Annotated in this window: 48 protein-coding genes and 2 tRNA genes (2 of these 50 running past the window's edge); 24 read left to right on the top strand and 26 right to left on the bottom strand. The window is 71.0% G+C overall.

The genetic code is table 11. The features are described from left to right. The 11 genes from ssuD to LXT12_RS07275 form a co-directional block, all read right to left on the bottom strand. Nucleotides 1-1,055, bottom strand: partial view of an FMNH2-dependent alkanesulfonate monooxygenase gene (gene ssuD / locus LXT12_RS07325; protein WP_233390782.1) — the 5' portion only. Its footprint begins 112 nt before the window's first position; the window shows 1,055 of its 1,167 coding nt (coding positions 1-1,055); its start codon is at nt 1,053-1,055; its stop codon lies beyond the left edge, outside the window. 7 nt (nt 1,056-1,062) lie between these two features. Then, nucleotides 1,063-2,010 (bottom strand): aliphatic sulfonate ABC transporter substrate-binding protein, encoded by a 948-nt coding sequence (locus LXT12_RS07320; RefSeq protein ID WP_233390781.1) that lies wholly within the window; start codon nt 2,008-2,010, stop codon nt 1,063-1,065. Beyond that, nucleotides 2,007-2,966, bottom strand: a complete 960-nt coding sequence (locus tag LXT12_RS07315) for a sulfonate ABC transporter substrate-binding protein (protein ID WP_233390779.1) — start codon at nt 2,964-2,966, stop codon at nt 2,007-2,009. The genes LXT12_RS07320 and LXT12_RS07315 overlap by 4 nt, the downstream gene beginning before the upstream one ends. 134 nt (nt 2,967-3,100) lie before the next feature. Continuing rightward, nucleotides 3,101-3,661 carry an NADPH-dependent FMN reductase gene (ssuE, locus tag LXT12_RS07310; RefSeq protein WP_233390777.1) on the bottom strand — a complete coding sequence of 187 codons (561 nt, stop codon included), beginning with the start codon at nt 3,659-3,661 and terminating at the stop codon, nt 3,101-3,103. 75 nt (nt 3,662-3,736) lie between these two features. After that, entirely contained in the window at nt 3,737-4,816 is a 1,080-nt protein-coding gene (locus LXT12_RS07305; protein ID WP_233390775.1) for a sterol desaturase family protein, read from the bottom strand. A gap of 13 nt (nt 4,817-4,829) precedes the next feature. After that, nucleotides 4,830-5,639 carry a MipA/OmpV family protein gene (locus LXT12_RS07300; protein ID WP_233390773.1) on the bottom strand — a complete coding sequence of 270 codons (810 nt, stop codon included), beginning with the start codon at nt 5,637-5,639 and terminating at the stop codon, nt 4,830-4,832. Between the two features lie 146 nt (nt 5,640-5,785). Next, complete coding sequence (locus LXT12_RS07295; protein WP_233390772.1) at nt 5,786-6,787, bottom strand: FAD:protein FMN transferase; 1,002 nt, start codon at nt 6,785-6,787, stop codon at nt 5,786-5,788. Next, nucleotides 6,768-8,966, bottom strand: coding sequence for a PepSY domain-containing protein (locus LXT12_RS07290; RefSeq protein ID WP_233390771.1), 2,199 nt, complete (start codon nt 8,964-8,966; stop codon nt 6,768-6,770). Before LXT12_RS07290 ends, LXT12_RS07295 begins: the two co-directional genes overlap by 20 nt. Nucleotides 8,967-8,976: 10 nt before the next feature. After that, a complete protein-coding gene (locus tag LXT12_RS07285) occupies nt 8,977-9,453 on the bottom strand; it encodes a DUF2271 domain-containing protein (protein WP_233390769.1) in 477 nt (158 codons plus the stop codon). Between the two features lie 24 nt (nt 9,454-9,477). Further along, nucleotides 9,478-9,876: a PepSY domain-containing protein gene (locus tag LXT12_RS07280; protein ID WP_233390767.1), complete on the bottom strand. Its 399-nt coding sequence runs from the start codon at nt 9,874-9,876 to the stop codon at nt 9,478-9,480. Nucleotides 9,877-10,138: 262 nt separating this feature from the next. Continuing rightward, nucleotides 10,139-10,213, bottom strand: a tRNA-Arg gene (locus LXT12_RS07275). Nucleotides 10,214-10,395: 182 nt separating this feature from the next. Here LXT12_RS07275 and katG point away from each other — a divergent pair. After that, nucleotides 10,396-12,597 carry a catalase/peroxidase HPI gene (gene katG, locus LXT12_RS07270; RefSeq protein WP_233390766.1) on the top strand — a complete coding sequence of 734 codons (2,202 nt, stop codon included), beginning with the start codon at nt 10,396-10,398 and terminating at the stop codon, nt 12,595-12,597. 150 nt (nt 12,598-12,747) lie between these two features. Here katG and LXT12_RS27025 read toward each other — a convergent pair whose 3' ends face one another. From LXT12_RS27025 to LXT12_RS07220, 8 genes are all read right to left on the bottom strand, one after another. Then, entirely contained in the window at nt 12,748-16,632 is a 3,885-nt protein-coding gene (locus LXT12_RS27025) for a translocation/assembly module TamB domain-containing protein (protein WP_349255012.1), read from the bottom strand. Beyond that, nucleotides 16,629-18,443 carry an autotransporter assembly complex protein TamA gene (locus LXT12_RS07250; RefSeq protein WP_233390764.1) on the bottom strand — a complete coding sequence of 605 codons (1,815 nt, stop codon included), beginning with the start codon at nt 18,441-18,443 and terminating at the stop codon, nt 16,629-16,631. The genes LXT12_RS27025 and LXT12_RS07250 overlap by 4 nt, the downstream gene beginning before the upstream one ends. Further along, nucleotides 18,440-19,636, bottom strand: coding sequence for a vWA domain-containing protein (locus LXT12_RS07245; protein ID WP_233390763.1), 1,197 nt, complete (start codon nt 19,634-19,636; stop codon nt 18,440-18,442). The genes LXT12_RS07250 and LXT12_RS07245 overlap by 4 nt, the downstream gene beginning before the upstream one ends. 79 nt (nt 19,637-19,715) lie before the next feature. Then, entirely contained in the window at nt 19,716-21,362 is a 1,647-nt protein-coding gene (locus LXT12_RS07240; RefSeq protein WP_233390762.1) for a M28 family metallopeptidase, read from the bottom strand. Further along, the gene (locus tag LXT12_RS07235) at nt 21,362-23,368 is read right to left on the bottom strand and encodes a S9 family peptidase (protein ID WP_233390761.1); all 2,007 of its coding nucleotides are present in this window, start codon (nt 23,366-23,368) and stop codon (nt 21,362-21,364) included. The genes LXT12_RS07240 and LXT12_RS07235 overlap by 1 nt, the downstream gene beginning before the upstream one ends. Further along, on the bottom strand, nt 23,365-23,976 hold the full coding sequence (locus LXT12_RS07230; protein WP_233390759.1) for a GNAT family N-acetyltransferase: 612 nt from the start codon (nt 23,974-23,976) through the stop codon (nt 23,365-23,367). The genes LXT12_RS07235 and LXT12_RS07230 overlap by 4 nt, the downstream gene beginning before the upstream one ends. Beyond that, nucleotides 23,973-24,200 (bottom strand): hypothetical protein, encoded by a 228-nt coding sequence (locus LXT12_RS07225; RefSeq protein ID WP_233390757.1) that lies wholly within the window; start codon nt 24,198-24,200, stop codon nt 23,973-23,975. Before LXT12_RS07225 ends, LXT12_RS07230 begins: the two co-directional genes overlap by 4 nt. After that, nucleotides 24,200-25,054, bottom strand: a complete 855-nt coding sequence (locus LXT12_RS07220; protein WP_233390755.1) for an AAA family ATPase — start codon at nt 25,052-25,054, stop codon at nt 24,200-24,202. The genes LXT12_RS07225 and LXT12_RS07220 overlap by 1 nt, the downstream gene beginning before the upstream one ends. 100 nt (nt 25,055-25,154) lie before the next feature. On the opposite strand from LXT12_RS07220, the gene LXT12_RS07215 reads away from it, so the two are divergent. From LXT12_RS07215 to LXT12_RS07200, 4 genes are all read left to right on the top strand, one after another. After that, complete coding sequence (locus tag LXT12_RS07215) at nt 25,155-25,799, top strand: c-type cytochrome (RefSeq protein WP_233390754.1); 645 nt, start codon at nt 25,155-25,157, stop codon at nt 25,797-25,799. A 138-nt stretch (nt 25,800-25,937) separates the two neighbouring features. Beyond that, nucleotides 25,938-27,173 carry a cyclic di-GMP phosphodiesterase gene (locus LXT12_RS07210; protein ID WP_233390753.1) on the top strand — a complete coding sequence of 412 codons (1,236 nt, stop codon included), beginning with the start codon at nt 25,938-25,940 and terminating at the stop codon, nt 27,171-27,173. A gap of 46 nt (nt 27,174-27,219) precedes the next feature. Further along, nucleotides 27,220-28,791, top strand: coding sequence for an ABC transporter substrate-binding protein (locus LXT12_RS07205; protein ID WP_233390752.1), 1,572 nt, complete (start codon nt 27,220-27,222; stop codon nt 28,789-28,791). 75 nt (nt 28,792-28,866) lie between these two features. Further along, complete coding sequence (locus LXT12_RS07200; RefSeq protein WP_233390751.1) at nt 28,867-30,780, top strand: hypothetical protein; 1,914 nt, start codon at nt 28,867-28,869, stop codon at nt 30,778-30,780. Between the two features lie 414 nt (nt 30,781-31,194). Here LXT12_RS07200 and LXT12_RS07195 read toward each other — a convergent pair. Further along, nucleotides 31,195-31,284: transfer RNA gene (locus tag LXT12_RS07195), tRNA-Ser, on the bottom strand. 14 nt (nt 31,285-31,298) lie between these two features. After that, the gene (locus tag LXT12_RS07190; RefSeq protein ID WP_233390750.1) at nt 31,299-32,123 is read right to left on the bottom strand and encodes a symmetrical bis(5'-nucleosyl)-tetraphosphatase; all 825 of its coding nucleotides are present in this window, start codon (nt 32,121-32,123) and stop codon (nt 31,299-31,301) included. A gap of 150 nt (nt 32,124-32,273) precedes the next feature. On the opposite strand from LXT12_RS07190, the gene LXT12_RS07185 reads away from it, so the two are divergent. From LXT12_RS07185 to LXT12_RS07165, 5 genes are all read left to right on the top strand, one after another. Next, complete coding sequence (locus LXT12_RS07185; RefSeq protein WP_233390749.1) at nt 32,274-33,230, top strand: PEP-CTERM sorting domain-containing protein; 957 nt, start codon at nt 32,274-32,276, stop codon at nt 33,228-33,230. An 81-nt stretch (nt 33,231-33,311) separates the two neighbouring features. Beyond that, nucleotides 33,312-34,505 carry a glycosyltransferase gene (locus tag LXT12_RS07180; RefSeq protein ID WP_233390748.1) on the top strand — a complete coding sequence of 398 codons (1,194 nt, stop codon included), beginning with the start codon at nt 33,312-33,314 and terminating at the stop codon, nt 34,503-34,505. A 121-nt stretch (nt 34,506-34,626) separates the two neighbouring features. Further along, the gene (locus LXT12_RS07175) at nt 34,627-35,931 is read left to right on the top strand and encodes a hemolysin family protein (RefSeq protein WP_233390746.1); all 1,305 of its coding nucleotides are present in this window, start codon (nt 34,627-34,629) and stop codon (nt 35,929-35,931) included. Continuing rightward, nucleotides 35,928-36,665 (top strand): SapC family protein, encoded by a 738-nt coding sequence (locus LXT12_RS07170; RefSeq protein ID WP_233390744.1) that lies wholly within the window; start codon nt 35,928-35,930, stop codon nt 36,663-36,665. Before LXT12_RS07175 ends, LXT12_RS07170 begins: the two co-directional genes overlap by 4 nt. A gap of 218 nt (nt 36,666-36,883) precedes the next feature. Continuing rightward, on the top strand, nt 36,884-37,570 hold the full coding sequence (locus tag LXT12_RS07165) for an N-acyl amino acid synthase FeeM domain-containing protein (protein ID WP_233390742.1): 687 nt from the start codon (nt 36,884-36,886) through the stop codon (nt 37,568-37,570). A 16-nt stretch (nt 37,571-37,586) separates the two neighbouring features. Here the strand turns inward: LXT12_RS07165 and LXT12_RS07160 are convergent, their stop codons facing one another. Beyond that, the gene (locus LXT12_RS07160; protein ID WP_233390741.1) at nt 37,587-38,291 is read right to left on the bottom strand and encodes an aspartyl/asparaginyl beta-hydroxylase domain-containing protein; all 705 of its coding nucleotides are present in this window, start codon (nt 38,289-38,291) and stop codon (nt 37,587-37,589) included. A 200-nt stretch (nt 38,292-38,491) separates the two neighbouring features. On the opposite strand from LXT12_RS07160, the gene LXT12_RS07155 reads away from it, so the two are divergent. Further along, complete coding sequence (locus tag LXT12_RS07155; protein WP_233390740.1) at nt 38,492-38,839, top strand: GFA family protein; 348 nt, start codon at nt 38,492-38,494, stop codon at nt 38,837-38,839. A 4-nt stretch (nt 38,840-38,843) separates the two neighbouring features. On the opposite strand, the gene LXT12_RS07150 is transcribed toward LXT12_RS07155, so the two are convergent. Then, complete coding sequence (locus tag LXT12_RS07150) at nt 38,844-39,599, bottom strand: IclR family transcriptional regulator (protein WP_233390739.1); 756 nt, start codon at nt 39,597-39,599, stop codon at nt 38,844-38,846. 70 nt (nt 39,600-39,669) lie between these two features. Here LXT12_RS07150 and LXT12_RS07145 point away from each other — a divergent pair, with 70 nt between their 5' ends. The 11 genes from LXT12_RS07145 (at nt 39,670) to aqpZ (ending at nt 52,085) form a co-directional block, all read left to right on the top strand. Further along, complete coding sequence (locus LXT12_RS07145; RefSeq protein WP_233390738.1) at nt 39,670-40,638, top strand: MBL fold metallo-hydrolase; 969 nt, start codon at nt 39,670-39,672, stop codon at nt 40,636-40,638. A 20-nt stretch (nt 40,639-40,658) separates the two neighbouring features. Further along, nucleotides 40,659-42,236 (top strand): FAD-dependent oxidoreductase, encoded by a 1,578-nt coding sequence (locus tag LXT12_RS07140; protein WP_233390737.1) that lies wholly within the window; start codon nt 40,659-40,661, stop codon nt 42,234-42,236. Then, a complete protein-coding gene (locus LXT12_RS07135; protein WP_233390736.1) occupies nt 42,229-42,429 on the top strand; it encodes a DUF2783 domain-containing protein in 201 nt (66 codons plus the stop codon). Before LXT12_RS07140 ends, LXT12_RS07135 begins: the two co-directional genes overlap by 8 nt. Further along, the gene (gene hmgA / locus LXT12_RS07130) at nt 42,422-43,723 is read left to right on the top strand and encodes a homogentisate 1,2-dioxygenase (protein ID WP_233390735.1); all 1,302 of its coding nucleotides are present in this window, start codon (nt 42,422-42,424) and stop codon (nt 43,721-43,723) included. Before LXT12_RS07135 ends, hmgA begins: the two co-directional genes overlap by 8 nt. 165 nt (nt 43,724-43,888) lie before the next feature. Further along, nucleotides 43,889-45,118: a fumarylacetoacetase gene (gene fahA, locus LXT12_RS07125; protein ID WP_233390734.1), complete on the top strand. Its 1,230-nt coding sequence runs from the start codon at nt 43,889-43,891 to the stop codon at nt 45,116-45,118. Nucleotides 45,119-45,354: 236 nt separating this feature from the next. After that, nucleotides 45,355-46,608, top strand: coding sequence for an urea ABC transporter substrate-binding protein (urtA, locus tag LXT12_RS07120; protein ID WP_233390732.1), 1,254 nt, complete (start codon nt 45,355-45,357; stop codon nt 46,606-46,608). Nucleotides 46,609-46,768: 160 nt separating this feature from the next. Next, nucleotides 46,769-48,310 carry an urea ABC transporter permease subunit UrtB gene (gene urtB / locus LXT12_RS07115; RefSeq protein WP_233390731.1) on the top strand — a complete coding sequence of 514 codons (1,542 nt, stop codon included), beginning with the start codon at nt 46,769-46,771 and terminating at the stop codon, nt 48,308-48,310. A 118-nt stretch (nt 48,311-48,428) separates the two neighbouring features. Next, a complete protein-coding gene (urtC, locus tag LXT12_RS07110; RefSeq protein WP_233390730.1) occupies nt 48,429-49,475 on the top strand; it encodes an urea ABC transporter permease subunit UrtC in 1,047 nt (348 codons plus the stop codon). Beyond that, a complete protein-coding gene (gene urtD / locus LXT12_RS07105) occupies nt 49,472-50,305 on the top strand; it encodes an urea ABC transporter ATP-binding protein UrtD (protein WP_233390729.1) in 834 nt (277 codons plus the stop codon). The genes urtC and urtD overlap by 4 nt, the downstream gene beginning before the upstream one ends. A gap of 117 nt (nt 50,306-50,422) precedes the next feature. Further along, nucleotides 50,423-51,127, top strand: coding sequence for an urea ABC transporter ATP-binding subunit UrtE (gene urtE / locus LXT12_RS07100; RefSeq protein WP_255763480.1), 705 nt, complete (start codon nt 50,423-50,425; stop codon nt 51,125-51,127). Between the two features lie 271 nt (nt 51,128-51,398). Further along, complete coding sequence (aqpZ, locus tag LXT12_RS07095; protein ID WP_233390820.1) at nt 51,399-52,085, top strand: aquaporin Z; 687 nt, start codon at nt 51,399-51,401, stop codon at nt 52,083-52,085. A gap of 40 nt (nt 52,086-52,125) precedes the next feature. On the opposite strand, the gene egtD is transcribed toward aqpZ, so the two are convergent. From egtD to LXT12_RS07080, 3 genes are all read right to left on the bottom strand, one after another. Continuing rightward, entirely contained in the window at nt 52,126-53,097 is a 972-nt protein-coding gene (egtD, locus tag LXT12_RS07090) for an L-histidine N(alpha)-methyltransferase (RefSeq protein ID WP_233390728.1), read from the bottom strand. Beyond that, nucleotides 53,094-54,236, bottom strand: coding sequence for an ergothioneine biosynthesis protein EgtB (gene egtB / locus LXT12_RS07085; RefSeq protein WP_233390727.1), 1,143 nt, complete (start codon nt 54,234-54,236; stop codon nt 53,094-53,096). The genes egtD and egtB overlap by 4 nt, the downstream gene beginning before the upstream one ends. A gap of 116 nt (nt 54,237-54,352) precedes the next feature. Continuing rightward, a complete protein-coding gene (locus LXT12_RS07080; protein ID WP_233390726.1) occupies nt 54,353-54,742 on the bottom strand; it encodes a VanZ family protein in 390 nt (129 codons plus the stop codon). Between the two features lie 139 nt (nt 54,743-54,881). Here LXT12_RS07080 and LXT12_RS07075 point away from each other — a divergent pair, with 139 nt between their 5' ends. Together LXT12_RS07075 and LXT12_RS07070 are read left to right on the top strand one after the other, a co-directional pair. Further along, nucleotides 54,882-55,253 (top strand): hypothetical protein, encoded by a 372-nt coding sequence (locus LXT12_RS07075; RefSeq protein ID WP_233390725.1) that lies wholly within the window; start codon nt 54,882-54,884, stop codon nt 55,251-55,253. 148 nt (nt 55,254-55,401) lie between these two features. Next, a protein-coding gene (locus LXT12_RS07070; protein ID WP_233390724.1) for a 3-hydroxyacyl-CoA dehydrogenase NAD-binding domain-containing protein crosses the window boundary here: on the top strand, nt 55,402-55,833 show its start. It continues 1,662 nt past the right edge of the window; 432 of the gene's 2,094 nt are visible here — the first part of the coding sequence; its start codon is at nt 55,402-55,404; its stop codon lies off the right edge, out of view.

Raw genomic sequence — 55,833 nt, 5'->3', positions numbered from 1 at the left:
AGCTCGGCAAAACGGTGGGCCTCGTCCAGGTGCGGGTAGCCGGACAGCACGAAGTATTCGAGGCCGAGGTCGGCATAGGCCTTGATCCGCTCGGCCACCTGGTGCGGGTTGCCCACCAGGGCCGTGCCCGCGCCGCCGCGCACCAGGCCCACGCCGGCCCAGAGGTTGGGCGCGATCTCCAGGCCGCGGCGCACGTCGGCCTTGTCGAAGCGCCCGGCGTGCAGCTCGGCCATGCGGCGCTGGCCGACGGAGTCCATCTTCGCGAAGCGGGCCTGGGCCGCGGCGACGGTGGCCTCGTCGAGCTGGCTGAGCAATTCACCGGCGGCGCGCCAGGCTTCGTCCTCGGTCTCGCGCACGATGACGTGCAGCCGGATGCCGTAGCGCAGCGTGCGGCCGTGGGCGGCGGCGCGCTCACGCACGTCGGCGATCTTGGCGGCCACGTCCTCGGGCGCCTCGCCCCAGGTGAGGTAGGTGTCCACCTGGGCCGCAGCCAGCTCGTGGGCCGGCGCCGAAGAGCCGCCGAAGAAGACCGGCGGGTAGGGCCGGCTGATGGGCGGGTAGAGGACCTTGCCGCCCTTCACGGCGAGGTGGCGGCCGTCGAAGTCCAGGCTGCCGCCGTCGTGCGAGCGGGCCAGCAGCTCGCGCCAGATGCGGATGAACTCGGCGGACTCCTCGTAGCGGGTTGCGTGGTCGAGGAACTGGCCGTCGCCGGCCAGCTCCTCGGGATCGCCGCCGGTGACGAGGTTGACGAGCAGCCGGCCGCCCGAGAGGCGGTCCAGCGTGGCGGCCATGCGGGCGCTCTGCGCCGGCGCGACGAGGCCGGGCCGCAGGGCGACGAGGAACTTGAGCCGCCGCGTCGCGTCGATGAGGCTGGCCGCGACGATCCACGAGTCTTCGCAGCTGCGGCCGGTGGGCAGCAGCACGCCTTCGTAGCCGAGGCTGTCTGCCGCGATGGCCACCTGCTTGAAGTAGGCGTGGTCGGCCACGCGGGCGCCGCGCGAGCTGCCGAGGTAGCGGCTGTCGCCGTGGGTGGGGATGAACCAGAAGATCTTCATGGGGGCCTCAGGCTTTGTGGAAGGGAGTGGCGACCGCGTCGGCCACGCGGATGGCGCGGGGAATGAGGCCGAGTTCGGCGAAGGCGTCGGCCACCTGCTGCTGCTCGGCGACGAGGGCGGCAGTGAGCGGCCCCACGGGCGCGGCGCCGCGGCGCTCGACCATGCGCTCGACGGTGGCCACCGGCAGGCCGGCGAAGCCGGCATAGCGCTGCACGGCGTCGCGGCGGTCGGCCTGCACGCGGGCGTCGGTGTCGGTGAGTGCCTGGAACAGCGTCTTCAGCAGCGCGGCCTGCTGGCTGAGCGGGCGTGACGCGAGGTAGAAGGTGTTGTTGCTCGTCAGCCCGCGGCTGGTGGCCAGGGCGCGCAGTTCGCCGCTGACCTCGGCCGCCGCGTAATACGGGTCCCACACCGCCCAGGCGTCGACCGAGCCGCGCTCGAAGGCCGCGCGCGCCTCGGCCGGCGGCAGGTAGACGGCCTGGATGTCGGCCCACGCCAGGCCGGCCCGGCGCAGGGCCTGCACGGCCAGGAAGTGGGCGCTGCTGCCGCGTTGCAGCGCCAGGCGCCGGCCCTTGAGGTCGGCCAGGGTCTTCAGCGGCGAGCCGGGCTTGACCAGCACCGCCGAACTGTCGGGTTTGGGCGGCTCGGCGCCGACGTAGACGATGTCCTTGCCCGCCGCCTGGGCGAAGACGGGCGGCGCATCGCCGGTGGCGCCGAAGTCCACGCTGCCCAGGGCCAGGGCTTCGAGCAGCTGAGGGCCGGCCGGGAACTCGGTCCACTGGACGCGTGTGCCGCCCAGGCGCTGCTCCAGCAGGCCGTAGGCCTTGAGCAGCGCGAGGTTGAGCGAGCCCTTCTGGAAACCGATGCGCAGGCTGGCCGGCGTCTGGGCGCGGCTCCACAGCGCTGCGGTGGTGGCGAGGATGGCGACGGCGGCGCGCCGCGTGGCCGGGGCGCTCATCGGGCGGCCTCCGCGACCTTCGCGTTGCCGGGCAGGGCGTCCGCGACGCGGATGGGCCTAGGGATGAGGCCCAGGGCGTGGAAGGCGTCGGCGATCTTCTGCTGCTCGGCGGCGATGGCCGGCGTGAGCGGCTTCACGCCGAACTGATAGCGCGTCAGGCTCTTCTCGACCACCTCGGGCTCCAGGCCTTGCAGCGGCGCGATGACGGCGGCGGCGGCGCGGGTGTTGGCCTTCACGTAGGCGGCCTGGGCCTGGCTGTCGTCGAACAGGGCCTGGATGAGCTCGGGGTGCTGCTGCGCGAAGCCACGCTCGGCGAGGTAATAGGCGTAGTTGTTGACGAGGCCGCGGCCGTCCAGCAGCACCCGTGCGCCGCTCTGCTTCTCGACGGCGGCGAGGAAGGGGTCCCAGATCACCCAGGCGTCCACCGCGCCGCGCTCGAAGGCGGCGCGGGCGTCGGCCGGCGGCAGGTAGACGGGCTGGATGTCGCCGTATTTCAGGCCCTGCTTCTCCAGCGCCTTGACGAGCAGGTAGTGGACGTTGCTGCCCTTGTTCAGCGCGATCTTGCGGCCCTTCAGGTCGGCCAGCGAGCGGATGGGCGAGTCCTTGGGCACGACCAGGGCCTCGGCCTCGGGGGCGGCCGGGTCGTGGCCGATGTAGACGAACCTGGCGCCGGCGGCCTGGGCGAAGATGGGCGGCGCCTCGCCGACGAAGCCCACGTCGACGGCGCCGACGTTCAGGCCTTCGAGCAGCTGCGGGCCGGCGGGGAATTCGACCCACTTGACGGCCACGCCCAGCGGCGCGAGGCGCTTTTCCAGCGAGCCGCTGGACTTCTGCAGGGTCAGCAGGCTGGCCGATTTCTGGAAGCCGATGCGCAGCGTGGTCTGCGCGGCGGCGTGCAGGCTGAAGGCCGCCAGCAGGGGCAGGGCGGTCCAGCGGAGCAGGGAGCGGAAGGGCATGGGGAGAGTCCTGTGCGAAAAAGATCCCGGCGCTCGGGCACGCCCGATCCGCGCCCGAGGCGCCGGGATGAAGTCGCCGATCCCGGAACGGGTGGCGAGGAGACAAGCGGTGGGTTGAAAGGCGGCCTGCGGCGTCAACAGCTCAGGGCCGGCTGCAGAGGCTCGAGGTGGATGCGCATTCGCGGCGCCAGCGGCGCGAGGGCGCGGTCCAGCCGCGCGATGAGGTCGGCCTCGGGCACGAAGCCGCCGGCTTCATGACGGCGCAGTTGAGCGTCAGTGGCGAAGACGCCGTCGAGCACGTGGCGGGCGCCGAGGGCGCTGAGCACGGGCTTGAGGGCGTAGTCCAGCGCCAGCAGGTGGGCGGGGCTGCCGCCGGTGGCCAGGGGCAGCACCAGCTTGCCGCGCAGCGCATCCGGCGGCAGCAGGTCGAGGAAGACCTTGAGCAGGCCGCTGTAGGCTGCCTTGTAGATGGGCGTGCCGACGATGACGAGGTCGGCCTGCTCGACGGCCCGCACGGCCGCGGCGATGGCGGGGTCCTGCACGTCGGCGGCGAGCAGCGCGGCGGGCGGCAGGGTCCGCACGACGATGTCGTCATGCCGGGTGTCGCGGCCTTCGAGGCGGGTCAGCGCGAACTGCGTGAGCCAGGCGGAGCGTGAGCGTTCGCTGGGGCTGGCGGAGAGGCTGGTGATGTGCATGGCGGCCGGTGTCGGTTCAGGCCTTGCACGATAGGGACGCCGGGCGGCGCGCGGAACGAAGGAAAGCGGGGATGCTTATTCGCCGTCCGAGCTTTCCTCGGCCACGCGGCGGGACAGCAGCATGCCGACGCCGCACAGGCCGGCCGTCAGGGCGGCCGCCGCGCCGAGGTTGGCCAGCGGGCCGAGGTCGTCGGCCGTGGCCAGCCACAGGCCGCTCGCCGCGGCCACGGCCAGGAAGAGGATGGCCGCCGTCGCGCGCGCCGCCGGGAGTGCCGGCGGATCGAAGCGAGGCCGGGCCAGCCGGGGCAAGGCGTCCTCCGCGGGCGGCGGCACGCCCGGTGGCAGCCAGCCCGGCGACTTCCACAGCACGCGCAGCTTGTCGGCCCAGCGCGGCGTGGCCTTCATGCGCCGGGCCATCTCGGCGTAGAACTGGCCCACGCCCGCCAGCGGATGCCAGCTCGCCAGCGGCTTGACGGTGCCGTAGACGCAGGGTTCGGTCTCGGGCGCGAAGCTGCCGAAGAGCCGGTCCCAGACGACGAAGATGGCGCCGTAGTTGCGGTCCAGGTAGGCCGGGTTCACGGCATGGTGGACGCGGTGGTTGGAGGGCGTGGACAGCACGCCGTCCAGCCAGCCGAGGCGGCCCACGTGCTCGGTGTGGATCCAGAACTGGTAGAAGAGCACGACCGTGCCGGCCAGGGCGTAGAGCGAGGTCGGCACCCCGAGCACGGCCATGGGCAGGAAGAACGGCCAGCCCATGACGGCGTACAGGCTCTCCTGGCGCAGGGCGGTGCTGAGGTTGAAGTGCTCGCTCTGGTGGTGCACCGCATGCGCGGCCCAGAACAGGGCGCTCTCGTGGCTGGCGCGGTGCAGCCAGTAGTCGCAGAAGTCGTACACGACGACGGCGGCCCCGACGCCGACGGCCCCGTGCCAGAGCGTGGCCGGCAGCAGGGCGAGGCGGCCGTGCACGGCGGCGTAGAAGCCGGTCTGGCACAGCGGCGTCAGCACCGCCACGCCCTGGCTGAGCAGGCCCTGGCTCAGGCTGCCCAGCGTGTCGGCGAGGCGGTAGGTGTCGCGGCCCCGCCAGCGCCCCCAGGCCCATTCGGCGGCCATGCAGGCGACGAACACCGGCAGTGCGTAAAGCAGGACGTCGTGCACGGCGGCGGGCGGTTCAGAAGCGATGCCAGAGGCTGAGGATGAAGCTCGGCTGGCGGCGGTCGCGGGTCAGCGGCGACTTCGCGGCCTGGTCCACGAGGCGGGCCTGCAGCCACTGCCCGCTGACCGACCAGTCCGCGGAGAACTTGTGCTCACCGCTCAGGGCGATGCTCCAGTCCTGCCAGCCGCTGCCCGGGCGCCACTCCGGCAGGCCGCTGGCCGCCGACTCGCGCGCGCCCACCCCGAAGCTGCCGCGCAGATGGGCCGCGTTGGCGTAGGTGGCGGCCAGGCTGATGGCGAGCAGGTCGTCGCCCAGCGGGATGCCGCTGGTGGCGCCGAGTTCGAGCTGACCGCCGTCGTGGTGCCGGCCGCTGCCCCAAGAGAGGCCGGACTGCAGCAGCAGCGCCGGCAGGGCCTGCACGTTGGCGAAGGCCTCGGTGACCAGGCGCGTGCCCAGGCGGTTGATGCCGGGCGGCGACTCCCGGCGCGGCCGGCCCGACTGCGGCCACAGCCGCAGGCCGAACTGCCAGTCCCTGGCCGAGTGGCCCTGCAGCAGCTCGGGCGCGAGGTTCCAGCCCAGGCCGGCGTCGCTGGCCAGGAAGAGGCCGCTGGGCGACTCGTAGTCGAAGGCGGGCAGCAGTTGCTCCCGCTGCCGCCGGCTGCCGGGCGCACGCGGCCAGCCTCGCGCCGACAGGCCGGCGGACCATGTGGCCGCCTCGGGCGGCGCGTCGATCAGCAACAGGCTGCCGGCCGCGCGGGCGCAGGGGGCGGCCAGGGCGGCGGCCAGCAGCGCCGCCGCGGGGAGGGCGAACAGGCGGGACTTCAAGAAGAGGCGAGACGGCATGCACGGCCACTGGGGCGCGGGCCGCAGCGTGCCGGCACTCTAGCCGCGCAGTCGTGCCGTCATGGCACCGGAACGGGCCGCCACAGTGAGGCGTCAGTCGCGGGCAAGGCCGCTGCAAGCTGCGGGGCTCAGGCGCAAGCGCCGCCATCGGCGGCGAACCGGCCCAGTGCCACTTCGGCCACTTCGGCCACTTCGGCCAGCCCCCCGGCCCGGCGCAGCAGGAAGAGCACGTCCATGCCGAGGCGGCGCGCCAGCTCGGGGCCCTGTTCGGGACCTGCCACCAGCAAGGCCGTGGCCCAGGCGTCCGCCTGCATGCAGGAGGGCGCCAGCACCGTGACCGAGGCCACGGCGTTGTTGACGGGGGCACAGCGCTGCGGGTCCATCGTGTGGGCGAGGCGCGTGCCACCCACGTCCACGAAGTGGCGGTAGTCGCCCGAGGTGGCCACCGCCAGATCCTGCAGTTCGATGACGCCATGCACCGCGCGGTGGCCGGGTTCGGGGCGCTCCAAGCCCACCGCCCAGGGGCTGCCGTCGGCCTGGGTGCCGATGGCGCGCAGTTCGCCATCCAGCGCTGCCAGTGCATGCCGCACGCCATGCCGGCCGAGCACGTCGGCCATGCGGTCCACCGCATAGCCCTTCGCGATCCCGCACAGGTCGACCTGCAGGGCCGCGTTCTTTCGGGCGCGGCCACCGGGCCGGTCCAGCTCCAGCGCCGCCTGCGCGGCCAGGGGCGTGGCCTGGCGCGCGGCACGGATGGCCTGGGCGTCGGGCGCATCGCGCGCCGCGCCGAATCCCCAGGCGTCGACCACCGCGCCCACGCAGGGGTTGAAGCCGCCGCCGCTGCGCCGATGCACGTCGAGCGCGCAGTCCAGCACCTCCAGCATCTCGGCGGGCAGGTCGACCCAGCTGCCCACCGGGGCGCGGTTCAGCCGCGTGAGGTCGCTGCCGGCCTTCCAGGGGGACATCTGCTCGTCCACCTGCCCCACCGCGGCGGCGAGGTCGTGCTGCAGGGCCGCGAGGTCGAGACCGGCGTCGGCGTCGATGCTGGCGGACCAGCGCGTGGCCATGGTGGGGCCGTGCAGCGTGATGCGCCTGCACGGCAGCGCGGGCTCAGAAAACGTCTTCGGCATAGCGTTCCTCGTCCTTCAGCGCCGACACGCTCAGCTGCATCGGCGCGAGCAGTGCGTCCAGCGTCCTCGCCACATCGTGGGCCATCGTGCGGCTGCCGCAGACGCGCACGAGGGCGCCTTGCGCCACCAGGCCGCGCACGCGTTCGGCGTCCCGGCGCAGGGCGTCCTGCACGTAGCCGCCGCCATCGGCGATGCGCGAGAAGGCCGTTTGCAGGCTGGCCAGGCGGTCGTCGCCGAGCCACTGCTGGAGGTCGTCGCCGAAGTAGAAGTCGCGCGCCGGGTCGCGCCCGCCGAAGTACAGGTGCATGGGGCGGCGTGCCTCGTTGCGGCGGATGAAACCGGCCAGCGGCGCCACGCCCGAGCCCGCGCCGATCAGCAGCACCGGACGCCGGCCTCGCGGCAGGGCGAAGGCTGGGTTGGGCCGGATGAAGGCGGTGATGGTGTCGCCGGCCTTCAAGCCCAGCAGGTGGGTGGAGCACAGGCCGCCCGGCATGAGGCGCACGCAGATTTCCAGGAAGCCGTCCTGCGAGCCCGAGGCCAGCGAGTAGTAGCGGGGCACGCCCGAACCCGGCGGCACGATGCCGACGAGGTCGCCGGCCGCGAACCGCGCCAGGCCATGCCGCCTGCCCAGGCTGCCTGCCGGCCAGGCAAAGCGCAGGACAGAGGCGGGCTGGCCGGTGGCGCCCGGATAGTCCTTGCGCGCCGTGAGCCTGAGCGCGACGGTGTGAGGCAGGCGGGGCACGTGTTCCAGGACCAGCGGTTCGCCCAGGGCCTGGGACAGGGCCCGGCCCCAGAGCGCGAACTGCTGGCTCGACTGCTGGTGAATGCATTCGAGCGGCAGCAAGGCCGGCCAGCCGCGTTGACGCAGCGTCTGTTCCAGGGCGACGGCGAAGGCGCAGAAGGCTGGGAACTGCCGGTCGCCGAAGCCGAGCACCGTCACCGGCACGGTGCCGGCAGCCAGCCTGGCGATGCGGTCGAGCGCATGGCCGGCGTGGGCCGGGGCCTGGCCGTCGCCGTAGGTCGCGGCGAGCACGAAGACCTGCCGCGCCGCGGGCGTGGTGCGGAAGTCCTCTAGCGCACCGGTGTGCACGCGGTGGCCTCCCTGGGCCAGCGCGTCGTGCAGGGTCTGGGCGAAGCCCCAGGTGCTGCCGCCCTCGCTCGCGACGAAGACGAGCACGTCGGCCTGGGCGAGCGGGGCGTTGCCGGTGATGCGCGGAGCCTGGCCGCGGGCCTGCCACCAGATGACGAAGCCCGACAGCCAGAACAGGAGCACGCTCGCGCCGGCGAGCCCCAGCACCACCGCCCAGGGCCATGCCGCGTTGCCCGTGTGCAGCACGACGGCCCAGCCGTGGATGCGCTGCGCCCAGGTGGCGTCCTGCCAGGCCAGCATGCGGCCCGAATGGCGGTCGATCCAGCCCTGGCCTTGCGCGGTGGTGATCTTCCACGTGTCCTCAGGGTCGGTGGCGCTGGGCAGGGTGAGCTTGCGCAGGTCCGCCACGGCGATGCCCTGCAGCGCGGCGAACTGGGACGCCGGCACGTCGGCCTGGCCGGTCGCCACCGACAGCACCTCGGGCTCGGCCCTGCCGTCCAGTTCCACCAGGCCGAGAGTGGATGCGCTCATCGTCAGACCGGTGATCGACGTCAGGCACAGCACGGCGAGCACCACGCGCCCCGCCACGACGTGGATGCGCTGCGCCAGCGTGCCGCGCACACGTCCCGTCAGCCGCCGCCAGCCGCCCATGCGCCGCAGCAGGAGCACCAGCGCCGATGCGCACAGCACGCCCATGGCCAGCGCCGTGCCGGCCGCCCCCCAGCGCCCGGCGTCGCCCAGCAGCAGCGAGCGGTGCAGGTTCTTGACCCAGCGCGGCAGCGTCGAGGCCTGCCAGGTGCCCAGCACGCGGCCGTCGGCGGGGTCGACGTAGGACGCCCGCGGCTGCTCGCCGGCGAAGCTGTAGACCACGATGGCCCCCGAGGGCAGGCGGCGGATTTCCGCGGCATCGGCCACCGTGTTCGTCACGCGCTCGGCGAGGACCGCGACCGTCAGCCCGGGTTCCGCGGAAGGGGCCTGCCAGGCCTGGTCGACCGGGTCGACGGCGAGGAGGGCGCCGGTGATGCCCAGCACGACGGCCAGCGTGCCGACGGTCAGGCCCAGCCAGCGGTGGATCGACTTCCAGCCCATGGGTGCGCGATTACTGGAGCTGGACCGTCACGGACTGGATGTATTGCCGGCCGGGCTGGGGCTTGCCGACGCTGGCGGTCGACAGCGGCATGCGCACCTCGGACGGGCTGTCGCGCATGTCTTCCGCGGCGGCGTCGATGCGGATCTCGTAGCCCGCGTCGATCAAGGCATCCGCGAGGTCGGCCGTGACCTTGAGCGTGCGCCCCGCGCCGACGCTGGCACCGGTGACGCCGTTCAGGCGCCTGGCGTCGCCGGCCGAGAGGCGACTCCAGTCGGACAGGTGCTTGTAGTACTTGGCCTTGCCGCCGGCCACCCAGAGCGTGCGGACGTAGGCGCCCTTGGCATCGGTCAGGTAGACGGCCAGGTAGGCGCCGTCACCGCCGTAGTTCTTCAGTTGAGCGGTCAGCGCGAGGGTTCGGCCGTGCGCCAGTGCGGGCAGGGCCAGCGCACATGCGGCGGCCAGGGCGGTCAGGAGGGGTTTGGACATGGGGTGTTCCTTGGGAAGTCCGGGTCAGTCGGTCGAGCGGTGGGACGTTGGCGGGGGTGTCGGTGCAGAGGCACCGCCCGGTGGCGGTCGGTCGGGCCGGGCCGCCTCGTCGTGATCGCGTTCCCGCGTGCGCTCACGCTCGGGGCCGCCTCGCCTCATCTTCAGCACCTTCAAGGTCTCGGGGTCGAGCTTGGCCTTGAAGGGGCGTCCTTGGGCGTCCGTGGCGCGAATCTCGTAGCAGCCATCGTCGATCTTCAGCCACTGGATCTGCCAGCCCTTGGCCGCTGCCATCTGCCGCACGGCGTCGCGTGACTGCCAGCGGCCCACGGGGGCGTCGCAGTCGTCGCCAGCCCAGCCGGGCAGGGCGGCCATGCCGAGCGACAGGGCCAGCACGCCATGGCCCAGGGAATGGGGGTACTTCATGGGAGGACTCCTTTGAAACGGGTCGACTCGATGACCGGCGAGTCGAAGGCCGGCTCCGCATGCCTCGTGTTGAAAGCCATTCTGGAACCCGCCACCGGAACGCAGGCTGAACGGCGCGTTCATCGTTTGTTCACGATCAAACGGACGGCGCCGGGCAGCCGCGAAGCGCTGCGGCCGAGGTGGGAGGCGGGGCGGAGGCGGCCCGTTGCGGGCGCGATCTGGGGGGCGGGGCCGGCGGCAGCAGAGGCCGCGGGCCGATCGATGGTCCGGCCAGTAGGAATCGAACCTACATCTGACCCTTAGGAGGGGTCCGTTCTATCCATTGAACTATGGCCAGGCACCGCCCCGCGGCCGGGGTGGCTCGCGGGCGGCGCGCATTCTCGCATGAGGGCGGCGCGGCCCTCGTGGGCCGAGGGCGCTCGCATTTCTCGCTATCACCGTGATTGGGCGGATTGCATTGCCGGCCGCGGGGGCTCGTTCCTAGACTGGCTCGCATCGACACCCACTTCCGGAGCCTGCATGACCAGCCAAGCGCAATGCCCCTTCTCGGGCAAGCCCCACCACCAGCACACCTCGGCCGGCGCCAAGGGCAACCGCGACTGGTGGCCCGACCAGCTCAACCTGGCCATCCTCCACCAGCACTCGCCCCGGGCCAACCCGATGGGCGCGGGCTTCGACTACCGCCAGGCCTTCGCGGGCCTGGACCTGGACGCCGTCGTGCGCGACCTGCACGCGCTGATGACCGCTTCGCAGGACTGGTGGCCGGCCGACTACGGCCACTACGGTCCCTTCTTCATCCGCATGGCCTGGCATGCGGCCGGCACCTACCGCGTGGCCGACGGCCGTGGCGGCGCGGGCACGGGCGCCCAGCGCTTCGCGCCGCTGAACAGCTGGCCCGACAACGGCAACCTCGACAAGGCGCGCCGGCTGCTCTGGCCCATCAAGCAAAAGTACGGCAGCAGGATCTCCTGGGCCGACCTCATCGTGCTGACGGGCAACGTCGCCCTCGAATCGATGGGCTTCAAGACCCTGGGCTTCGCCGGAGGGCGGGCCGACATCTGGGAGCCCGAGACCGACATCGACTGGGGTCCTGAAACCACCTGGCTGGGCGACGAGCGCTACAGCGGCGAGCGCGAACTGGCCCATCCGCTGGCGGCCGTGCAGATGGGGCTCATCTACGTCAACCCCGAGGGCCCCAACGGCCACCCCGACCCGCTCGCGTCGGCCCGCGACATCCGCGAGACCTTCGCTCGCATGGCCATGGACGACGAGGAGACGGTGGCCCTGATCGCCGGTGGCCACACCTTCGGCAAGGCGCACGGCGCGGGCGACCCCAAGCATGTAGGCCCCGAGCCCGAGCGCGCGGACATCACCGAGCAGGGACTGGGCTGGGCCAACAGCCTGGGCACGGGCGTCGCGAGTCATGCCATCACCAGCGGCCTGGAGGGCGCCTGGAAGCCCAACCCCACGACCTGGGACAACGGCTATTTCGAGACTCTGTTCGGCTACGAATGGGAGCTGACCCGCAGCCCCGCCGGCGCCCACCAGTGGCGGCCCAAGGACGGCGCTGGGGCCGGCACCGTCGTCGACGCCCATGACGCGGGCAGGCGCCACGCGCCGATGATGTCCACCGCCGATCTGGCCCTGCGCGTCGACCCGGCCTACGAGAAGATCTCGCGCCGCTTCCTCGACGATCCGGCGCAGTTCGCCGACGCCTTCGCGCGCGCCTGGTTCAAGCTGACGCATCGCGACATGGGCCCCGTCAGCCGCTACCTCGGGCCGCTCGTGCCGCGCGAGGCGATGATCTGGCAGGATCGCGTGCCGCCGGTCGACCACCCCCTCGTCGACGCGGCCGACGTGCAGGCGCTCAAGGCCCGCGTGCTGGCCTCGGGCCTGAGCATTGCCCAGCTCGTGTCCACGGCGTGGGCGTCGGCGGCCAGCTTCCGCGGCAGCGACAAGCGCGGCGGGGCCAACGGTGCGCGCATCCGCCTGGCGCCGCAGAAGGACTGGGCCGTCAACCAGCCCGCAGAGCTGGCCGAGGTGCTGGCCAGGCTCGAAGCCGTCCGCGAGGAGTTCAACGCCGCGCAGACGGGCGGCAAGCGCATTTCGCTGGCCGACCTCATCGTGCTGGCCGGTGGCGCGGCCATCGAGGCTGCCGCCCGCCAGGCCGGCGCGGAGCTGGAGGTGCCGTTCACGCCCGGCCGCACCGACGCCACGCAGGCGCAGACGGACGCCGCCTCCTTCGCGCCACTCGAGCCGCTGGCTGACGGCTTTCGCAACTACGTGCGCCCGGGCCTGGAGGCGCACGCGGCCGAACTGCTGCTCGACAAGGCCCACCTGCTCGGCCTGAGCGCACCGGAGATGACGGCCCTGGTGGGCGGCCTGCGGGTGCTGGGCGCCAACGTCGGCGGTTCGTCGCACGGCGTCTTCACGACCCGGCCGGGCGTGCTGACGCAGGACTTCTTCGTCAACCTGCTGGACATGCGCACCCGGTGGCGCCGCTCGGAGGCCTCGCCCCACGTCCTCGAAGGCCTGGACCGCAAGACCGGCGGGCTGAAGTGGACGGGCACGGTCGTCGACCTGGTTTTCGGCTCCAACTCGCAGCTGCGCGCCATCGCCGAGGCCTTGGCCGCCAGCGACGCCCAGGCGGCCTTCCTGCGCGACTTCGTCGCCGCCTGGGTCAAGGTGATGGAGGCCGACCGCTTCGACCTGCACGCCTGATCGAGCGCCCTCAGCGCGGTCCGACGACGGGTCCTGCAGCCGCCGGAGGCCGGCTGCTCCCTCGGGCGGCCGCCGCGGAACCGGCTTTGCCGGGCCGCTGGCGGCGCCCCCTTGAGGGGGAGGCGCGTCAGCGCCTCGGGGGTGGGTTATTCAGTTCCATTTCCACTGCCAGATCAGGTCCAGGGCGTTGTCGTCGCCGCCCTGGGCCCGCAGCGTGAAGCGCTGGGCGATGCGGTAGATGAGCTGCCAGGAGCCGGTCGTGGCGTTGAGGCCGCGCTCGTAGCCGACGTACCAGCGCCGCGAGATCTGCTTGCCCAGGCGGACGATGGTGGAGCGGGTGTCGTCGTCGCTCTGCGACAGCGACAGCTCGTCCAGGCCGAGGTTGCGCAGCACCTTGCCGGTGGGGCCTTCGCCCTCGCCGCTGAGCAGGGCCAGGGCGGCGCGCTGCAGCAGGGCGGTGTCCGTGCGGCCGAGGCCGTCGGGGCCGCGGCCGAGCAGCAGCCAGGACAGCTTGTCGGTGTCGGCCATCTCGGGCTCGGAATAGAGGCTGACGCGGGGCGCCAGCGCCGTGCCGCCGACGCGCACGCCGACGCGGATGTCGAGGTTGGGCCGCACCGCCAGCAGGTCCAGCGAGGGGTTGTCGTAGGCGCCGGTGAAGCTGATTGCGCCGCGCTCGATGTCCAGCTTCTGGCCGTAGGCGGCGTACTGGCCGCCGTCGGCGTCGAGGCGGCCGGTCACGCGCAGCGCGGTGGTGGCGCCCTGGGTGACCTGCAGCTGGCCGCGCAGCGTGGTCGACAGGCCGCGGCCCCGCACCTTGAAGTCGCGGCCGAAATCGAAGGCCAGGTTGACGAGGGTGTTGCGCGCCGCCTTGGGGGCCGGCGGCGCCGCGGGCGTGGCGTCGCGGGTGCCGCGCAGCACCGTCACGTCGTCGGCGAGGGCCGGCACGTCGGCGCGGCTGAAGTCGAACAGGCCTTCGTCGGCGCGCAGCTTGCCTTCCAGTTTGAGGCCCTTGGCGTCGAGGTCGAGGGTCGCGGCGCCGCTGGCGACGAGCCGCCGGTCCACCCGCGACAGCAGCCGCATGCGGTCGGCGGTCAGCTCGACGTGGGCGTTCGGCTCGGCGCCCAGCTCGGCCTTGCCGCGGGCGCGCACCCAGCCGTCGCCGCCGCGGGCTTCCAGCGTCGTCAGCTCGGCGTGCTGGCCCTTGAGGTCCAGCACGAAGCGGCCGTCGGTCAGGTCCACGCCGTAGAGCAGGTGGCGCAGCGAGAGGCCGTCGCCCTCGGCGCGGCCGTTCAGGCTCGGGGCGTTGAGCCGGCCGCCGAGCTGCACCGTGGCCGAAGCCCGGCCGCCCAGGCGCCACCCGGCCGGCACCCAGCTGCCCCAGGTGCCCAGGTGGGCGACGTTGGCCTGCAGCACGCCTTCGAGCGGCGTCTGCGCGTCGGGCCAGAGCCCCGCGGGGCGCAGGGTCAGCGCGCCGCCGAAGCTGCCCAGCTCCGCGCCGGCGATGCCCTGCGCGAAACGCCAGACGCCGTCGCGCACGTCGATGGCCAGGCGCAGGTCGGTCAGGCCGAGGGCGCGCTGGCCGAACTCGTCGGTGACGCGCAAGTCGCCGCCCTGGCGTTCGAGCAGCAGCTCGGCGGTGAGCCTGTCCTTGAACAGCAGCGAGGCGTGGCCGGCCATGCGCAGGTCGCCGCCCCAGCCGAAGTCGGGCTGCCAGCGCGCCATCAGCGGCGCGACGGCGAGGTCTTCGAGCTGCAGCTCGGCCCGCGCCTCGGGGTGCTCGCCGCCCGTCCAGCTCAGGGCCTGCCAGCGCACGAAGGCCCCGCCGACTTCGGCGCGGCCCGGCTCGGCCTCGAGCCGCGGGCCATCGGCCTGCCAGCGCAGGCCGATGTCGCTGGCGGTGAGCAGGGCCGGCGTGCCGGGGCGCAGCGGGCCGATGGCGAGCCTGGCGACGCGGCCGGTCCAGGCCTGGCCGTCCCAGCGGCCACGGGCCTGGACCTGGGCGTCGAGGGCCAGGTCCTGCGACTCGCGCGGGATGCGGCCCGTCACCTGGGCCTTGATGTCGTGGGCGCTGCGCCGGCCCTGCAGGTCGAGCTTGAAGCCGCCGAGCTGGGCCAGCGGGTCGCGCAGCTGGCTGACGTCGAGATTGAGCGCCACCGGCCCGTCGCCGTCGGCCCCGGGCAGGGGCAGCTCCCAGCGGGCCTTGGCGCTGGCGATCTGGGTGTCCAGGGCGCGGACCGACGCGAGGGCGAGCCGCCCGCTGCCGCCCGCCTGCCAGCCCTTGTCCGTGCGGACGAGCTGGTAGCTGCCGTCGCCCTCGCCCTGGCCGGCGATGGGGCGCTGCGAGAACAGCGCCAGCACGGGATTCAGTTCGGCCAGGACGCCGGCCTTGAGCGTCGCCGTGCCGGAGACGGCATCAGGCCGCGCCTGACCGCGTGTCTGCAGGCGCTGGCTGCCCAGGCGGGCGTCGATGTCGAAGGTGGCGGCGTCGGCCGGCCGTTCGCGCTGGGCGCCGGCGTGGCCTTCCAGGGCCAGCCCGGCGAACTGGCCGGGCAGCAGGCGGGCGTCGACGCGGCCGGCCAGCGTGGCCAGGCCGGTGCCGCGCAGGTCGAGGTCGGCGTCGGCGTTCAGGCGCGTGGGCCCCGGCAGGCGGGCCCAGGCCGAGCCCGGCGCGCCGCGCCAGAGCAGGTGAGGGTCGAACTGGCGCAACCGCGCCTTGAGCTGCGCGGCCCCGGCGGTGTCGACCTCGCCGCTGGCTTCCAGCGTGGCCTCGCCGCTGGCCAGGCGCGCCTGCTCGATGCGCCAGCGGCTGCCCTGGCCCTGGGCGCGGGCCTGCAGGCGCAGCGGGCGGCCTTCGAGGCTGCCGGCGAGGTCGAGGGTGACGCCCAGCGGGCCGGCCTTGCTGCCGGTGAGTGTGAGCGGGCCGTCGAGGCGGGCGGGCGTCGCGCGGGCGTCCAGGGCTTCGGGACGCAGGCCCTGCACGCGCGCTTCGAGGCGCCAGCTGCCGTCCGCCTCGTGCCGGCCCTGGCCCTTGACGCGGGCGCCGCCGGGCAGCTCGGCGTCCAGGGTGGTGAGGCGCAGGGCCGTGGGCTGGTCGGGGCGGGCGGCGAGGGCGATGGCGATGTGTTGGACGGGCAGGGCGCCCTGGTCCCAGCGGCCGGCGGCGGTGTTGCGCAGGTCGGCCTGGAGGGTGGCCTCGGCGTCGCGAGCGGGCGCCTTCAGCTTGGCCGAGCCGGTCAGCGCGGTGCGGGGCAGGCCGGGCATCAGTGCCGCGAGGTCCACGCCCTCGGCCTTCAGGGCCAGGGCGCTGACCGGCCAGGGTGCGAAGGGCTGCACCTCGGCCTCGGCCTTGAGGGTCTGGCGGGCGGCCTCGAGCTCGGCCTTGGCCTTGAGCCGGGCCAGCGGGCCGGTGGCGGCGGCGACGGCCAGCCAAGGCAGCTCGGTGGCTTCGCTCTGCTGCACGCGCAGCGTGGCGTCGGTCTGCATGGGCGCGGCGGCGGCGATGCGGGCCTCGCCGGCCAAGGCCAGGTGTTGCCAGCGCGCCGCCTTGAGCAGGACGTGATGGGTGCCGCGGCGGGGCAGGTCGAGCTGGGCGTCGAGGCCGAGCAGTGGCGGCTGGTCGGCCGCCCAGCTCAGGCGCGCGACGCGCAGGCTGGAGACGTGCACGCCCAGGGGCAGGGTGAGGTCGGCCGGCGGCGTCGTGGGCTCGGTGCTGGGCCGGGTGCGGATGGCGATGTCGTCCACCGACAGCTCGCGCGCCAGCAGCAGGCGCTCGCTGGGGCTCACGCCGAGGCCCGACCAGCGCAACCCGCGCAGCTCGGCCGTGCCGCCGGCCCAGGTCAGCACGAGGCGGCGGGCGCGGAACTCGCCCATCAGCGAGCCCTCGGGCGCCTCGATCTGCACGCCGGGCAGGTGCTGCATCAGCCAGGCGCCGCCAGATGGCCGGTGCAGCAGCCAGGCGATGAAGGCCGTGGCCAGCGCGATCAGCAATGCCAACGTGATCGCGAAGGCGCGAAGGATGCGAAGGGAGCGCCTCACAAGGTGATCCCCACGCTGAAGTGAAGCCGCCACTTGCCCGTCTCCTGCGCCCGCGCGAGGTCCACGCGCAGCGGGCCGACGGGGCTGCGCCAGCGCACGCCGGCGCCATAGCCGACGACGGCGCGGTAGTCGGTCCAGCGCGAGGCGGCGTTGCCGGCGTCGACGAAGACGGCGCCCCACAGGCTGGGCAGGCTCATCGTGAACGGGTGGGCCACCTCCAGGCTGCCGGTGGCGAGCACGCGGCCACCGACGGTCAGGCCGTCGCGCTTGGGACCCAGGCTGCGGTAGGCATAGCCACGCACGGACTCGTCGCCGCCGGCCAGGAAGAGCAGTTTCTCCGGCACGCCCACGCGCTCATGGGCCACCACCTGGGCCACCTCGGCGCGAGCCGAGCCGTACCAGTGCGAACCCAGAGGCTTGTAGACGCCGAGCTTGAACTGCATGCGGCCGAAGGGGCCGCTGTCGTCGGTGCCGCCGCCGCGCACCTGTCCGAGGCCGACCAGGGCCAGGGCCTGGTGGCCGTCGGTGGGCAGCAGGGTGCTGTCCAGGCGGCGGCGTATCCACTGCTGGTTGATGGAGATCGCCAGGTTGGTGTTGATCTCGTCGCCGGCCGTCTCGCGGGCGCGCAGCAGCTCGAGGTAGGTCAGCCTTTCGTCGCGCGTGGATTCGTAGAGCCGGCCCAGCCGCACGCCGAGGTTGGTGGCGATGGTGTCGCCGGTGCGGTCCTGCTCGAACTGCAGCGAGGCGAGGTTGCGGTGCAGGTCGGGCTGCGGATGCGAGCTGAGCTCGACCTCGGCGCCGCGCAGGTCGCGGCTGAGCTGGAGCTTGGTGCGCGCCCGCATCGGCAGGTCGAAGGGCCGGCGGTGCAGGTGCTCGACGCTGATGCTCTGGCCGGTGTTGCTGTGGTAGCCGACGGCCACCGTGGCCTGCTGCAATGACGACTCGGTCACGCTGACCAGCACGGGGTTGGTGCCGTCGGCGTCCAGGGTCTCGGGCTGCAGCTGCACGCGCACGGCGTCGAAGAGCTGGGTCTTGGCCAGGCGCTCCTGGAACTCGGCGAGCTTCTGCTCGGTGTAGCCGTCGCCGTGGGCGAAGCCGGCCAGGCGCTCGATGGTCTCGCGGTCCTGCCGCTTCAGGCCTTCGATGCGAAGGGCGCCGAGGCGGGCGCGGTTGCCGCTGGCCAGCACCACACGCAGTTCGGCGGTCTGGGTGTCGGGGTCGACGCGTGCGGCCGTCTCGGCCCAGCGGGCCAGCGGAAAGCCGCCCGAGCGGGCCTGCAGCAGCAGGTCGCTCTTGGCCGAGGCCCATTGCGACTGCGTGAACGGCGTGCCTTCCTTCAACGGCCAGGCGCGGCGCAGTGTGTCGCGCAGGGATTGCGCCGCGTCGTCGGCCAGGCCCTCGGTGAATTCGATCTCGACCTTGCCCACCCGCGTCAGCGGCCCGGGCGTGACGGACAGGCGCAGCCGGGTCTCGTCCTCGGTGTCGTGATCGACGTCGGCCTTGGCGTTGAAATAGCCTTCCGTCTCCAGCAGGGCCTCGGCCTGGGCGGGTGCGGCGCTGGCCAGGCGGGCGAGCTCCACGCGGCTCAATGCCGCCTGGCTGGCGCGGTAGCGGGCGAGGTCGAGGTTCTGCTGCAGCAGGTCGCGCAGGCGGTTGCCGCCATCGCCCTCGACGCGGATGTCGAGGCTGTAGACGGCCGGGGCGTCGGCCGGCACGTCGGGCGCCGGCGGGGCGGGCGGCTGGGGCGGGGGGCGGGTGGCGCAGCCGCTCAGCCAGGCCGCGAGCAGCAGCGCGCCGGCAAGACGCATCATTTGCTGAGGAGTCGCATCGCGCCTTCGAGGCCGGAGAGGGTCAGCGGGAACATGCGCTGCTGCATCAGTTGCTGGATCAGCGCGATGCTCTGCCGGTACTGCCAGACGCCTTGCGGCTCGGGGTTGATCCACGCGTAGTGCGGGAAGGCGTGGGTGAGGCGCTGCAGCCATTCGGCGCCGGCCTCGTCGTTGTTGTATTCGACGCTGCCGCCGGCCTGCAGGATCTCGTAGGGGCTCATGGTCGCGTCGCCGACGAAGATGAGCTTGTAGTCCTTGTTGTACTTGCGGATGAGATCGAAGGTGGGCAGCTTCTCGGCGAAGCGGCGGCGGTTGTTCTTCCAGACGAAGTCGTAGACGCAGTTGTGGAAGTAGTAGAACTCGAGGTGCTTGAACTCGCTCTTGCAGGCCGAGAACAGCTCCTCCACGCGATGGATGTGTTCGTCCATGGTGCCGCCCACGTCCATCAGCAGCAGCACCTTGACCTTGTTGTGGCGCTCGGGCTGCATGCGGATGTCCAGCAGGCCGGCGTTGGCGGCGGTGCCGTGGATGGTGCCGTCGAGGTCGAGCTCCAGCTCCGAGCCCTCGCGGGCGAAGCGGCGCAGCCGGCGCAGCGCGACCTTGATGTTGCGGGTGCCGAGCTCCAGCGTGTCGTCGTAGTCGCGGTAGGCGCGCTGCTCCCAGACCTTGACGGCGCTCTTGTTGCCGCCGCCGCCCTTGGCGCCGATGCGGATGCCCTGGGGGTTGTAGCCCGAGTTGCCGAAGGGGCTGGTGCCGCCGGTGCCGATCCAGCGGTTGCCGCCTTCGTGGCGCTCCTTCTGCTCCTCGAAGCGCTTCTTCAGCGTCTGCATCAGCTCGTCCCAGCCCATCTTCTCGATGGCGGCCTTCTGCTCCGGGGTCAGCTCGATCTCGAGGTTCTTGCGCAGCCACTCCAGCGGCACGTCGGCGGTGAAGTCGGTCAGCATCTCCACGCCCTTGAAGTAGGCGGCGAAGGCGCGGTCGAACTTATCGTACTGGGTCTCGTCCTTGACGAGGCTGGCGCGGGCGAGGAAGTAGAAGTCGTCGATGGAGGCCACGCCGCCGTCTTCGGGCGAGGCGATGACGCCGGCCTTCAAGGCCTCCAGCAGGGTCAGGTACTCGGGCACCGTCACCTTGAGCTTGGCGGCTCGCAGCGTGTAGAAGAACTGGATCAGCATGACGGCGCGGGCAGGGGCGGCGGGTTGAAAACGATTATGCAGTGAGGGCCGGCGCCGTCGCGTAGGCGCACAGGCCGCCTCAGCGCCTGGCGGCGTAGAGCTCGCCGAAGAAGTCGCCGGGGTTCCAGCGGGGACGATGCGGCTCGTGCGACAGCTGGCGCAGCAGCTCCACGTGCAGCTGGGCGAAGCGCTGGGCGGCCCGCCAGTGGAAGGGTTGCGCGAGGTCGTCGCCGGGCTGGTGGTAGCGCTGGCGGCGGAAGTCGCGCATCAGGGCGTTGCCGTCCTCGCGCGGGTCGAAGGAGGCGCCGCCCGGGCCGAGGATGAGGGCGGGGATGCCGCGGCGCACGAAGCTGTACTGGTCGGAGCGCGTGAAGCGGCTCTGCTCGGGCATGGGGTCGTCCACCACGGCCAGGCCGAGGCGCCGGGCCGCTACCGCGACGGCCTGGCCGAGCGACGAATGCTCGGCGCCGAGGGCGACGACCTCGCGGAAGTCGTGCAGCAGGATGGGCATGTCGATGTTGACGTCGGCCACCAGGGTCTCGGCCGGCAGCGGCGGGTGCGCCGCCAGGCAGGCCGAGCCCAGGCTGCCTTTCTCCTCGGCGGTCAGCGCGGCGACGAGGATGGAGCGTTCGGGCGCCGGGCCGGCGGCCAGCACGCGGGTGGCCTCCAGCAGCGTGGCCATGCCGATGGCGTTGTCCATCGCGCCGGGGTAGACGATCTCGCCCTGCGGGCCGGTCTTGTGGCCGAGGTGGTCGAGGTGGGCGGTGAGCAGCAGCACCTCGTGCCTGAGCCGCGGGTGCCGGCCCTCGATGAGGGCGACGACGTTGTGGCTGAGCGCCTCGCTGAGCACGCTATCGCGCACCAGGCGCGCCGACAGGCCCAGCGCCCCGCGCGGCAGGGGCCGGCCGGCCTCGGCGTCGGCGACCAGGGCGGTGAAGTCCGGCGCCAGCGCCGCCATCAGCCGCGGCGCCGCCTGCAGGCTGACCGTGGCGAAGGCCTGCAGGCCGGCGATCTCGCTGCCACCGCGGCCGTCGGGCCGGCGCCAGTCCATCGAGAGGCTGTCGGCGTACTGGCGCGAGGCATGGAAGGGGGCGGCGATCTCGCTGCGCGGCGTCGCCAGCGAAATGAGACCCACGGCGCCGCGGCTGACGGCCAGCTCGGCCTTGGTGCGGCCGTTGCCGAAGTGGGCGCCTTCCTCGGTCGGCAGCTGCGGCGGGCGGCCGGAGAGCACGACGACGATGCGGCCGGCCACGTCCAGGCCGGCGTAGTCGTCCAGGCCGAAGCGCGGCGCCTCGATGCCATAGCCGACGAAGGCGAGTGGCGCCTGCACCTCGCTGCGGGGCGTGGACAGGTCGGGCCGGGTGGCGAACTCGTCGAGGTAGGCCAGGCGTTCGCAGGCGTCGCCGCGGCAGAGTTCCAGTACCGGCGTCGTGGCCGCGAGCCGCGCCGTCTTCAACGCCACGGGCAGGGCGTAGCCGCCGGCCTCACCCAGGGGCTTCAGGCCCATCTGGGCGAACTGGCTGGCCACGTAGCGGGCGGCCAGCTCGAAGCCGCGGGTGCCGGCCTCGCGGCCCTGCAGCAGCGGGTCGGCCAGAAAGCGCAGGTGGGCTTGCAGGCGGCGGACCTCGGCCTGCGCAGGCTGCGGTTTGCGCGCCCAGGCGGCACCGGGCAGGACCGTGCCGGCCGCCGCCGCGGCCAGGGCGTCGAGCAGATGGCGGCGGCGCATCAGCGGCGCGGCAGGTGGCGTTGCAGCCAGGCGAAGAACTCGCCGTACCAGAGCCGGCTGTTGCGGGGCTTGAGCACCCAGTGGTTCTCGTCGGGGAACCACACCAGCCGCGCGGGCACGCCCTGGCTCTTGAGCGTGTTGTAGTAGGCCAGGCCCTGGGCGTCGGGCACGCGGTAGTCGAGCTGGCCGTGGATGACGAGGGTGGGCGTCGCGAACTGCCTGGCGAAGCTGACCGGGCTTTGCGCGGCCACCTTGGCGGGGTCGTCCCAGTAGGCGGCGCCGAGCTCCTTGCGGTGCCAGCTGCAGGCGTCGTCGGCATACATGGCCTGCCAGTCGAAGCAGCCGGCGTGGCAGACGTAGGCCTGGTAGCGGCCGGCCGGCACGTGGCCGTTCATCCACGCCACCATGTAGCCGCCGTAGCTGCCGCCGGTGGCGACGATGCGGCGGCTGTCCACCCACGGCCTGGCCAGCAGCCAGTCGGTCGCGGCCTCGATGTCCTGCAGTTCGTACTCGCCCCAGTGGCCGGTGATGCTGTCCAGGAACTCGAAGCCGAAGCTGGAGGAGCCGTGGTAGTTGACGCAGGCGACGACGTAGCCCTGGGCGGCGAAGACCTGGTGGTTCCAGCGCCAGTGCCAGCTGTCGCCGAAGGCCGTGTGCGGGCCGCCGTGGATGACGTGCATGACCGGCCACTTGCGCCGGGCGCTGAAGCCCGGCGGGTGGATGAGCCACATCTGCACATCGTCGCCGCGGGCGCCGGTGAAGCTGACCTCCTCGTGGCGGCCGAAGCGGTGGGCCGCCAGGCGCTCGTCGTTGAGGGCCTCCATGCGGCGGACGGCGCCGTCGCCGTCGAGCACCGACAGCCGCGGCGGGAACTGCACGCTGTCGTGGTTGACGGCGATGAAGCCGCCGCGGGCGTCGAAGCTGCCGACGTGGCCGCCCTCGAAGACGATGTCGGCGCGCCGGTCGCCCAGGGCGAACTGCCACAGATGGCGGCGGCCGCGGTCCTCGGCGGTGAAGAGCACGGCCTGGTCGTCCTCGGCCCAGCGCAGCGGTGCGCTGACCTCGTGGTCCCAGCCCTCGCTGAAGACGGCCCAGCGGCCGTGCTGGTCGAGCACCGCGAGCTGCGTCGGGCGGTTGTGGCCACGGGCCTGGTGGCTGGCGAGGAAGGCGAGGTGGGCGCCGCCATGGCTGTAGCGTGGCGCGCTGAAGTCCCAGTCGCCGTCGCGCAGCAGGGTCTGCACCTGGCGCGTGCGGACGTCGATCTCGGCCAGGGCGAAGCGGTTGTCGAGCTGCTTCTCGGCGGCGGGGTCGAAGGCGAAGACGATGCGGCGGCCGTCGGGCGAGATGTCGAAGGCGTTGGCGTCGGGCTCGGCGCGGCCCAGCTCGAAGGGCGTTCCCTCGAACAGGTCGCGCGCCTTGCCGGTGGCCACGTCCATCACGTGCAGGTGGGGCACGCGGCCCATGGGGATGTGGTGGTCCCAGAAGCGGTAGAGGGCCTCGTCGGTGACGTAGGCCGTCTCCTTGCGGGCCTTGAACTCGCGCAGGGCCTCGGCCTGTTCGGCGGCCTTGCGGTCGGGCCAGACCCATGCGACGAAGGCGATGCGGCGGCCGTCCGGGAACCACTTGAAGGCCTCGACGCCGCCAGGCACCTGGCCCACGCGCCGCGCCTCGCCGCCGTCGGGCGGGATGACGTAGAGCTGGGCCTCCTCGTCCTTGACGCCGGCCTGCTCGCGCTTGGCGACGAAGGCGATCAGGTCGCCGCGCGGGCTCCACTGCGGGTTGCCGTCCTTCTCGCCCGCCTCGGTCAGGCGGCGCGGCTCGCCGCCCAGAGTGGAGAACAGCCACAGGCTGCTCTGCGCCTTGTTGGTCTCCATGGAGTAGCGGGTCACGCCGGCCACGGCCTGGGCGCCGTCGGGGCCGAGGCTGGCCTCGCCGATCCGGTCCAAGGCCCAGAGCGCATCGACGGTGAAGGTCGGTTCGGCGGAGGCCTTGGCTCTTTGCTTCATGGTCGCTGTCGGGTCAGTTGCCAGTTCAGGTGGGCCTTCACCTCGGGCCATTCGCCGGCGGTGAGGCTGTACATCACGGTGTCGCGCACCGTGCCGTCGCGGCGCAGGGCGTGGTGGCGCAGCACGCCGTCGCGCTTGGCGCCCAGGCGCTCGATGGCGCGCTGCGAGGCGTGGTTGAAGTTGTCGGTGCGCCAGCCGACGAGGGCGGCGCCCAGGGTCTCGAAGGCGTGGGTCAGCAGCAGCAGCTTGGCCGTCGTGTTGACGGCGGTGCGCTGCACGCGGGCGGCGTACCAGGTGTAGCCGATCTCCAGGCGGGCGATGGCCGGCACGATGTCGTGGTAGCTGGTGGAGCCCAGCACCTCGCCGGTGGCGGCGTCCAGCACGGCGAAGGGCAGGCGGTGGCCCGCGGCCTGGCCGGCCAGCGCGGCCTCGACGTAGGCGCGCGTCTGGGCGGGCTCGGGCACGCTGGTGAAGCGCAGCTGCCACAGCTCGCCGTCGGCCGCGGCGGCCTGCAGGCCGGGCACGTGGTCCAGCGTCAGCGGGACGAGGCGGATGGGGCCGGCGGCCAGGGTCACCGGTTCGACGGGGCGGCGCAGCGCTGCACTCATGGCTGGCGGTCTTTCAGGATGAGGCGCCGCGCCAGCCAGCGGCCGGCGCCGCTGCCTGCGACGATGAGCAGCAGGCCGAGCAACTGGGCGGCGTTCCACTCGGCGCTGGCGATGAAGTCGATGCCGAACTGGCGGCCCAGCCACCAGCCCGCCAGGGCGCCGCCGACGAAGCCGATGGCGTCGGCCAGGCCCTCGCGCAGGGCGCGGTTCAGGTCCTGGGCCATCAGCGGTTGGTCCGCTGCATGAACACCAGCTTCTCGAACAGGGTCAGGTCCTGCTCGTTCTTCAGCAGGGCGCCCACCAGCGGCGGGATGCCGACCTTTTCGTCCTTGGCCTGCAGGGCTTCCACCGGCACGTCCTCGGCCACCAGCAGCTTGAGCCAGTCGATCAGCTCCGAGGTGCTGGGCTTCTTCTTGAGGCCGGGGAGGTTGCGCACGTCGTAGAAGTTCTTGAGCGCGGCGGCGAGCAGGTCCTTCTTGAGCGTCGGGAAGTGCACGTCGACGATCCGGCCCATGGTCTCGGCGTCGGGGAACTTGATGTAGTGGAAGAAGCAGCGGCGCAGGAAGGCGTCGGGCAGCTCCTTCTCGTTGTTGGACGTGATGAAGACCAGCGGCCGGTGCCGCGCCTTGACGAGCTGGCGCGTCTCGTAGACGTAGAACTCCATGCGGTCGATCTCGCGCAGCAGGTCGTTCGGGAACTCGATGTCGGCCTTGTCGATCTCGTCGATGAGCAGCACCACCGGCCGGTCGGCCTCGAAGGCCTGCCAGAGCACGCCCTTGACGATGTAGTTCTCGACGTGGCGGACGCGGTCGCTGCCCTCGATGCCGGCGAGCTGGCTGTCGCGCAGCCGGCTGACGGCGTCGTACTCGTACAGGCCCTGCTGGGCCTTGGTCGTGCTCTTGATGTGCCACTGCAGCAGCGGCATGTCCAGCGCCCGGGCGACCTCCTCGGCCAGCATGGTCTTGCCGGTGCCGGGCTCGCCCTTGATGAGCAGGGGGCGCTGCAGCGTGGCCGCGGCATTGACCGCGAGCATCAGGTCGGCGGTGGCGACGTACTGGTCGGAACCTTGGAATTTCATGGGGGAAAACCGGGACAAAACCGGGGCTGGAAGGGGGCCGGTCCAGTATAGGAGCCCTCCTATAATCGCCGCCGCTCAAGAACACGAACCCCTGGGGACCATGAAAAAACTGCTGCAGATCTCGCTCGCCCTGGCCACTGCTTTCGGTGCTTTCAGCGCCCAGGCCCAGGACGTGAAGGCGGGTGAGAAAAAGATTGCGATGTGCATTGGTTGCCACGGCATTCCGGGCTACCAGGCCAGCTTCCCGGAGATCCACAAGGTCCCGATGATCGCCGGCCAGAACGCCAAGTACATCGTCTCCGCCCTGCAGGCCTATGCCAAGGGCGACCGCAAGCATCCCACCATGCGCGGCATCGCCGGTTCGCTGTCCGAGCAGGACATGAACGACATCGCCGCCTTCTACGCCCAGCAGGCCAAGCTGCCCGCCGTGGCCGACACCATCCCCGCCGCGCCCGCCAACGTGGCCGAGCTGCTGACCAAGGGCGCCTGCGTGTCCTGCCACGGCGCCAACTTCAGCAAGCCCATCGACCCGGGCTACCCCAAGCTCGCCGGCCAGCATCCCGACTACCTCGCCGTGGCGCTGAAGGCCTACAAGACCGAGCAGAACAACACCGTCGGCCGCAGCAACGGCGTGATGGCCGGCCAGGTCAAGCAGTTCAGCAATGCCGAGCTGAAGGCCATCGCCAGCTACATCGGCACCCTGCCGACCGAGCTGGCCACCGTGCCGCAAAGCAAGTTCCGCTGAGCCGCCCGGCGCGCCGAGAAGCCGCCCCGCGAGGGCGGCTTTTTCATTTCTCCGGCGGAAACGTGCAGGGCTGCACGGTGGAGGTAGCGATTTTTTACTTTTGGCGATCGATACTCCCTGGCGAGCATAGATGCCGCCATGTTGAAAAAGATCCCGACGTCCGAAGCGAGACTGGGCATGTATCTCCAGGCGATGGAGGGAGCGTGGCTCTCCCATCCCTTCTGGAAGACCAAGTTCGTGCTGACCGATCCGGTCGACCTCGCAGCCCTGCAGGCCAGCGGCGTGCCGGCCATCTGGATCGACATCGACAAGGGGGCTGACTTGTCGTCCGCGGCGACCGAGGCCGCCGAGCCCGCCGCCGTTGCCGAACCCGTCGCGGAGCCGGAGCCGGCCATGCCGGTCGCGTCCCCCGCGCTGCCCGAGCTGGTCAGCATGGAAGAGGAGCTCGACCGTGCCGCCCAGGTCCTGAACCGGGCGCGCGAGGCCGTCACGGCGCTGTTCGGCGAAGCCCGCCTCGGCAAGGCCATCGACACCGAGGTCTGCCTGCCCATCGTCGACGAGGTGACCAGCTCGCTGGCGCGCAACCCGTCGGCCTTCCTGAGCCTCGCCCGGCTCAAGAACAAGGACAACTACACCTACATGCATTCGGTCGCCGTCTGCGGCCTGATGGTGGCCCTGGCGCGCCACATGGGCCTGGACGCTGCCGCCCAGCGCGAGGCGGGCCTGGCCGGCCTGCTGCACGACGTGGGCAAGATGCAGATGCCGCTGGAGGTGCTGAACAAGCCCGGCGCGCTGACCGACGCCGAGTTCAGCGTGATGCGCAGCCACCCCGAGCGCGGCTGGGAGCTGCTGAAGGACGGCGCCAAGGTGCCGGCCTCGGCGCTGGACGTCTGCCTGCACCATCACGAGAAGATCGACGGCACCGGCTACCCGCACAAGCTCGCGGGCGACCAGATCAGCCTCTTCGCCCGCATGGGCGCCGTCTGCGACGTCTACGACGCCATCACCTCGACGAGGCCCTACAAGTCGGCCTGGGACCCGGCCGGCTCGCTGCAGCGCATGGCGCAGTGGAAGGGGCAGTTCGACCCCGTCGTCTTCCAGGCCTTCGTGAAGAGCGTGGGCATCTATCCCGCCGGCACCCTGGTGCGCCTGCAGTCCGGGCGCCTGGCGGTCGTCATCGACCAGAACCCCGCGTCGCTGATCACGCCGCGGGTCAAGGTCTTCTACTCGACCAAGTCCGGCATGCCCATCCCCGTGCAGTTGCTCGACCTGTCCGCCCCCGGCGCCAGCGATCGCATCATCGGCCGCGAGCCGCCCGAGAACTGGGGCTTTACCCATCTCGAAGAACTCTGGAACCCCAACGCAAAGCGGTGAATGCGGGGCCTCCTAAACTGGCTGCCAGAGCCGTTGGGAGAAGACGATGATGAAACGATGGATGGTGGCCACCCTGCTGGGCCTGGCCCTGGGCGCCTCAGCGCAAACCCTGCGCTGGGCCGGCGCGGGCGACCCGCAGACCATGGACCCGCACTCGCAGAACGAGAGCCTGACCAATGCCGTCAATGGCCAGATCTACGAGCGCCTGACCAACCGCGACGCCAAGCTCGCCCTGGTGCCGGGCCTGGCCACGCAATGGACGCAGACCGGCGCGCTGAGCTGGCGCTTCAAGCTGCGCCCGGGCGTCAAGTTCCACGACGGCACGCCGCTCACGGCCGACGACGTGGTCTTCTCGGTTCAGCGCGCCAAGGAGCCCACCTCCCAGATCGCCAACTACGCCAATGCCGTCGGCACGCCGCGGCGCGTGGACGACCTGACGGTGGACTTCCAGCTCGCCACCTTCGATCCCATCTTCCTGCAGCATATCGACCAGCTCTGGATCATGAGCCGCAAGTGGTGCGAGGCCCATCGCGTCACCCGGCCGCTGGACTTCAAGAACAAGGAGGAGAGCTTTGCCGCCTTGAACGCCAACGGCACGGGGCCCTTCATGCTGGCGAGCCGCCAGCCCGGCATCAAGACGGTGCTCAAGCGCAACCCCAACTGGTGGGGCCGCTTCACCGGCAACCTGCAGGAGGTCGTCTTCACCCCCATCGCCAGCGACGCCACGCGGCTGGCGGCCCTGGTGTCGGGCGAGATCGACTTCGTGCACGACCCCGCGCCGCGCGACGTGGCCCGGCTGCGCAACACGGCCGGCGTCAAGATCATCGACGGCCCCGAGAACCGCCTCGTCTTTATCGGCATGGACCAGGCTCGCGACAAGCTGCTCTACGGCCGCGTGCCTGGCGACCGCAATCCGTTCAAGGACGTGCGTGTGCGCCGTGCCCTCTACCAAGCCATCGACATCGAGGTGCTGCGAACCAAGCTGATGAGCGGCATGTCCCTGCCCACCGGCGGCCTGACGCCCTCCAGCACGGCCGCCTTCGACGACCCGGCCCTGGAGACGCGCCTGCCCCACGACTTGGCCGCAGCCCGCAAGCTCATGGCCGAGGCCGGCTTTGCCGACGGCTTCGAGGTGACGCTGGACTGCCCCAACAACCGCTACATCAACGACGAGCAGATCTGCTCGGCCCTGGCCGCGATGTGGGCCCAGCTCAAGGTCAAGGTCAAGGTCAACGCCATGCCGCGGGCCCTCTACTTCCCCAAGCTGGAGAAGCTCGACACCAGCCTCTACCTCTACGGCTGGGGCGGCAGCGTGACCGACGCCGAGACCGTGCTCACGCCGCTGTACCGCAGCCGCGGCGACAAGGGCGTGGGCGACTACAACTTCGGCAATTTCCGCAACGACAAGGCCGACGCCCTGGCCGCGCAGTCCAGCGTCGAGCCCGACGCGAGGAAGCGCGAGTCCGAGATCCGCGGCGCGCTGGCCGCGCTGCGCGAGCAGGTCAACGTCATCCCGCTGCACCGCCAGGTCATCCCCTGGGCGGCGCGGGCCCACGTCACGCCCGTGCACCGGCCCGACAACTGGCTCGAACTCGCCTGGGTGCAGATCAGCCGCTGATTTCGGCCTCTTAACGGCCCACCGCGGCCTGCTGGCGGCGGCACACTGGCACGAGCCCCGCTCCACGCCCGTGCCATGCCGTTCCGCCTCGCCGCCCTCATCCTGACCTTGGCCCTCGCCGCTTGCGGCGGTGGAGGCGGCAGCGCCGGCACGCCGGTGACCGACACGCCCCCGACGCTGCGCGGCGTGGCCGCCACGGGCGCCCCGCTGGTCAACGCCAAGGTCAGCGTGGTGGACGGCCAGGGCCGGGCGGTGGGCTCGGCCACGACCCAGGCGGCCGACGGCAGCTACAGCCTGACGCTGACACTCAACAGCCCGACGGCGCCCCTCTTCATCCAGGCCCGCGGCATGGACGCCGCCGGCAACATGCAGGTGCTGCACTCCACGGTGCCGGCGATCAGCGCCGCCATGGTGGGCCACGTCACGCCGCTGACCAATGCCATCGTGGCCCTGGCCCTGGGCACCGAGCCCGCGCCGGTGTTCGCGGCGGCCTCCAGCAGCGCCAGCCAGCTCAGCCAGCTCGCCACGGCCGCACCGGCCGCGGGCGACTTCCTCAAGACCCTCGTCAAGACCCAGCTGACCGATCTCAAGGTCACCGACGCCAAGGCCCTGGACCTGCTCGCCGACGCGAGCTTCGCGGCCAACAAGGGCGCCCACGACCTGCTGATCGAGAGCGTCCGCGTGGACCTGGCCCGCTCCAGCCGCAACGTGCCGGTGCTGCAGGTGGCCAACAAGTTCCTCGCCGGCACCGCGCCCGAGGTCGTGGTGGAGCTGCCCACCGCCCAGACCGAGCTGCTCAAGACCGCCGGCACGCCGGCCAACGCCATCACCTCGACGCTGAAAGCCGCCACCAGCGCCACGACCCTGCTGGGCAACCTGCCGGGCCTGGACGACCTGGGCGCGGCCCTCAACCAGCTCATCGCCCAGGGCCGTGACGTGAGCACCATCCTCACCAACGCCCTGGTCACCGGCTACGACAAGCACAACGGCCGCAGCAAGACCGACCTGGCCGGCATCCTCTCCACCTACACCACCGCGAACCGCCAGTTCGGGCGGTTCCAGCTGCTCGGCTGCGCCGACGACACGCCGGCCACCGGCAACTGCAGTAAGGTGCTGGTGGCGGCGGCCATCAGCGACTCCAGCGGCACCGTCGTCGACCTCTTCAGCGATGTGGTCAGCTACAACAAGTCGGCCACCACCACCAACAAGTGGAACCTCGTCGGCAACGGCAAGAAGCTGGCCGTCGCCGTGCATCCGCTGGCCTTCACGGCGCTCAACGCCGACGGCACTACCGACACGGCGCTGTCGCCCAACCCCGGCATCGGCCTGCAGGTCGAGATCCAGGCGCAGACGCCCGACCCCATCCCCACCAACCCGCCGGTGCAGCTGCTGAGCTCAGCGACCTTGCAACTCCCCAGCGGCTTCAGCATCGCCTTCGGCTACTGCGGCCGGCCGATGCTGTGCCTGTCGTCCACGCCGGGCGCCACCAACCTCATCCCGACGGGCGGCGTCGGCGACCTGGCCATCCAGCGCTCCGCCGTCGGCTGGGTCGGCAGCGCCGACAGCCTGCGCGGCGCCAAATACCTCGTGAACTACACCATCTCCGGCGTGGCCGAGACGCGCAACGCCTACCTGCGCGCCGACGTCGTCGGCGACCCCGCGGCGACGCGCTTTCCCACCCTGGACGGTCTCACCACCAACCTCACGCTGCGCGCCGTCGACCTGCAGAGCGGCAGCTATGCCATCAACTGGGCGGCATGGGCGGCGGCCAACCCGGACCTGCGACTCATCGAGATCAAGCGCGTCTTCACCCCCACGGCCGGCGGCACGCCGACCGTGCTGGACACCACCGTGCCCCTGCCGCCCAAGACGACGGCCACCCTGAGCACGGGCTACACGCCGACGGCCTCGGTCAAGTCGGAGCTGTGGCTGCAGGCCGTGGACGGGCAGGGGAGGCGGCTGCATACGAGGTATACGGGGCAGCTTTGAAATAGTGGCGGCGCGCCCTGACTTCCGTGGCGGGGCGACGATGCCTGCGGGTTGCGTCACCAACGCGACGCTGATGTGTCGTGAAACGCTTTGCGCGACAACCTATTTGTCGCAATACTGGCCCGAGCAAATCGTCGCAGATATGCCCCGTATCACCCCACCCGAAGGGCTGGACGCGCTGGTCAATCTGATCGGCGCATGTCAGTTCGGTAGGTTTGGGTGAGCCTGCGAACCCCGACGTCATGATCGGCCGAATTCGCTTGGGGTCACTGCGTTCACCCCAACCTACCGCGTTGCTGTGCAGCGCTGAGCAACCGGTGTGACCCAGCCGATCCAGGCTGGGGAGTTACACCACGCTATGAAGTCGCGCGGTCGCTGACAAACGACAAGTTTGAGTTATCGCCATCCAGTCGGTGGCGGAGGCTGTGAGATTCGAACTCACGGGCCGTTTGACCGGCCGACGGTTTTCAAGACCGTTGGGTTAAACCACTCCCCCAAGCCTCCGAGGGTCGCGCATTCTACGAGCCCGGCTTCTGCGCCTGCTCGCAGTCGACCTGGATGATCTCGCGCCGCGCGCCGTCCACGCGTGCTGCCGTCAGCCGGCCGCCCCAGACGCAGCCGGTGTCCAGGCCCAGCAGGGTGGGCCGGTCGAGCAGGCCCAGGGTCGACCAGTGGCCGAAGGCGATGGGGGTGTCGGCAGTGCGCCGGCCGGGCGCTTCGAACCACGGCATGAAGCCATCAGGGGCGGCGCCGGCGCCGTCCTTGGTCTTGAAGTCCATCTCGCCATCGGCGGTGCAGAAGCGCAGCCGCGTCAGCACGTTGACCGTGAAGCGCAGCCGCGCCGTGCCAGCCAGGGCGGGGCTCCAGCGGGCGGGCTGGTTGCCGTACATCTCGTGCAGGAAGCCGGGCAGGTCGTCACTGCGCAGCACGGCTTCCACTTCGGCGGCCAGGGCCAGGGTGTCGTCGCGGCTCCACGGCGGCACCACGCCGGCATGCACCATCAGCCAGCCGGCCTCGAAGACGGCCATGCGTTGGTGGCGCAGCCAATCGAGCAGGGCGGGGCGGTCGGGGGCGGCGAGGATGTCGTCGAGGGTGTCGCCGCGATGCACGTGGCGCACGCCGTGGGCCGCGGCCAGCAGGTGCAGGTCGTGGTTGCCGAGCAGGCAGGTGGCCGCGTCGCCCAGGCCCTGCAGGCGGCGCAGGGTCGTGAGGGAGCAGGGGCCGCGGTTGACGAGGTCGCCCAGCAGCCAGAGGCGGTCCCGCGAGGGCGAGAAGTCGATGCGGGCCAGCAGCCGCTCGAAGGCGTCGCAGCAACCCTGCAGGTCACCGATCAGGTAGTTCATGGCGCCATGCTAAGGGCCGTGGGGCTGTCGGCTTTCTTGACAGTGGCGTGAACTATTTGGAGACGTGGTTCGCAAGCCCTTGACGCTCAAGGGGTTTTTCTGGTGGCGCGAATTTTGCAGAAACCCCGCCGTTCATCAACCGGAGACCCTATGTACGACGACATCCCCGTGCCGCGCGCCAGGCTGCTGAGCCTGCTCGTGGCGGTGGCCTGCGGTGGCCTGAGCGCCACTGCGGCGGCCGATCCCACCATCACGCTGCTGGCGCAGTACGCGCTCAACGGCGCCACGCCGGCGGATGCGCTGCCCGAGGGCTCGCTGTTCACGTCGCCCACCGGCGCCGACTTCTACATGAACAAGGCGGATGGCGCGTCCAGCGTCTTCTTCCACACCTACGGCTTCACGGGTGGCTCGACGTATTTCGGCGCTCGCGCCTCCGGCGAAGGTGCCGACTTCTACGCCCGCACCAGCTCGCTCTACACCGGCACCTACACCAACGACACCGGCAGCGTCATGCTGCTGAACTTCTCCTTCAACGTCGACGGCGGCGAAGTGGCCCTGTGGGGCGAGGGCGTGGGCACGGCCAACACGCGGCTGCAGATCCGCCGTAACGGCGTGGTCGTGAGCCAGGGCGACACCCTCGTGACGCAGACGGCCTCGGGCGTGACCTGCTCGGAGAACGACATCGGCGCGCTCGGCGCCTGGGCCAGCTGCGGCGCGGCCGACGCCAACTACGTCTACGGCGCGGGTGGCGCCTACTCGGTGGACATGGGCCTCGTCGGCATCGGCGAGACCATCACCATCGACTACGACATCGTGTCCATGGTCAGCGGCCAGTACCTGAGCGGCGCGGTCAGCTCGGGCAACTGCTACGGCGGTTATGGCGGTTACGGCCTCGTGGAGGTGCCGTACACCCAGTGCGTCAGCTACAACGGCATTGCGCGCTCGGGCGACCCGTTCAACGGCGCTCAGCCCTTCGACACGGCCGACTTCGCGCTCACGGCCACCGCGGTATCCCTGCCCGAACCGGGCAGCCTGGCGCTGCTGGGGGCGGCAGGCGGGGGCTGGTGGCTGAGCCGGCGGCGCAAGGCCCGGCCTGCCACGGACTGACGCCGGCGCGTCCGGCATCGCGGCAAGCGGCACCCACGGGGTGCCGCTTGTCTTTCGTTCCCACCCCTAGACTCGCGCGCCATGGCTCGCTTCGCATTCATCTGGGAACTCGGCGGCGCCTATGGCCACCTCGGTCGCATGATCCCGGTCGCCCGGGAGCTGCGCCGGCGCGGCCATGAGGCCGTCTTCATCATCCGCGAGCTGGTCGAGGCCGAGCGCCTGCTCGGGCCGCATGGCTTCAGCTGGTTCCAGGCGCCGCTGTGGATAGGCCGGGTCATGAAGCTGCCCGACCCCCTCAGCCATGCCGAGCTGCTGATGCAGTTCGGCTTCCTCGACCCGCCGGCCTTGCTGAGCATCTGCCGCGCCTGGCGCAACCTGCTCGGCCTGCTGAAGGTGGATGCGCTGGTGTTCGACTACTCGCCCACAGCCGTGCTGGCCAGCCGGGGCCTGGGCCTGCCGCAGCTCAACCTGGCCAACGGTTTCCAGGTGCCGCCCGCGGCCCGGCCGTTGCCGCCGCTGCGCTGGTGGCAGAAGGCGCCGGCCGCGCGGCTGCTGGATTCCGAGCAGCAGGTGATGCATGTCGCCAACCAGGTGCTCTACGAGCTGGGTGCGCCGCCCGTCGAGAGCGTGCTGGACATCCTCTCGGGCAGTCCCGACGTCTTCGCCACGCTGCCGGAGCTGGACCACTACCCCGACCGCGCCGGCGGAGATTTCGTCGGCCCCATCTTCGACCTCGGCCGTGGCGAGGCGGTGCGCTGGCCGGCCAAGGGCGCGCTCAAGGTGTTCGCCTATCTCAAGCCCGACTACGGCGCGCTGGAGCCGCTGCTGGCGGCCCTGCGCCAGCTCGACGCCAGCGTGCTGGTGCACGTCCCCGGCGTCTCGCGGCGTACCGTGGAGAGCTTCTCCGCCGACAACCTCGCCATCTCGCGCCAGCCGCTGGACATCGAGCAGGTGCGCCGCGGCTGCGACCTGGCGGTGCTGCATGCCGGCATCAGCACGGTGGCGGCCATGCTGCTGGCGGGCAAGCCGGTGCTGCTCTTCCCGCAGCAGCTGGAGCAGACGATGTTCGCCCGCAGCGTCGAGGCCCTAGGCGCGGCGGTGGTGATCCCGGAGGCGGCGGCGGGCCAGTTCCCGCGGCTGCTCAAGCGCGCGGTGGCCGACGCCTCCCTCGCCGACAAGGCCCGGCAGTTCGCCGCCAAGTACGAGGGTTATGAGCAGGCCCAGGCGATACGCGCCGTGGCCGACCGCTGCGAAGCCCTGCTGGTGCCGCGCTGAAAGTTGGCCGTCCGGGCAGCCTCGGGAATGCGTGATGGGCGCCGTCACGGCCATCTGCTAGGCTCCCGGGCTTCGTTTTTGACCCCGCGTCGCCTCGGGTTTTCCGGCGGCGGCGCTTTCGATGGATACCGCCCTCGTTCTCTTTCTGATCCTCGTCAACGGCCTGTTCGCGATGTCCGAGATGGCCTTGACCGCCAGCCGCAAGGCCAGGCTGCAGGTGATGGTGGAAAGCGGCGAGGGGGGCGCGCAGGCCGCCATGGACCTGCACGAGAACCCGACCAAGTTCCTCTCCACGGTCCAGATCGGCATCACCGGCATAGGCGTGCTCAACGGCATCGTGGGCGACGCGGCCTTCTCGGGCCCGCTGTCGCACTGGCTGACCGAGACCTTCGGCCTCAACCCGCACGCCACAGACATCGCGGCCACGGCCCTGGTCGTCGTCATCATCACGCTGCTGACCATCGTCTTCGGCGAGCTGGTGCCCAAGCGGGTGGGCCAGATCTACCCCGAGACGGTGGCCCGGCTGGTGGCGCCGACGATGAACTTCATCTCCATCGCGGCCCGGCCGCTGGTGAAGTCGCTGAGCTTCATGACCGAGGCGACCCTCGGCGTGCTCGGCCTGCGCAACAAGGGCCAGCGCGGCGTGACGGAAGAGGAGATCGCCGCCAGCCTGGAGGAGGGCCGGGACGCCGGTGTCATCGAGGAGCACGAGCACCAGATGGTGCGCAACGTCTTCCGCCTGGACGAGCGCCAGATCGGCTCGATGATGATCCCGCGGGCCGAGATCGCCTGGCTGGACGCCGACGCCACGCCCGCCGAGGTGCTGGCGGTGCTGCGCGAGCATGGCTTCAGTCGCTACCCGGTCTGCCGCGGCGGCCTCAACGACGTGCTGGGCGTGGCCTCGGCGCCGGCCCTGCTGGCCCGGTTGCTGGACGGCAAGGCCCTGGACCTGACCGAGGGGCTGGAGGCCCCGCTCTTCGTGCCCGAGACGCTGTCGGGCATGGAGCTGGTCGAACATTTCCGCGTGTCCGCGGCGCCCCTGGTCTTCGTCGTCGACGAGTACGGCGAGGTCCAGGGCGTGATCGCGGTGCGCGACGTGCTGGAAGCCATCGCCGGGGAGTTCAACGCCCCGAGCGACGGCGACTCCTGGGCGGTGCAGCGCGAGGACGGGAGCTGGCTGTTCGACGGCCTCATCCCCGTGCCCGAGCTGAAGGACCGCCTGGAGCTGAAGGAACTGCCCGAGGAGGACCGTGGCCGCTACAACACCCTGGCGGGCATGGTCATGCTGTTGCTGGGGCGCTTGCCGCGCACGGCTGACGTGGTGGAGTGGAACGCGTGGAGATTCGAGGTCGTGGACCTCGACGGCAAGCGTGTGGACAAAGTGCTGGTCAGTCGTCTGGCCGAAGAAACTGGAGAGAAAACATGAGCAACCCCCCGATGTACGGCGAACTGCTGCCGCTGGACCGTGAAGTCCACAAGAACCTGAAGCTGGACACCAGCCAGACCGTCGTCACGCGCGTGGCCGACCAGAACTCGGTCTTCCTGGCCGCCGTCGAGTTCGGCGACGCCTGCAAGGAATACCCCATCGTCTTCGTGCGCGCCGGCGAGGGCGGCCCCGACGGCAAGCCCGCCGTCGCGCCGCTGGCGGTGCTGGGCCTGAAGTCCGGCGTCAACCTCTTCGTCGAGGGCAACGAGTGGAAGGGGAACTACGTGCCCGCCTACGTGCGCCGCTACCCCTTCGCCATGGCCCGCCTCGACGGCAACGCCAACAACCTCGCCGTCTGCTTCGACAGCAAGTGGGCCGGCTTCAACGAAACGACCGGCGAGGCCCTGTTCAAGGACGGCCAGCCGACCGAGTTCCTGCAAGGTGCCAAGACCTTCCTGGAGAACTTCGAGCAGGAGACCGAGCGCACCCGCCTCATCTGCAACCTGCTCGTGGAGATGGAGCTGCTGCAGGACATGCGCTTCGAGGCCACGCTGCCCAACGGCGAGAAGCTGGACGTGGAAGGCTTCCTGGCCCTGGACGAGAAGAAGTACGCCGAGCTGCCGGACGACAAGGTCCTTCAGCTGCACCGCAACGGCCTCATCGCCCTCGTCGAGATGCATCGCCTCTCGATGACCAACATGAACCGCCTGGCGGCCCGGCACGGCGGCGCCTGAGCCGGCTGCGCTCCGCACGAAGGCCGCTCACGCGGCCTTTTTTACGGCCGGCCGGCTGCGGCTTCGCCCGTCGACGGCCTGGGGTCACCCATTCGAGGGGCAGGAAAACCCGGCCGATCAGGGAATACACATGTATCGTTCTGTGTCCGCCAGGGAAAAGTCACATTCGAGTCCCTAGACTCGCCGGCTCGGTGCGTTGGGCGCCAAGGATGCAGTCGATGATCCCCTCTTTCAAAGAAAGCAGCCGCTCGCCGCTGAATCCCTTCGGCGGCCCGCCGCTGGAACTCAACAGCGATTTCGGCGCCCTGGACGGCGAGGCGCTGGGCCTCGTCGAGCGCCGTTATGGCGACCGGGGCCTGCTCGTCACCCGGGAGCGCTACAGCAGCCGCAACGAGGACGGCGACATCGTCTGCACCGCCAAGGATGGCGACAACATCGTCGGCACCCTGTCGGTGCGCTTCGACGGGCCCGGCGGCCTGCATGCCGACCTGCTCTTCGGGGCCGAGATCGCCGAGTGGCGCTCGGCGCGCGTCAAGCTCTGCGAGTTCGGCGGCCTGGCCGTCGACAAGCATTCCCACGATCCCAAGCGCGTGCTGGCCCAGATCTTCCACCTCGGCTACCTGCATGCCCATCGCAAGGCGCGCTGCGAGCGCCTGGTCATCGAGGTCAACCCGCGCCACGTCGCCTTCTACCGGCGCTGGCTGGGCCTGCTGCCCTACACCACGGCCCGCCACAACCCGCGTGTCAACGCGCCGGCGGTGCTGATGAGCGTGGACTTCGCCACGGTGCGCGAGCAGATCGCCCTGCTGGGCGGCCGTCCCGAGCTGCTGGCCTCGGCGCGCAGCCTCTACCCCCTGGCGTGGGACGAGGCCACCGAGGCCGCCATGCTGGCCAAGCTGCCCTGAACCCAGGTCATTTCGTTCACATCAGGTCGCCGCTGTAGCGGTCGGCCTTGGCCACGACCTTCTTGCCGTAGAGCGGTGCGGCCAGCCCCCACAGCACAAAGTTGTTCACCAGCCGCGGCAGCAGCGGCAGGGGCCGCGGGATGTCCACGATCAGCACGATGCGCGGTTCCGTCGCCTCGTTGACCACCTCGTGCGGCCAGGAGTCGTCGAACATCACGCCCTCGCCCTCCTTCCAGACGTAGTCCTGCCCCGCGACGCGGATGCGCGGCGGATTCACCCGCGGCACGCGGATGCCGAGGTGGTAGCGCAGGTAGCCGACGTAGGGGCCGTCGTGCTCGGGGATGGACTTGCCCGGGTCCAGCACCGAGAAGAAGGCCTGCAGCACGCCCGGCACCTGGGCCAGCGCCGCACAGGTGGCGGGGCAGCGGGCGCGGTTGGCGTCGGGCTTGTGCCCGAGCAGCTCCAGCATGAACACCTTCCAGTCGCCCGCCGTGGTGGCCGAGATCTCGGTCGCGGGGCGGTTGACGTCGTGGTAGCGCGGCATCGCCACGCCGCCCGACAGCAGGGCATCGCACTCCGCTCGGATGAGTGGGTAGGCCCGCTCCAGCGCCCGCAGCTCCGGGCAGATGTCGTCGATGTCAAAGAAGACGGGCCGTTGCTCGTGGCCGGCGTAGCGCAGCAGCAGGTTGTTGACCGCGCGCTTGGGGGCGTGATAGTCCATGAACGTGGATCGGTACAGCAGTGGAGCGGATCGTGCCGTCGTGGCGGATCGGGTGCAGTCAAGTCGGGCTTGCCCCCGAGGCGCGCTGGGGTTTGCGATGGCGTCCACACTTTTTCAGGGACAGTGCGCTAACGCTGAAACCAATTGCAAAGACGCGGCTGCGCGAGACTACGGCCCTCACCCGCTACGGAGACTGCGCAATGAACTACCAAGGAAGCTGCCACTGCGGCCGTGTCGCCTTCGAGGTCGATGGCCAGCTGGAAGGCGTCATGGCCTGCAACTGCTCCATCTGCCGGCGCAAGGGCGCGTTGATGTGGTTCGTCGGGCGCGACAAGCTGCGCCTGCTCACGCCCGAGGCCGACCTCGCCGCCTACGCCTTCAACAAGCACGTCATCCAGCACCGCTTCTGCCCGAACTGCGGCATCCACACCTACGGCGAGGGCACCGATCCCAAGGGCAACGCCATGGCGGCCGTCAACGTGCGCTGCCTGGACGACGTCGACCTGGAAAGCCTGCCGGTGACGCACTACAACGGCCGCGACGCCTGACCTCCTAGGCCAGCCCGCCGCCCAGACGCGCCGAGAGCGCGATGGCGGCCTCCTTCAACGCCAGGGCGGCCTCGCTGTCGGCCGCCGTGTCGAAGCTCGCGCTCGGGCCGATGGCCGTCAGCGTGAGCACCAGCCGGCCGCCCGCCTCGAAGACCGGCGCCGCCAGCGCGCTGACGCCGACGATGACGCCGTCGCGCGAACGGGCCAGGCCCTCGCGTCGCACCTCCTCCAGCATGGCCGGCGCGGGCAGGGCTTCGCCCAGCACCGCCGCCTCCTCCGCGCGGTGGGCCGCGAACAGCCGGCCCGAGGCGGTGCCGGCCAGGCTCATGACCGTGCCGTGGCGCATGCTCACATGCACCGGCGTCGGCCCCTCGGCCACGCGCACGATGGTGGGCCCCCGGGTGCCCCAGACGGCGATGGCCACGGTGTGGCCCAGGCGCAGGGCCAGCTCTTCGATGACCGGCGTGGCCAGCCGCACCGGGTCGTACTGCTGCAGACTGATGAGGCCGAGCTGCAGGGCCAGCGGGCCCAGGCCATAGAAGCCCGACCGGCCGCTGCCGCCGTCCTGCTCGACGAGGCCGAGCTTGATGAAGCTGACGAGATAGGGATGGGCCTTGGCCGGTGTCATGCCCGCCTCGCGGGCCAGGTCCTTCAGCGGCATGGGCCGGCCATGGTGGGCCAGGGCCAGCAGCAACTGGCCGCCCACTTCGATGCTCTGGATGCCGCGCGGTTCCCGCGCTGGAGGCTTGCCGTTACTCATGTGGAAAATTCTATATTGCTGAATTGATTCGTAATAGGCTAAATTGCGAGCCTTGCGTGGAGACCGCCCCATGACCGCCAAAGCCTTTGCTTCCCAAGCCGACCTCGAAGAGAAGAAGGTCAGCTTCGAGCGCCTGTCCGAACACGCCTGGGCCTACACGGCCGAGGGCGACCCCAACACCGGCATCGTCATCGGCCGCGATGCGGCCATGGTGGTCGACACCCAGGCCACGCCCGTGATGGCGGCCGACGTGATCCGCCGCATCCGCGAGGTCAGCCCGGTGCCCATCAAGTACGTGCTGCTCAGCCACTACCACGCCGTGCGCGTGCTGGGCGCCTCCGCCTTCAAGGCCGAGGGCCTCGAGCAGGTCATCGCCAGCGACGCCACCCTGGCCCTCATCCGCGAGCGCGGCGAGCAGGACAAGGCCAGCGAGATCGGCCGCTTCCCGCGGCTGTTCCGCAACGTCGAGTCCGTGCCGCCGGGGCTGACCTGGCCGACGCTGACCTTCTCCGGCCGCCTGACGCTCGACCTGGGCGGCGTGAAGGTCGAGATGTTCTCGCCGGGGCGAGGCCACACGGCCGGCGACACCGTGGCCTGGCTGCCCGGGGAGCGCGTGCTCTTCAGCGGCGACCTCGTCGAGTTCGACGCCACCCCCTACTGCGGCGACGCCCACTTCGCCGACTGGCCCGCCACGCTGGACGCCGTCGCCGCGCTGGACGCCGCCGCCCTGGTGCCCGGCCGCGGCCCGGCGCTGAAGGGCCCCGAGCAGGTGGCCGCCGGCCTGGCCGGCACGCGCGCCTTCGTCAGCGAGCTGTATGCCGCCGTGCAGGCCGGCGTGCAGGCGGGCGAGGAGTTGAAGGCCGTCTACCAGCGCACCATGGCGTCGCTGCGGCCCAAGTACGGGCACTGGGTCATCTTCGACCACTGCATGCCTTTCGACGTGACGCGGGCCTATGACGAGGCCGGCGGGTTGAGCCACCCGCGCATCTGGACGGCCGAACGGGACGTGCAGATGTGGAAGGCCCTCGAAGGCGCCTGAGGTGAAAGCAAGGCCTTGACATGCACTTGCCCGCCTACCCCTATCACCAGAGCCTGGAGCAGCGCTCGGGCCAGCCGCAGCGGCGCCCCGTCGTCGTCATCGGTGCCGGCCCCGTCGGCCTGACGCTGGCGCTGGACCTGGCCCGGCGCGACGTGCCCGTCGTCGTCGTCGACGACAACGACCACATCGGCAGCGGCTCGCGCGCCGTCTGCTGGGCCAAGAAGACCCTGGAGGTGTTCGACCGCCTCGGCGTCGGCGAGGCGGTGGCGCGCGAGGGCGTGCGCTGGCAGCGCGGGCGCGTCTTCCATGGCGAGCGCGAGGCCTATGCCTTCGACCTCCTGCCCGAGGCGCATCACAAGATGCCGGCCATGGTCAACCTGCAGCAGGACCAGGTCGAGGCCCGCCTCGTGCGCGCGGCGCAGCTTGACGGCCGCATCGAGCTGCGCGGCCGGCATGAAGTCATCGGCCTGGAACAGGACGCCGAGGGCGTGACGCTGAACCTGCGCACGCCCGACGGCCTCTTCGACATGCGCGCCGACTGGGTCGTGGCCTGTGACGGCGCGCGCAGCCCGGCGCGGGCCATGCTGGGCCTGAGCTTCCAGGGCCAGGTCTTCGAGGACCGCTTCCTCATCGCTGACGTGCGCCTGGCCCCCGGCGTGCACCCGCGCGGCCTGGACCCGGCGCGGCCCGAGCGCTGGTTCTGGTTCGACCCGCCCTTCCACCCCGGCCAGTCCGTGCTCCTGCACGCCCAGGCCGACGGCCTCTGGCGCATCGACTTCCAGCTCGGCCGCGATGCCGACGCCGAAGCCGAGCGTGACGTCGACCGCATCAAGGCGCGCGTGGCCGCCATGCTGGGCAGCGAGGGCTTCGAGCTGGCGTGGTCGTCCATCTACCAGTTCTGCTGCCGGCGCGCCGAGCGCTTGCGCGTCGGGCGCGTGCTGTTGGCGGGTGACGCGGCCCACCAGGTCTCGCCCTTCGGCGCGCGTGGCGCCAACAGCGGCGTGCAGGATGCCGACAACCTCGGCTGGAAGCTTGCCGCCGTGCTGCAGGGGGAGGGCAGCGAGGCCCTGCTCGATGCCTACGAGTTCGAGCGCATCGAGGCCGCCGACGACAACATTGGACACTCCACGCGCGCCACCGACTTCATCAGCCCCAAGAGCGCCCTGAGCCGGCGGCTGCGCAAGGCCGCGCTGGATCTCGCCGCGCGCACCGAGTTCGCCAAGCCGCTGGTCAACAGCGGGCGGCTGTCCACGCCGACCGACCACGTCGATTCGCCCCTCAGCACGCCCGACGTCGAGCCCTGGCATGCCGGCCCGGCGCCGGGCTGCCCTGCGCCCGATGCGCCGCTGGACGGGGGCTGGCTGAGCGAGCAGTTCGGCGACTTCCTGCTGCTGTGCTTCGGCTGGGCGGCCGAGGCCGCCGGCGTGCGTGTGCTGACCTTGCCGTCGGACGGCATCGCCGCCGCGCGCTACGGCGCGGGGCCAGGCAGCGTGGTGCTGGTGCGGCCCGACGCCATCGTCGCGGCGCGCTGGCACCGATTCGACGCTGCGGCCCTGGCGGCAGCCCTGGCCCGAGCCCATGGGAGGCCGAATGAATAAATTGAACCTGACCCCAAATTTCGGTCGCGAGGCGGATGCCTTCTATGCCGAGCTCATCGCCGCCCAGGCGGGCCTGGACGACGAGGCGGCGGCGGACTGGCTGGCGCGGCTGACCCTCATCCTGTGCAACCACATCGGCGACCGCGAGGTGCTCAGAGAAGCCTTCGCCCTGGCCCACGAACGCCATGACTGAACTGACCCGACACGCCTTGAACTACCTGACCGGCTTCGGCAACCAGCACGCCAGCGAGGCCGTGCCCGGTGCCCTGCCCATCGGCCGCAACAGCCCGCAGCGCGCGCCGCATGGCCTGTATGCCGAGCTGCTGTCGGGCAGCGCCTTCACCGCGCCGCGGGCCGAGAACCAGCGGACCTGGCTCTACCGCCGCCGGCCCTCGGTCGTGTGCGGCGGCTACGGGCCGCTGGCCCATGCGCACTGGAAGAGCGGCGCCGCCCAGGGCGAGGCCGCGCCGCCCGACCCGCTGCGCTGGGGCCCGACGCCACTGCAGGGCGAGGGCGATTTCGTCGACGGCCTGCGCACCTACGTGGTCAACGGCGAAGCCGGCCAGCAGGGCATGAGCGCCCACGCCTACGTGGCCACCCGGTCCATGGGTCGGCGCGCCCTCGTCAACGCCGATGGCGAGATGCTGCTCGTGCCCCAGCAGGGACGCCTGCTGGTCACCACCGAGCTGGGCCGGCTGGAAGTGGCGCCCGGCTCCATCGCCCTGCTGCCGCGGGGCCTGGCCTTCAAGGTCGACCCGCTGGACGTGCCGGCGCGCGGCTACGTGTGCGAGAACTTCGGAGCCGCCTTCCGACTGCCCGAACTCGGCCCTATCGGCTCCAACGGCCTGGCCAACCCGCGCGACTTCGAGTTCCCCGTGGCCTGGCACGAGGTGGAGGAGGGCGCCTACGAGATCGTCAAGCGCCATGGCGGCCAGCTCTGGCGCGCCACGCAGCCGCACAGCCCCTTCAACGTCGTCGCCTGGCACGGCAACCTCGCGCCCTGCCGCTACGACACGTCGCGCTTCATGACGATCAACACCGTCAGCTTCGACCACCCGGACCCGAGCATCTTCACCGTGCTGACCAGCCCCAGCGACAGTCCCGGCTGGGCCAACGTCGACTTCGTCATCTTCCCGCCGCGCTGGATGGTGGCCGAGGACACCTTCCGCCCGCCCTGGTACCACCGCAACGTGATGAGCGAGTTCATGGGCCTGGTGCTGGGCCAGTACGACGCCAAGCCCGAGGGCTTCAAGCCGGGCGGCGCCAGCCTGCACAACAGCTACGTGCCTCACGGCCCCGACACCGACGCCTTCGACAAGGCCAGCAGCGCCGAGCTCACGCCCCACAAGCTCGACGCCACGCTCGCCTTCATGTTCGAGACCCGCTGGCCCATGAAGCCCACGGCCTGGGCGATGAATGAGGCGCCCCTGGAGAAGACCTACGCCGACTGCTGGCAGGGCTTGACCGAGAACTTCCAGCCTGGCTGAGCCACCGCCGCGGCAATGCGCCACAGAGGCACAGAGACACAGAGAAACGGGTCACAAGACCCACGGTCCGGCCATCGCACACGGGCCGTTGCGCCGGCCCACCGCCTCTGTGTCTCTGTGCCTCTGTGGCTGAGTCCCTGCATCGCACGCTGAACACCCGACACCATGCTCGACCATACCCACGACCCCGCCGCCCTGTCCTGGGTCGCCTCGGCCAACGACCCAGCCACCGACTTCCCGCTGCAGAACCTGCCCTTCTGCCGTTTCCGGCGCGCCGGCTCGCTGGAGCCCTGGCGGGTGGGTGTCGGCATCGGCGACCGGATCCTCGACCTCGCCGCCTGGGGCATCGACGACCTGAACGCGCTGATGGCCCGGCCCGGCGTGGAGCGCCGCGCGCTGCGCCACCGCCTCTTCGACACCCTCAAGGCCGGCGCGCCGGAGATCGACCTCGTGCCGCAGGCCGAGGCCGAGTTCACGCTGCCCTGCCGCATCGGCGACTACACCGACTTCTACACGGGCATCCACCACGCCCGAGCCGTCGGCAGGCTCTTCCGTCCCGACAACCCGCTGCTGCCGAACTACCAGTGGGTGCCCATCGGCTACCACGGCCGCAGCAGCTCCATCGTCGTCAGCGGCACGCCCATCCGCCGCCCCAGGGGCCAGGTCAAGGCGCCCGACGCCGAGGTGCCCGTGTTCAAGCCCAGCGCCCGCATCGACTGCGAGCTGGAGCTGGGCCTCTTCGTCGGCCCCGGCAATGCGCTGGGCGAGCCCTTCGGCATCGACGAGGCCGACGAGCACGCCTTCGGCTTGACCCTGCTCAACGACTGGTCGGCCCGCGACATCCAGCCCTGGGAGTACCAGCCCCTGGGCCCCTTCCTTGCCAAGAACTTCGGCACGACGATCTCGCCCTGGATCGTCACCATGGACGCGCTGGAGCCCTTCCGCATCCCCTTCACCCGGCCCGAGGGCGACCCCCAGCCGCTGCCCTACCTCGACTCCCCCCGGCATCGCGCCGCGGCGGCCTACGACATCGAGATGGAGGTCTGGCTCAAGACGCCGGCCATGCCGGAGCCGGTGCGCCTGTCGCGCTCCAACCTGCGCCACGCCTACTGGTCGCTGGCGCAGATGCTGACCCACCACGCCAGCAACGGCTGCAACCTCCAGCCCGGCGACCTGCTGGGCACGGGCACCATCAGCGGCCCGGCGCCCGAGGAGGCGGGCTCGCTGCTCGAACTGACCGCGGGCGGCAAGCAGCCCATCACCCTGCCCAACGGCGAGCAGCGCAGCTTCCTGCTGGACGGCGACCGACTCGGCCTGCGGGCTCAGGCCTGCAAGCCAGGGTTCCGCCGCATCGGCTTCGGCGCCTGCGACGGCGTCGTCACACCGGCGGGCTGAGGGGCGCGGCCGGCACCGCCCCCCCAAGCGCGGGCGCGCCGGCCCGTTTTTGTGCGGCACCGCGGTGCTGCGGTACACCAACGGTGCGGTTCGCACCGCGGCGGGGCTGCTGCGGTCCGTAACCGTGCGTCCGGGCGGCTCCTGGCGGGATGTGACGAAGTGCACGGGCTGGCACGAGGCTTGCGCTGACTGCGTTCGGCTACTCGACCTCGACATCCAACCCTGGAGGAATCCCGATGCTTCGCCGTTCCGCACTCGCCCTGGCCGCCGCCGCCAGCCTGTTCGCCCCCGCCGCCTTCGCCGCCGACACCATCAAGGTCGGCGTGCTGCACTCGCTCTCGGGCACCATGGCCATCTCCGAGACCGTGCTCAAGGACACGGTGCTGATGGCCATCGACGAGATCAACGCCAAGGGCGGCCTGCTCGGCAAGAAGCTGGAGCCCGTCGTCGTCGACCCGGCCTCCAACTGGCCGCTGTTCGCCGAGAAGGCCAAGCAGCTCATCTCGCAGGACAAGGTCGCCGTCGTCTTCGGCTGCTGGACCTCGGTGAGCCGCAAGTCGGTGCTGCCGGTCTTCGAGCAGACCAACTCGCTGCTGTTCTACCCCGTGCAGTACGAGGGTGAAGAGCTCAGCAAGAACGTCTTCTACACCGGCGCCGCACCCAACCAGCAGGCCATCCCCGCCGTCGAATACCTGATGAGCAAGGACGGCGGCGGTGCCAAGCGCTTCGTGCTGCTGGGCACCGACTACGTCTACCCGCGCACCACCAACAAGATCCTGCGCGCCTTCCTGCACAGCAAGGGCATCAAGGACGAGGACATCATGGAGGAGTACACCCCCTTCGGGCACTCCGACTATCAAAGCATCATCGCCAAGATCAAGAAGTTCTCGGCCGAAGGCAAGAAGACGGCCGTGGTCTCCACCATCAACGGCGACTCCAACGTGCCCTTCTACAAGGAACTGGGCAACCAGGGCCTGAAGGCGACCGACGTGCCGGTGGTGGCCTTCTCCGTGGGTGAGGAGGAACTGCGCGGCGTGGACGCCAAGCCGCTGGTGGGTCATCTCGCGGCGTGGAACTACTTCATGTCCATCAAGAACCCGGCCAACGACGCCTTCATCAAGAAGTGGAGCGACTACGCCAAGGCCAAGGGCATCGCCGGCCACAAGGACAAGCCGCTCACCAACGATCCGATGGAAGCCACCTACATCGGCATCAACATGTGGGCCCAGGCCGTCAAGAAGGCCGGCAGCACCGACACCGACAAGGTCATCGCCGCCATGGCCGGCCAGACCTTCCCGGCGCCCTCGGGCATCACGTCCAAGATGGACGAGAAGAACCACCACCTGCACAAGTCGGTGTTCATCGGCGAGGTGAAGGCGGACGGCCAGTTCAACGTGGTGTGGAAGACCCCCGGCCCCGTCAAGGCCCAGCCGTGGTCGCCCTACATCCCCGAGAACAAGGGCAAGAAGGACGAGCCCGAAAAGAAGTGACGTGCCTGCGGCGGGGCGCTTCGGCGTTCCGCCCGCCTACGGCGAACTCCCTCGAACACAGCCACAGAGGCACAGAGACACAGAGAACGGGCGCTGCCCGGTTCCTCTGTGTTTCCTCTGTGTCTCCGTGCCTCTGTGGTCGTATTCATTTCCTCGCCTCATGACTTTGCTTCGTCGGCTTCTCTGCCTCGCGCTGCTGACCTTCGGTTCGGCCTGGGCCCTGCCGCCTGAACTGGCCACCCGCATCGCCACCGGTGACGGAGACGAGCGCGTCGCGGCCCTGCAGCAGGCGCTGGCTGCGGGCGACGAGTCGCTCGGCCCCTTCCTGCGCGCGCTGCAGGACGGGCGGGTCCGCCTCAAGGCCGGCCAAGCCCTCGTCGTGGCCGAGGGCGCCACGCCGCCGGCCGATGCGGAGGAACCCATGCTCAACAACCGCATGCGCCGCGAGATCGACGCCGCGCTGGCAGGGCTGGACCTGCTGTCCAGGGACCGCGAGGTTCGCGCCAAGGCCCTGGCCACGCTGCGCGACGACGCGGACGTGTCCAAGCTGCCGCTCTTCGAGAAGGCGCTCGCCGCCGAGAGCGACGCAGGGCTGCGCGCCCAACTGAATTCCCTCGTGGCCGGCGCCAAGCTGTCGTCCGCCGACGCCGGCCAGCGCCGCGCCGCGGCCACCGAACTCGCGGCCAGTGCCGACCCGGCCACGCGGGCCCTGCTGCTGGACAAGCTGTCCGCCGAGTCCGACCCCGGCGCCAAGGCCGCGATGCAGGCGGCCGTCGACGCCATCGGCGCCCGGCTGGCCTGGGGCGAACGCGCCCAGCTGCTGTTCTCCGGGCTCAGCCTCGGCTCGGTGCTGCTGCTCGTTGCGCTGGGCCTGGCCATCACCTACGGCCTGATGGGCGTCATCAACATGGCCCACGGCGAGCTGCTGATGGTGGGCGCCTACGCGACCTACAGCGTGCAGCAGGCCTTCCGCGCCTGGGCGCCGGGCGCCTTCGACCACTACCTCTGGGTCGCCCTGCCGGCCAGCTTCCTTGCCGCCGCCCTGGTGGGTGCGGCCATGGAGCGCAGCGTCATCCGCTGGCTCTACGGCCGGCCGCTGGAGACGCTGCTGGCGACCTGGGGCATTTCGCTGGTGCTGATGCAGGCCGTGCGCAGCCTCTTCGGCGCGCAGAACGTGGCCGTGGAGAACCCCGCCTGGCTGTCCGGTGGCTGGGCCCTGCTGCCCAACCTGACCCTGCCCTACAACCGCCTGGCCATCCTCGCCTTCGCGGGCCTGGTGCTGGCCGGCATGGCCCTGCTGCTGTCGCGCACCCGGCTGGGCTTGATGGTGCGCGGCGTCACGCAGAACCGGCGCATGGCCGCCTGCGTGGGCGTCAACACCTCGCAGGTGGACACCCTGGCCTTCGCCCTCGGCTCAGGCATCGCCGGCCTGGCCGGCTGCGCGCTGAGCCAGATCGGCAACGTCGGGCCGGACCTCGGCCAGAGCTACATCGTCGACGCCTTCATGGTGGTGGTGCTCGGCGGCGTTGGCCAGCTGGCCGGCACCGTCTACGCCGGCCTGGGCCTGGGCGTGCTGTCCAAGCTGCTGGAAGGCTGGCAGGGCGCGGTGCTCGCCAAGATCGCGCTGCTGATGCTGCTTGTCCTCGTCATCCAGAAGAAGCCGCAAGGCCTGTTCGCACTGAAGGGCAGGGCCGTGGAATGAAATACAAAACAAAGCCACAGAGGCACAGAGACACAGAGGGAGCACCACGCTTTCCTCGCACCTGCTCGATTTCTCTGTGCCTCTGTGTCTCTGTGGCTGTGTTCATGGGGCGTCCCGCATGAAGCGACTTTTCCTCATCGTCGCAGCCCTGACCCTGCTGCTGGTGCCCCTGCTGCACCTCGCCTTCCCGCCCGGCCACGCGCTGCACCTGAGCGAGTTCTACGTCGGCCTGCTCGGCAAGTTCCTGTGCTTCGCCATCTGCGCGCTGGCCCTGGACCTCATCTGGGGCTTCGGCGGCATCCTGTCGCTGGGGCACGGGCTGTTCTTCGCCCTGGGTGGCTACGGCATGGGCATGTACCTCATGCGCCAGATCGGCCGCGACGGGCAGTACCAGTCCGACCTGCCGGACTTCATGGTCTTCCTGAACTGGAAGGAACTGCCCTGGCACTGGGCGCTGAGCGACTCACTCGTCGGCCAGATCTTCCTCGCGCTCGCCGTGCCCGGCCTGATTGCGGCGGTGTTCGGCTTCTTCGCCTTCCGCTCGCGCATCCAGGGCGTGTATTTCTCCATCATCACCCAGGCCCTCACCGTCGCGGCGATGCTGCTCTTCTTCCGCAACGAGACGGGCTTCGGTGGCAACAACGGCTTCACCGACTTCAAGCGCATCGCCGGCATGCCGCTCAACACGCCGGGCATGAAAGTCGGCCTGTGCGTGGCCAGCGGGCTCGCGCTGATCGTCTGCTACCTCGTGGCCCGCGCACTCACGCAAAGCCGCTGGGGCCGCATCCTGCAGGCCATCCGCGATGCCGAAGGGCGCGTGCGCTTCCTGGGCTACGACCCCGTGGCCTTCAAGCTCAGCGCCTATGTCATCTCGGCCGTGATGTGCGCGCTGGCCGGCGCACTCTACGTGCCCCAGGTGGGCATCATCAATCCCAGCGAGATGAGCCCGGCGGCCAGCATCGAGATGGCCATCTGGGCCGCGGTCGGCGGGCGTGGCACGCTGATCGGGCCCGTGCTCGGCGCCTTCTTCGTCAACGGCACCAAGTCGGTCTTCACGGTCTGGTGGCCGGAGGGTTGGCTCTACGTGCTGGGCGCCCTCTTCATCGCCGTGACCCTCTTCCTGCCCGCGGGCCTGGTGGGGCTGGTGCGGAGGATCAGGAAATGACCCCGGAACTGCTCGAAGCCGGCGCCGAGGCGCGCTCGCGCGCCATCACCCGCATCGCCACCGCCGGCGAGCCCATCTTCAACCAGGGCGTGGCCCTGTACGTCGAAGACCTCAAGGTCGCCTTCGACGGCTTCCAGGCCCTGGGCGGCCTGTCCTTCACGGTCGGCGTGGGCGAGTTGCGCTGCGTCATCGGCCCCAACGGCGCCGGCAAGACGACGACGATGGACTGCATCACCGGCAAGACCCGGCCCGACAGCGGCCGCATCTACTTCGGCAGCAACCTCGACCTGCGGACGATGAACGAGGCCCAGATCGCCCGCGCGGGCATCGGCCGCAAGTTCCAGAAGCCCACGGTCTTCGAGGCGCTGACCGTGGCCGAGAACCTCGAGTTGGCCCTGGCCGGCGACCGACGTGCCCGCTTCGCCATGCGTGCGCGCCTCACCGGCGAGCAGCGCGACCGGCTCGACGAGCTTCTCAAGACCGTGCACCTGGCCGAGGAGCGCACTCGCCTGGCCGGCCTGCTCAGCCACGGCCAGAAGCAGTGGCTGGAGATCGGCATGCTGCTCGCGCAGGACCCCAAGCTGCTGCTGCTCGACGAGCCCGTCGCCGGCATGACCGACGAGGAGACCGAGCGCACGGCCGAACTCTTCCTGAGCCTGGAGGGCCAGCACTCGCTCGTCGTCGTCGAGCACGACATGGCCTTCGTCGGCACGCTGGCCGGCGCCCACCGCACGGTGACCGTGCTGCACGAGGGCAGGACGCTGGCCGAAGGCACGATGGCTGCCGTTCAATCGGATGAGAAGGTGATCGAGGTCTACCTTGGTCGATAGGAATCCAACACGGCCACAGAGGCACAGAGACACAGAGAGATGGGGCTGCTCTCGCGACTCGGGCGCACCTTCTCTGTGCCTCTGTGTCTCTGTGGCTGTGTTCCCGAGAGCTCCGCAATGACACAACCCATCCTCCAGGCCGCCGACCTGCACCAGCATTACGGCGGTTCGCACATCCTGCGCGGCGTGAGTTTCGAGCTGAAGCCCGGCGAGATCACCGTCGTACTCGGGCGCAACGGCGTCGGCAAGACCACGCTGCTCAAGAGCCTGATGGGCGTCGTGCCCGCCACCTCGGGCAGCATCACCCTGGCCGGCCAGTCGGTGGACAAGCTGCGCACCCACCAGCGCGTCCGCGCCGGCCTGGGCTACGTGCCCCAGGGTCGCGAGATCTTCGGGCGGCTGACGGTGATGGAGAACCTGCAGATGGGCCTGGCCAGCCAGCCAGCGGGCACGCCGCTGCCCGGCGAACTCTTCGAACTCTTCCCCGTCCTCGACAAGATGCGCGGCCGGCGCGGCGGCGACCTCTCCGGCGGCCAGCAGCAGCAGCTCGCCATCGCGCGGGCCCTCGCTCCCGGCCCCAAGGTGCTGCTGCTGGACGAACCCACCGAAGGCATCCAGCCCAACGTCATCCAGGACATCGGCCGCGTCATCCAGCACCTGGCGCACGACAAGGGCCTGGCCGTCGTGCTGGTGGAGCAGTTCTACGACTTCGCCGCCGAGCTGGCCGACCAGTACCTGCTGATGCAGCGCGGCGAGGTCGTCATGCGCGGCCGCGGCAAGGACATGGCCGCGGACGGGGTGCGGGAGCGGCTGGCGATCTGAGGCGGCGGCCTTCGGCCTGCTCCATATCTAATGGATTATCCCCGCGGCCCTCCGCGGGGTTTCCATTTGGCGGCCAGATTCGAAGTTATGCGGTCAGCCGCTTCCGGGCCATTCGCTCCAGGCGATGCCGGTAATTCGTGGCGAGGCCGTCTCGATCACAATCCGCTCCCGTCAGGCCAGGCGGAGAGAGGAATCACGCGCCCTGCATATCGGCCCCGTCGATATAGGTGCGCACGTTTTGCCTGACTTTCTTCACTACGAAAGACAGGAAATGAAAAAATATGGAGCGGAGTTTCTCGGAACCTTTTGGCTGGTGTTGGGAGGCTGCGGCAGCGCCGTGCTCGCGGCGGCCTTTCCAGGCGTTGGCATCGGCCTGCACGGGGTTTCATTGGCCTTCGGCCTCACCGTGCTCACGATGGCATTCGCCATCGGTCACATCTCGGGCTGCCACCTGAATCCTGCGGTCTCGGTCGGCCTGTGGCTCGGCGGGCGCTTTCCCGCGAGCCAACTGCCGGCCTATATCGTGGCCCAGGTGCTGGGCGGCGTGGCCGGCGCGGCCGTTCTCTACCTCATCGCCAGCGGCGCCGCGGGTTTTGACGTCGCCAAGGGTTTCGCGTCCAACGGATATGGTGCGCATTCGCCGGGCGGTTATTCCCTGACGGCCGCCCTGGTCACCGAAGTGGTGATGACGGCATTCTTCCTCCTGGTGATTCTCGGCTCGACGGACAAGCGGGCGCCTGCCGGACTGGCGCCCATCGCCATCGGTCTGGCCTTGACGCTGATCCACCTCATCAGCATTCCGGTCACCAACACCTCGGTGAATCCCGCGCGGAGCACGGCGGTGGCCGTTTTCGTCGGCGGCTGGGCGGTGGAGCAACTCTGGCTGTTCTGGGTCGCGCCCATCCTCGGGGCGGCGGTCGGCGCCTTCGCCTATCGCGCCATCGCTGACGCGGAGTGACGGGGCGGGCGGCCGTCGTCGGGCCGCCACCCCGGCCTGATCACGGCGGCCCGGCTTCCAACCACAGCACCGCGAACCAGCGGTTCGCGTCGATCCACACCTTGCCCGGCCTGAACCCCGCCCGCGCGGCCATGGCCTGGAAGCCGCTGACCGTGTACTTGTGCGAATGCTCGGTGTGCAGGGTCTCGCCCTCGTGGAAGGCGTAGATCTCGCCGCCCAGTTGCAGGTCCAGCGCCCGCGTCGCGCGCAGGTGCATCTCGATGCGGCGGTAGGCCGGGTTGTAGAAGGCCAGGTGCTCGAAGCCGTCGCGGGGGAACTCCGCGCCCAGCTCGCGGGCGGCGCGGTCCAGCAGGTTCATGTTGAAGGCCGCCGTCACGCCCGCCGCGTCGTTGTAGGCGGCATGCAGCACGGCCTCGTCCTTGACGAGGTCGATGCCGATCAGCAGGCCGCCGCCGGCCAGTTCGGCCGCGGCCAGGCGCAGGAAGGCATCGGCCTCGGCCGGCGTGAAGTTGCCGATGCTCGAGCCGGGAAAAAAGCCCACGCGCCGGCTGCCCCGTGGGCAGGGCGGCAGGGTGTGCGGGCGGGTGAAGTCGGCCACCAGCGGCTGGATGGCCAGGCCGGGGTAGTCGCCGGCGAGGCCGTCGCAGGCGGCGAGCAGGTGAGGCCCGGAGATGTCCACGGGCACGAACTGCACGGTCTCGCGGGGCAGGGCGTCCAGCAGCAGCCTCACCTTGAGCAGGGCGCCCGCGCCGTATTCGACGAGCTGCACGCCGCCACCGAACTGCGCCGCCATGTCGGCGGCATGCGTGCGCAGCAGGGACAGCTCGGTGCGCGTCGGGTAGTACTCCGGCAGCTCGCAGATGCGCTCGAACAGGCGCGACCCGGTCTCGTCGTAGAAGTACTTGGGCGAGATGGCCTTGGGGGCCCGGCTCAGGGCGGCGTGCAGGTCGCCGGCGAACTGCTGGTTCTCGGCCGAGGCCCGCGGCTGGCGCCATTCGATTCCTGGTTTCATCGTGCGAGCCTCACTCCACTGAACTGCCAGCGCGCGGCCGGCGGAAAGAAATTGCGATAGGTCGGCCGCGCATGGCCGGGCGGAGTCGCGAGGCTGCCGCCGCGCAGCACCTGCTGGCCGACCATGAACTTGCCGTTGTATTCGCCGACCGCGCCGGGCGCCGGCTTGAAGCCGGGATAGGGCGAATAGGCGGAGCGGGTCCATTGCCAGGCCTGGTCGGCGGCCTGGGCGAAGCCGGGCAAGCCGCATGCCGCCTCCCACTCGAACTCGGTCGGCAACCGCGCGCCGGCCCACTCGGCATAGGCGCAGGCCTCGTAGAAGCTCAGCTGCATGACGGGCGCGTCCCGGTCCATGGCCTGGGCGCCGTGCAGGCCGAAGACGCGGCCATCCTCCAGCCAGTAGGCCGGCCGCTGCCAGCCCTGGGCCTGGGCCAGGGCCCAGCCGTCCGAGAGCCACAGCAGCGGCTCTCGATAACCGCCTGATTCGACGAAGTCTGCGTACTCGCCGCAGGTGACGAGGCGGCTGGCGATCTCGAAGGGCTCGATCAGTACGCGGTGGCGAGGCCCTTCGTTGTCGAAGGCGAAGCCGGCGCCCGCGTGGCCGATGTCGACGATGCCGCCGGGATGCTCAAGCCATTCCTGGGCCGGCGCCTGCGTGGGCGCGGGCGGGGTTGCGTCGTAGGCCGGCAGCAGCGGGTTGCACGAGAAGGCGTGCAGGATGTCGGTCAACAGCAGCTCCTGGTGCTGCTGCTCGTGATGGCAGCCCAGCTCGATCAGGCCGCGGGCTTCGGCCGAGGCCACCGGCAGCAGGTCGGCCAGGGCCGCGTCGACGTGGGCGCGGTAGGCCCGCACCTCGGCCATCGACGGCCGGCTCAACAGGCCGCGCTGCGGCCTCGCATGCCGCGGCCCGAGGCTCTCGTAATAGGAGTTGAACAGGCGCGGCCAGCGCTCGTCGAAGAGGCGGTAGTCAGGCAGGTAGGGCGCCAGCACCAGGGTCTCGAAGAACCACGTGGTGTGGGCCAGATGCCATTTGGCGGGGCTGGCGTCGGGCATGGACTGCAGTTGCGCGTCCTCGTCGGACAGCGGCGCGGCCAATTGCAGCGAGCGGGCGCGGGTGGCGCGGAGCAGGTCGTTCGGCATGGGGGGCAACCGTAGCGCAGTCTGCTGCCAACGGTATGTCAGTGCGCGGCGCCGGGCTGTAGGACGGCTCCGATGTGCGCCGGAGCGCCTGGGCGGGCGCGCCCCTTGCCGGCGTGTCAGCCGCGCCGCGCCGCGCGGCTCGCGATGGGCCAGGCCACGAGCAGGCCGAGGGCGATGCCCACGGAATCGGCGACGACGTCGTGCCAGTCGGCCTCCCGTGGCGGCAGGAAGCTCTGCGCGATCTCGATGGCGATGCCATAGGCCACGAGGGCCAGCACCAACCGTAGCCAGTGGCGCGGCTGTTGCCACAAGGCCCACACCGCGGTGAAGGCCAGCGAGGCGAAGGCGAGGGCGTGGTTGGACTTGTCCCAGCCGGTGGTGAGAGTGCGCGGCGGCGCCGGCACCAGGGCCAGCCAGGTGATGACGATGAGCAGGGCGGCGAGCAGCAGTCGCCACAGGACGCGGCGTTCGGGCGCGGCGCAGAAGTGCAGGATGAAGCGAGGCATGGCGGGCCGCATTGTGGCGGGGCCGCGCCGCCGCTGCCCGTGGAAACCCTGTCAGTGCCGCACGACGAAGCCCTTCCGCAGCGGCCGGCCGCCGATACATTTGGCAAACAAATCATCCAGCCGACGACGGGAGGTGCGCATGGACAACGGCCTGACGATGCAACTGCTGGGCGGCTTCGTGGCGGGTGCCGGCGTGGCGGCGGTGGCCGTGTATGCCTGGATCGGACGCCGGCTCAAGCTGGAGCAGTCCCGCGCCGTGGCCGGCGAGCAGGCTCGCCAGCAGCTCATGCTGCAGATCACGCAGGCCCGCAAGCAGATCGAGCAGCTGCAGCGCGAATGCCATGAACTGCGGCTGGTGGTGCGTCCGCCCCGCCCGGCCCCCGCGCCGGCCGCCCAACCCGATGCCGCCGAGGCGGCCCGCCTGTATGCCGAGGCCAGGCTCGCTCCGGCCGCGCCGCCGGCCAGGCCGGACGGCTTCCGCGACACGGTGGTGCTCAAGCGAGGCGAGTGAGGCGCTGCAAGACCGGTGAGGCCGGGGAAGCGGCCTTGTCACTGCCGGGACAAGGCGGCGCCAGGGCGGCTGCCTAGAATCGAACGGTCGTTCTATTTCGGGCCGGCTGCAGGAGACGCGGCGCGGCCCGCCAACCGAGGTCGTGCCCATGACAGCCCATTACGAAGTTCGCGGCCGCGTTGCCGTGATCACCCTCGACAACCCACCGGTCAACGGCCTGGGTTTGGCCACCCGCGCCGCCGCCGCGGCCGGCGTGGAGCGTGCCGAGAATGATCCCGCCGTCACGGCCGTGGTCCTCACCGGCGCCGGCAAGGCCTTCTCCGGCGGCGCCGACATCAAGGAGTTCGGCTCGCCCAAGGCCCTCGCCGAGCCCAACCTGCTCAGCCTCATCGGCGTCGTCGAGAACTGCAGCAAGCCCGTGGTCGCGGCCATCCACAGCGTCTGCATGGGCGGCGGCCTGGAGCTGGCCCTGGGCTGCCACTACCGCGTCGCCGCGCCCGGCGCCAAGATCGCCCTGCCCGAGGTCAAGCTCGGCCTGCTGCCTGGCGCGGGCGGCACGCAGCGCCTGCCGCGCGCCCTG

Origin of the sequence: Pelomonas caseinilytica, from assembly GCF_021353235.1 — a bacterium.
Lineage (GTDB): Bacteria > Pseudomonadota > Gammaproteobacteria > Burkholderiales > Burkholderiaceae_C > Pelomonas > Pelomonas caseinilytica.
This window is presented reverse-complemented; position numbering and strand designations above follow the sequence as displayed.

Coding starts and splice junctions, on each gene's coding strand:
- LXT12_RS07180 (WP_233390748.1), top strand. CDS start 33,312: ATGGCTCGCTTCGCATTCATCTGGGAACTCGGCGGCGCCTATGGCCAC.
- LXT12_RS07185 (WP_233390749.1), top strand. CDS start 32,274: ATGTACGACGACATCCCCGTGCCGCGCGCCAGGCTGCTGAGCCTGCTC.
- LXT12_RS07170 (WP_233390744.1), top strand. CDS start 35,928: ATGAGCAACCCCCCGATGTACGGCGAACTGCTGCCGCTGGACCGTGAA.
- LXT12_RS07290 (WP_233390771.1), bottom strand. CDS start 8,966: ATGGGCTGGAAGTCGATCCACCGCTGGCTGGGCCTGACCGTCGGCACG.
- LXT12_RS07240 (WP_233390762.1), bottom strand. CDS start 21,362: ATGCGCCGCCGCCATCTGCTCGACGCCCTGGCCGCGGCGGCGGCCGGC.
- LXT12_RS07205 (WP_233390752.1), top strand. CDS start 27,220: ATGATGAAACGATGGATGGTGGCCACCCTGCTGGGCCTGGCCCTGGGC.
- LXT12_RS07160 (WP_233390741.1), bottom strand. CDS start 38,291: ATGGACTATCACGCCCCCAAGCGCGCGGTCAACAACCTGCTGCTGCGC.
- LXT12_RS07155 (WP_233390740.1), top strand. CDS start 38,492: ATGAACTACCAAGGAAGCTGCCACTGCGGCCGTGTCGCCTTCGAGGTC.
- LXT12_RS07150 (WP_233390739.1), bottom strand. CDS start 39,599: ATGAGTAACGGCAAGCCTCCAGCGCGGGAACCGCGCGGCATCCAGAGC.
- LXT12_RS07245 (WP_233390763.1), bottom strand. CDS start 19,636: ATGCTGATCCAGTTCTTCTACACGCTGCGAGCCGCCAAGCTCAAGGTG.
- LXT12_RS07190 (WP_233390750.1), bottom strand. CDS start 32,123: ATGAACTACCTGATCGGTGACCTGCAGGGTTGCTGCGACGCCTTCGAG.
- ssuE (WP_233390777.1), bottom strand. CDS start 3,661: ATGCACATCACCAGCCTCTCCGCCAGCCCCAGCGAACGCTCACGCTCC.
- urtD (WP_233390729.1), top strand. CDS start 49,472: ATGACCCCGGAACTGCTCGAAGCCGGCGCCGAGGCGCGCTCGCGCGCC.
- LXT12_RS07315 (WP_233390779.1), bottom strand. CDS start 2,966: ATGCCCTTCCGCTCCCTGCTCCGCTGGACCGCCCTGCCCCTGCTGGCG.
- LXT12_RS07220 (WP_233390755.1), bottom strand. CDS start 25,054: ATGAAATTCCAAGGTTCCGACCAGTACGTCGCCACCGCCGACCTGATG.
- LXT12_RS07285 (WP_233390769.1), bottom strand. CDS start 9,453: ATGTCCAAACCCCTCCTGACCGCCCTGGCCGCCGCATGTGCGCTGGCC.
- LXT12_RS07135 (WP_233390736.1), top strand. CDS start 42,229: ATGAATAAATTGAACCTGACCCCAAATTTCGGTCGCGAGGCGGATGCC.
- LXT12_RS07230 (WP_233390759.1), bottom strand. CDS start 23,976: ATGAGTGCAGCGCTGCGCCGCCCCGTCGAACCGGTGACCCTGGCCGCC.
- LXT12_RS07175 (WP_233390746.1), top strand. CDS start 34,627: ATGGATACCGCCCTCGTTCTCTTTCTGATCCTCGTCAACGGCCTGTTC.
- urtB (WP_233390731.1), top strand. CDS start 46,769: ATGACTTTGCTTCGTCGGCTTCTCTGCCTCGCGCTGCTGACCTTCGGT.
- LXT12_RS07320 (WP_233390781.1), bottom strand. CDS start 2,010: ATGAGCGCCCCGGCCACGCGGCGCGCCGCCGTCGCCATCCTCGCCACC.
- egtB (WP_233390727.1), bottom strand. CDS start 54,236: ATGCCGAACGACCTGCTCCGCGCCACCCGCGCCCGCTCGCTGCAATTG.
- urtA (WP_233390732.1), top strand. CDS start 45,355: ATGCTTCGCCGTTCCGCACTCGCCCTGGCCGCCGCCGCCAGCCTGTTC.
- hmgA (WP_233390735.1), top strand. CDS start 42,422: ATGACTGAACTGACCCGACACGCCTTGAACTACCTGACCGGCTTCGGC.
- LXT12_RS07165 (WP_233390742.1), top strand. CDS start 36,884: ATGATCCCCTCTTTCAAAGAAAGCAGCCGCTCGCCGCTGAATCCCTTC.
- LXT12_RS07075 (WP_233390725.1), top strand. CDS start 54,882: ATGGACAACGGCCTGACGATGCAACTGCTGGGCGGCTTCGTGGCGGGT.
- LXT12_RS07215 (WP_233390754.1), top strand. CDS start 25,155: ATGAAAAAACTGCTGCAGATCTCGCTCGCCCTGGCCACTGCTTTCGGT.
- LXT12_RS07295 (WP_233390772.1), bottom strand. CDS start 6,787: ATGCCGAAGACGTTTTCTGAGCCCGCGCTGCCGTGCAGGCGCATCACG.
- katG (WP_233390766.1), top strand. CDS start 10,396: ATGACCAGCCAAGCGCAATGCCCCTTCTCGGGCAAGCCCCACCACCAG.
- LXT12_RS07250 (WP_233390764.1), bottom strand. CDS start 18,443: ATGATGCGTCTTGCCGGCGCGCTGCTGCTCGCGGCCTGGCTGAGCGGC.
- LXT12_RS07235 (WP_233390761.1), bottom strand. CDS start 23,368: ATGAAGCAAAGAGCCAAGGCCTCCGCCGAACCGACCTTCACCGTCGAT.
- fahA (WP_233390734.1), top strand. CDS start 43,889: ATGCTCGACCATACCCACGACCCCGCCGCCCTGTCCTGGGTCGCCTCG.
- LXT12_RS07145 (WP_233390738.1), top strand. CDS start 39,670: ATGACCGCCAAAGCCTTTGCTTCCCAAGCCGACCTCGAAGAGAAGAAG.
- LXT12_RS07200 (WP_233390751.1), top strand. CDS start 28,867: ATGCCGTTCCGCCTCGCCGCCCTCATCCTGACCTTGGCCCTCGCCGCT.
- urtC (WP_233390730.1), top strand. CDS start 48,429: ATGAAGCGACTTTTCCTCATCGTCGCAGCCCTGACCCTGCTGCTGGTG.
- LXT12_RS07225 (WP_233390757.1), bottom strand. CDS start 24,200: ATGGCCCAGGACCTGAACCGCGCCCTGCGCGAGGGCCTGGCCGACGCC.
- aqpZ (WP_233390820.1), top strand. CDS start 51,399: ATGAAAAAATATGGAGCGGAGTTTCTCGGAACCTTTTGGCTGGTGTTG.
- LXT12_RS07080 (WP_233390726.1), bottom strand. CDS start 54,742: ATGCCTCGCTTCATCCTGCACTTCTGCGCCGCGCCCGAACGCCGCGTC.
- egtD (WP_233390728.1), bottom strand. CDS start 53,097: ATGAAACCAGGAATCGAATGGCGCCAGCCGCGGGCCTCGGCCGAGAAC.
- LXT12_RS07210 (WP_233390753.1), top strand. CDS start 25,938: ATGTTGAAAAAGATCCCGACGTCCGAAGCGAGACTGGGCATGTATCTC.
- urtE (WP_255763480.1), top strand. CDS start 50,423: ATGACACAACCCATCCTCCAGGCCGCCGACCTGCACCAGCATTACGGC.
- LXT12_RS07280 (WP_233390767.1), bottom strand. CDS start 9,876: ATGAAGTACCCCCATTCCCTGGGCCATGGCGTGCTGGCCCTGTCGCTC.
- LXT12_RS07140 (WP_233390737.1), top strand. CDS start 40,659: ATGCACTTGCCCGCCTACCCCTATCACCAGAGCCTGGAGCAGCGCTCG.